A 57,671-nucleotide genomic window follows, 5' to 3' on the forward strand; every position below is an offset into this window, starting at 1 on the left:
CCTTCTCTCAATCGATTCACTTGTCCAAGAACCCGGCCCAAAAGCCGATAATCCATCGCCCCGATCTCCATCAGAAGACCGAAACCGGCACCCACAAAAGCAGGAGGATCTCGCCGTTGCAATCCCCATCCAGCGCATAACCGCCAAACTCAGAGACTGCGAAACCATCGCCCGGCAGCTTGTCGCCGCCGCGTCGGTGGAGCGCTTTCTAGCCAACCCCAACCAACCAGTCAACCAGTTTTTTTCATCCGTCCGCTTTTTTATTCAGCAGCAACCAAACCGCCAAACCCAAGCAAACCAAAACCCGGCCAACCATCCCGCCAAATCACCAGCACCCAGACCCAAATCCAGACACCAGCAACCCGACAGGGGCAATAGTCAATTCCACTTGTCCGAAGAGCAAAACCCTTCAAAGAACCAACCGCGGAACAGCATCTCAACGAGGCCAATCGTTCGCGGGGAGGTGTTTATAGCGCTCGTCGGGCGATCACGCAACATAAATTTACGCCAACTGCCACAGAAGTGAAATGCACTTACTCCAGGCAGCGGTGAGGAGCAGTGAGTGTCACCAGATCAGCAAGGGAAACCGCTGTCTCTGTCCGCAGGTCGCCAGCCTTCGCCATTAGGAACAGTGAGGCTGATGACGTTTCGAGCGTCTTGCGCAACCACCAAGCCTGATCAGCCTGATACTTCCTTGTAGACAGTTTGGCTGTGTAGTTTCCGGGGAACTGTGTCGCCAAAGTGTCGATAAATTCGGCGGACCGCGTGCCCACAGGGGCTATAAATTCCCCATCAATATCCGGCACGATATATAATTCGATATGGATGGCAATGTAATGACCATCTGGCTGGCGCTTCAGCCAAAGCAGGATGTGCTGGATGTCCGAATTTAGCCAGGTGTGCATCTCGTGCACAACGGTAAAGGATGGCTCGGGCATCTCCCCCAGGAGCTTCTTTTCGATTATAAAATTTAATCGCCAAGGCCAGTTCCAGTTAGCAAGGGGATCGTCGGCGTCCTCCGGTGGCAACGGGTTTGGGTCTTGGGTGAGCAGCTTGGCAACAACAGCTGCATCAAAACAGGTAGGTTTCCCTGAATCGGCAGCGATCGAGGGGGACGATAACAAAAACAGGAAAAAAAGAAAAAGGATGGCGCGGATCATTCGGCCATCCTAATTCCAATTTAATCCAAACAGTAGGGAAATGTACCTCAGCGAACTTACTTCGTCGCTTCGAAGAAATCGTTGCCCTTGTCATCGGTGATGATGAAGGCGGGGAAATCCTCCACCTCAATGCGCCAGATGGCTTCCATCCCCAGTTCGGGGAAGGCAATGCACTCGACCTTCTTGATACAATCCTGGGCGAGACGGGCGGCAGCACCACCGATGGAGCCCAGATAGAAGCCACCATGCTTCTGGCAGGCATTTTTCACCGCCAGCGAGCGGTTGCCCTTGGCCAGCATGACGAAGGAGCCACCGGCTTCCTGGAACTGATCGACGAAGCTGTCCATACGGCCAGCGGTTGTCGGGCCGAAGGAGCCCGAGGCAAAGCCCTCCGGCGTCTTGGCCGGACCGGCATAATAGATCGGGTGGTTCTTGAAATAATCCGGCAACGGCTGCCCGGCGTCCAGGGCGGCACGTAGCTTGGCATGGGCGCTGTCGCGCGCCACGATCAGCGGGCCGGTCAGCGAGACGCGGGTGCGGATCGGGTACTGGGTCAGAGTGGCCCGGATCTCCGCCATCGGCTTGGTCAGATCGATCTTCACCACCTCGTCAGAGAGGGACGCGGCATCCACGTCCGGCAGGAAGCGGGCGGGATCTGTCTCAAGCTGTTCCAGATAGATGCCGTCCTTGGTGATCTTGCCCAAGGCCTGACGGTCGGCCGAACAGGAAACGCCAATGCCGATCGGCAGCGAGGCACCATGGCGCGGCAGGCGGATCACCCGGACATCATGGCAGAAATATTTGCCGCCGAACTGCGCGCCAATGCCCAGCTTCTGGGAGGCGGCAAACAAAGCCTCTTCCATCTCCAGATCACGATAAGCGTGACCGCTTTCCGAGCCTTGCGTCGGCAGGCCATCATAATAGCGGGCCGAAGCCAGCTTCACCGTCTTCAGGTTCAGTTCCGCCGAAAGGCCGCCGATCACCACCGACAGATGGTAGGGCGGGCAGGCCGAAGTGCCCAGCGAGGCCATCTTCTCTTCAATGAAGGGGATCAGCCGATCGGGCGCCAGTACGGACGGCGTGGCCTGGAACAGGAAGGTCTTATTGGCGGAACCGCCACCCTTGGCCATGAAGAAGAACTTATAGGCATCTTCCCCCTCGGCATAGATCTCGATCTGGCCGGGCAGGTTGGTGCGGGTGTTCTTCTCCTCATACATGGAGAGCGGGGCCACCTGGCTGTAGCGCAGGTTCCGCTTCAGATACGCATCGCGGATACCATCGGCCAGTGCCAGATCGTCGGCACCCTTGGTCCAGACGCGGCGGCCCTTTTTGCCCATGACGATGGCCGTACCGGTATCCTGGCACATGGGCAGCACGCCACCGGCAGCGATGGAGGCGTTCTTCAGCAGGTCCAGGGCCACGAAACGATCGTTGGCCGACGCCTCACTATCGTCCAGGATCTTGGCCAGCTGGGCCAGATGGCCGGGGCGCAGCAGATGGTTGATGTCGATGAAGGCCTGTTCGGCCAACAGGCGCAGCCCCTCCGGCTCCACCTTGAGGATGCTCTCGCCCTCGAACTCACTGACCGAGACATAATCGGACGTCAGCTTGCGATAGGGGGTCTTGTCCTCGCCAAGCGGGAACAGGCTGAAGCTCTGGGGCGAAAGATCATCAGGCATGGGTCGCTCTTACATCCGGGGCTTTCGGGGGTGGCGGGCCGGGCCGCCAGCAATGGGCATGACATAGCGCGTCGGCAGGATGACTGCCAGCCCGGCGATGGTCGCAGAGCCCACGGGATGGATGGGCTGCCCCTCCCCTTCCCGCGGGCAGCCGCATCAGCCCTGGGCAGCGATACAGACAATCTCCACCAGATAGCCGGGGGTCGCCAGCCGGGCTTCAACCGTGGCGCGGGCCGGAGGATTGGACTGGTCCACCCAGGCGTCCCAGACTTCGTTCATGGCGGCGAAGTTGCCAATGCTGGAGAGGTAAATGGTGGTGGAAAGGATCTTGGACTTGTCGCTGCCAGCTTCCGCCAGCAGTGCGTCGATCTGGGCCAGAACCTGGGCCGTCTGCCCCTTGATATCGGCATTGTTATCGGTGGCGACCTGGCCGGCCAGATAGACGGTGCCGTTATGGATGGCGGCTTCGCTCATACGGCGACCGGGCTGAAGACGGACAATGCTCACCGATGCTCTCCTCAGATAATGGCGCCGCAACCGGAATGATAAGGCGGCGCTTCTGCCATAAGGCGCTACAGCGCAGGCGGCAAGCCCGCTTACCGCCGGAAACAGGGATAGCAGACATGCGGCTTGCTGGCTGAAATTACGAAATGAACGACAGACTTGAATAAAAATTACGCCCCGGCACGGGAATGCCGGGGCGTTCTGGAAGAAAGTGACTGATTTGCGCTTCTAAGACAGGGAGAGAACTCCCCGTCCTTATTCACCATCCAGCGGCTGCGGGCGCAGCGGTGCCGGCTCTTCCTTCGGGGTCAGCATCCGGCCCAGCTTGGGGGAGAGCCAGTGCTGGAGATCATCCATCACGGTGAACATGGTCGGCACAAACACCAGCGACAACAGGGTCGAGGTGATAAGGCCACCGATCACGGCCACCGCCATGGGCTGACGGAATTCCGTATCCGCCCCCCAGCCCATGGCGATGGGGAACATGCCCGCCGCCATGGCAATCGTGGTCATGACAATGGGTCGGGCACGTTTGGCGCCAGCATCACGCAAGGCTTCCGCCCGGCTCATCCCATGGTCGCGGATGGCGACGATGGCATATTCAACCAGCAGGATGGAGTTCTTGGTGACGATGCCCATGAGCATCAGGATCCCGATCAGGGCCGGCAGCGACAAAGACATCTGCCCGATCAGCAACCCGGCCACCGCCCCGCCCAACGACAGGGGCAGCGCCGTCATGATGGTGAGCGGCTGATAGAAATTGTGGAACAGCAGGATCAGCACGGCGATGATCAGCAGGAAGCCGGTTCCCAAAGCCACGGCAAAGCCCAGGAACAGGATTTCCATCTGCTCCGACCCACCATAAGCGGGCTTGGAGACGCCAGCCGGCATATGGGCCATGGATGGCAGGGCATTGATCGCCTTCATTGCCTCTCCCAGTTCCGCCCCGTTCAGGTCGGCCTGGATTGATACGCGGCGGGCACGATCAAACCGGTCGATCTGTACCGGGCCGGACCCCATATCCAGTTCTGCCACCGCATTCAGCGGAACGGTTGCACCGTTATTGGCCCGCACCCGCAGATTGGCGATGACACCCAGGTCGCTGCGCGCCGCCTTATCCAACTGCACCCGGATCGGCACCAGACGGTCACCCAGGTTGAACTTGGCAGAGTTGGTGTCGATCTCACCCAAAGTGGCAACCTTGGCCACCTGCCCCAGGGCATAAACCGAGACACCCTGTTCCGCCGCCCGGTCGAAGAACGGCTTGATCTGGATTTCCGGCCGCTGCAACGGTGCGGTGGAGGTGACATTCTTCAGGATGGACAGTCCCTTCATCTCGGCCAGAACCTTGGCCGCATGCTCGTCCAGCAGCTCGCCATTCTCGCTGGTCAGCATGATGGAGACGTCGCGATTGCCAAAGCCACCCGTGGAGTTGAAGCTGAACCGGGCGCCCGGAATACGCTGCAATTCCGCCAGCACGCGATTTTCAAAATCCTTCTGGTGAACCCGCTCAGACCGGGGCTTCAACAACACGGTGATGGCACCCCTGCGGACCTGACCGCCGCGACCGGCACGTTCCCATGTTGCCTCCACCTCGGGCTGTGCGCGCAGGATATTGGCGGCGCGCTGGGTGGTGCCATCCATCTGTTCCAGCGTCACGCCGGGCGCCATTTCGACCTGCAGGTTGGAGAAACCGATATCCTGCGAGGGTACGAAGCCGGTCGGCAGCAGCGTCGATGCGAAGACCGAAAGGATGAAGAAGGCAGAGCCGGCCAGGATCGTCTTCCAGCGATGCAGCATGCACCAGTCCAGCAGCCCCAGATAGCGCTGCACCCAGGCGGGCGAGTCATCATGGTCAGGCTGGGCGGGCTTCAGCAGATAGGCTGCCATCAATGGCGTAAGAAGGCGGGCCACCAGCAGAGAGAACAGCACCGCAACGGCAACCGTGATGCCGAAGGACTTGAAATATTGTCCCGCAATACCGGGCATGAAGGAGACGGGCACGAACACCACAACGATGGTCATGGTGGTGGCAACCACCGCCAGCCCGATCTCGTCCGCCGCCTCCAGCGCTGCCGCATAGGGGCGTTTGCCCTGTCGGATATGGCGGACGATATTCTCAATCTCCACGATCGCGTCGTCGACGAGGATACCCACCACCAGGGCCAGCGCCAGCATGGTCACGCCATTCAGGGTGAAGCCGAGCAGGTGCATCGCCAGGAAGGTTGGGATGGTCGAAAGCGGCATCGCCAGAGCGGAAATCAACGTCGCCCGCATGTCGCGCAGGAACCACCAGACGACACCGACCGCCAGAAGGGCACCGATCACCAGCGCCTCAATCGACGCGATATAGCTGTCGATGGTGAATTTGACGTTGGAGATGATCAACTGGAACTGAAGGTCGGGATAGTCCTTGCGGAGTTGTTCGACCGTTTCCAGCACACCTTCATAGACGGTGACTTCGCTGGAATTCGGCGCCCGGCTGATGGCGAAGCCGACAGCCGGCGTTCCGTTCAGACGGGAAACAGCCCGGAGTTCAGAAGTGCCGTCCACGACATCGGCAATATCGGAGAGGCGGACCTTCGTGCCATTGGGAGTGGAAATCTCGATGGCACGCAACTCATCCACACTGCGCGCGCGACCCAGGGTGCGGATCGACTGTTCCGCCGTGCCCAGTTCCCCACGCCCGCCCGGCATATCGACATTCAGGGCCTGGAGCTGCTGGTTCACCTCACCCGCCGTCACACCCAGCGCCATCATACGGGCAGGATCGAGATTGACGCGGATTTCGCGGCTGAGACCGCCCAGACGCTCCACCTCGCCCACGCCGCCAACACGCTTCAGCGACCGGGCAATCTCACTGTCAATCAGCCAGGAAATCTGCTCGACCGAGCGGTAAGAAGAAGTGACGGTGTAATAAAGGATGGCATCGCCCGTCACATCCAGCCGCTGAACCTGCGGTTCATAAATATCCTGCGGCAGATCGGAGCGGATACGGCTGACGGCATCGCGCACATCATTGACGGCGCGGTCCGTGTTGTAGCCGATCTTGAATTCGATCGTGGTGTTGGAATTGCCATCCGTCACCGTCGAATTGACGTGATCGATACCGGTGACGTTGGCCACCGCATCCTCGATCTTTTTCGTCACCTCCTGTTCCAGTTCCGACGGCGCGGCACCGGGACGGCTGACATTGACATTCACCACCGGGAAGTCGATGTCCGGATTGTTGGTGATGTCCATCGTCAGGAACGAGACGAGGCCGGCCAGAGTCAGGATGATGAACAAGACGATGGGCGGAACGGGATGGCGGATGGCGACCGCCGAGATATTGCCGCTGCTCATGATACGGATGCCTCTCGATCAGGTCGGATCATTATTGCGGCGGCAGGGGGCGGACATCGCCACCCACCACACCATCGGAAATGGTCACCTTCTCGCCCTCCCGCAGATAGGGGGCGCCCGTGAGAACCACTGATTCCCCGGCCGTCACACCGGACAGGATCGCAACCTTGCCATTGGCACGGCTGCCGGTGCGGATTTCCCGAACATGGACAACATGATGACCATTCTCGTCTGCCGCCTTATCAGCGACGACCAGCAGGGACTTGGCATCACGGTAAACAATGGCGGCTTCCGGCACCACCGGGGCCGATACGGTACCAACGCGGGCGATACCGGAAACGAACATGCCGGGGCGCAATTGTGGCGAAGCCGGCAGGGCGATCTTCACCTGACCGATACGCGAGCGGACATCAACAACCGGAGAAACCAGCCGAACCGTCCCGACAAACGGGTTGCCATCCGCGTCCGTGGCATTCAACACAACCTCCTGGCCGGGCGCGAGGCTGGGCAGGTCCACTTCCGGCACCTCGGCAACCAGTTCCACCCGGTCATCACGGATGATGGTGAAAAGCTCCGTCCCACCAGCCGACATCACGGCGCCCAGACGGGCGTTGCGCTTGGCAACGGTGCCATCGGTGGGGCTGCGGATTTCCGTCTGTGCCAGTCGGACAGCGGCCTGGTCACGGGCCGCGATGGCGACACCGACGCGGGCCTTTGCCGTTGCCGCCGTGGAACGGCGGGCGTCCAGATCACGACCGGAAATGGCACCGGTACGGGACAGTTCCTCCGCGCGGCGGATATTGGCTTCAGCTTCCGTGGCGATGGCTTCGGCTTCGCGCAGCGACGCCTCCCGCGAGGCCAGTTCCGCTTTCAGGACGCTGTCATCAAAACGGGCAAGGACTTGGCCAGCCTTCACCTTATCCCCTTCATCGACCAGCACCTGGACGATGGCAAGCCCGCTGACCTGGGTTCCGATCGGCAGTTCATCCCACGCCGCGAGGGAGCCGGTAACCATCAGGTTGCGGGCCACATTTTCGGGGGCCGCCGTTACACTGGTGACGGTCAGGATGTTCGATGTACTGCCCGATGGCGGCACCGCTGGTGTCGCCGGTTGCTGGCGGTTGAGAAAGAAATAGGTCGCCGCCGCGGCAGCCACAACCAGCACCGTCCCCAGAATCAGCCATTTGTTCCTGCCGCTCGGCCGCTTGGCCGCATGGCCCTGGGACATAGCCTGACGGGGAAATGACCCCATATCAGACGGGTTGGGACGGGAGGGAAGGGGCTGGACAGTCATCTTCAACGTAACCTCTGGCCAACCGCGGCATCGGGCGCGGCATCCGGGCGAGGGAAATCATGCGCGGCCCTCCTGCTTGCCAGGATTACCCCGTCACTCCCCCCTTTTCTAGCCGGACAATACATCTACACAGCGACCGCGTGAAGAATAGGATGGTTTCGCGGTTGTAACGTATCGTTACCGGCACGATCGCTCTATTCACTCACCGGAAATAGTCGATGATGAAGCCCGTGGTAAAAGCCGAACAGACCGTGGTCAGCAAGGTCGCGCTGGCAACACGATTGGGGTGGGCATCATATCGCTGGGCGAAAAGAAACGCATTCAGCCCCGCCGGCAGCGATGCTGTGGTAACGGCAATAGCTAATTGCAGATCAGGCAGATTGAAAAGATACCGGGCAGATACAAAAACCATCGCCGGCAAGATCATCAGCTTGACCAGAACCATGAACAAGGTGCGCCCGACAAGGTCTGTCACCGCCACGCCGACAAGGCTGGCGCCCAACGCAAAAAGCGAGCAGGGAACAGCCGCCGCCCCCAGCATCGCGACCGCCTGATCCAGCGGCAGCGGCAGCCGCCCGCCCAGGGAACCGAAGGCAAGCCCGGACATATTGGCGATAATGACCGGATTCTTCATCAAGGCCAGCAGCGTATTGCCGGCCACCCGCCACGGCCCGCCGCCCCCTGCCCTGCCGGCTTCCGCCACCACGGTGGTGACCCCGACCAGGAAAGCGGCATGGAAGGTCGCGATCAGCAACATCTGCTGCAGACCCGCCTGCCCATAGGCGGACAGGGTCAAGGGCACGCCGACCAGCACCATGTTGGAGAAATTGCCCCCCAGGGTCAGCGATGCAGCACCCGCTGCCTGCTCGCGATAATGGAAACGGGCATAGAGAAAAGTGGCCAGCGTCACCAGCGCCAGGGCGCTGTAATAGGCGGCCAGCAGAGCCATTTCATCCGCATGGGGCAGGCCGCGCGCCGCCATGGACCGGAACAGCAGCGCCGGCAGGGCCAGATAATAGATGAAATTGCCCAGCGTCTTGGACACGTCGGCGGGAAAAAGCGGCGGGCGACCGACGGCAAAGCCTAGCGCCACAAGACCGAAGACCGGCAGGATAATGGTAAGGATCGTATCCACGCCCGGTCAGCCCCCTGAAGCACGGTCAAGCCGCGCCAGCGGCAATGCAAGTATGAAAGCCAGGGCCAGCAGGCCCAGCACCATCGCCACGACCCCGCCCCAGCCAACGCCATCCCATGCCAGACCGCCCGTGGCCCCCAGGATGCTGGAGCCCATGTAATAGCAGAAAAGATAAAGCGAGGAGGCCTGCGCCTTGGCTGCCGCCGCCCGGGCGCTGACCCAACTGCTGGCCACGGAATGGGCGGCGAAAAAGCTGAAGGTCAACAGCGCGACCCCACCAACCACCAGCCAGAGCGGGCCAGCCGCCGTCATCGCCACACCTGCTGCGATACCAACAATCCCGACCGGCAATACCCGACCCCGACCAATTCGCCCAGCCAGCGCGCCGATCCAGGCCGAGCCGCCCATGCCCATGACATAGGCGCTGAAGATCAGGCCGATCATGGTCTGGCTGAGATTGTAAGGCGGCTCCAGCAGATGGAAGCCGATATAATTATAAAGGGTGACGAAGGCCCCCATCAGCAGGAAAGCCTGAGAGAACAACAGACACAGGCCGGGATCGCGGAATTGTCGCAGCAATCCCCGCGCCAGCGCTGCCGGATCAGGGGCCTGACGCTGAAAATGGCGGGATGCCGGCAATAATCGCCACAGGCCCAGGGCCGCCACAAGGCCCAACACGCCAATACCAGCCGCCACCGGGCGCCAGGGCATGAAATCAACCGCAATACCCGTGGCCAGTCGCCCCACCATGCCGCCCAGCGCTGACGCGGCGATGTAAAGCCCCATGGCAAGCCCCAGGGCCTTCGGCTCCATCTCCTCCCCCAGATAGGCCATGGCGACAGCGGGCAACCCGGCCAGCGCCACGCCCATCAGGGTACGGGCCACCAGCAGCCCATGCCAGGACGGGGTAAAGGCCACGATGATGGTCAAGAGCGACGCCGCCAGCAGCGACGCGACCATGATCGGCTTGCGGCCCCATACTTCCGACAGGCTGCCGGCTGCCAGCAGCGACAGCGCAAGCGCGCCCGTTGCCAGGGACAGCGACAAGGCGCTTTCCGCCGCACTGACCCGGAATTCCGCCGCCAGCAGCGGCAGCAGCGGCTGGGTATGGTACAGCAGGGCAAAGGTGGTCAGGCCCGCGCCGGCCATGGCGAGGCTGGTGCGGCGGAAGGCCGGCGTGCCAGCGGCAATGCGCCCTTCCGTCACCTGCTCCGGGGCCGGCATGGCCGTCCCTCAGCGATAGGTAATTCGCACCTTGTCGGCGACTTCCTTGGCGGTCTTGCGCGCTTCGTCCGTATCCGTGCCCAGCGCCAGGGCCACACCCATGCGGCGATAGGGGCGGGTCGTCGGCTTGCCGAACAGGCGGATATCCACCTGCTGGTCGGGTCGGCCCGTGGACAAGGCGTCGGCAACACCGTCGAAACCGAAGGCATCTGACGCCCGGTCAGCCAGGATCACCGCGCTGGCAGCGGCGCCGCGCAGGGTGACGGCCGGAATGGGCAGGCCCAGGATAGCGCGGGCATGCAGGTCAAATTCCGACAGGTTCTGCGATGCCAGGGTCACCATACCCGTATCATGGGGACGGGGGCTGAGTTCGGAGAAGATCACCTCGTCGCGGGTGACGAAAAATTCCACGCCGAAAATGCCGTACCCGCCCAGGTCATTCACCACCTTGGCCGCCATCTCCTGCGCCGATTGCAGCAGATCAGCGCGCATCGCCATCGGCTGCCAGCTTTCCTGGTAATCGCCCCGTTCCTGCCGGTGGCCGATGGGCGGGCAGAACACGATGCCGTCGCGCGTGCGCACGGTCAGCAGCGTGATCTCGTACTCAAACGGCACGAATTCCTCGACAATCACCTTGGCGCGGTCACCGCGCATATTGGCGACAGCATATTCCCAGGCGGTCTTCAGATCCGCCTCGGCACGCACCGTGCTCTGCCCCTTGCCGGAAGAGGACATGACCGGCTTGATCACACAAGGCAGGCCGGTATGGGCGATGGCGGCCACCACCTCGTCATAGCTTTCAGCATAGCGATACCGGCTGGTGCGCAGGCCGAGATCAACGGCGGCCAGTTCGCGGATACGGTCGCGGTTCATCGTCATGATGGTCGCGCGGGCGGACGGCACGACGGTGAAGCCCTCCTGCTCCAGCTCGGCCAGCATCTCGGTGCGGATGGCCTCCACCTCCGGCACGATAAAATCGGGCCGGTGCTTCTCCGCCGCGGCGCGCAGCTTGTCGCCATCCAGCATGGGGAACACTTCACGTCCATCGGCAACCTGCATGGCCGGCGCATCATCATAGGCGTCGCAGGCAATCACCTGCGCGCCCAGGCGCTTGGCGGAGATAACAAACTCACGCCCCAATTCACCGGAACCGAGAAGCAGGATTTTCGCCGTGAAAGCCATGATGGATCGCTCTTGTCTGGTCATACCCGTTGCGCCAGACCCTACGTTCCTTCAGGCCTGCCGACAAATGCGCTCTGCCCCACCCTGCATCGCCACACCCGCCGATCACGGGCATCCAGCGCCCATTGACGGGCGCGGCACTTGGACGTAAAGCCAAGCCATGACCGATCAAGCCCCCGCCCCCACCCTGGAAACCCTGTTCGTCACCCGCATCTACCGCGCCGAACTGGACGCGGGCGAGGGGTTCAATGATGAACTGGCCGCCTGCTGCATGTCCGCCGCGGAAGATGACCGGGCGGGGCAGAAATGGTCGCTGAAGAACGGCTATGCCGGCTACACCTCCTATTCCTCGATCGACGATCTGCCCTGGCGCTATCCGGCGGTGAAGCTGCTGAAATCGCATCTCGACCGGCATGTGAAAGCCTATGCCAAGCTGCTGGAATGGGATCTGGGGGGCCGCAAGCTGGAACTGGATAATCTCTGGATCAATGTGCTGGACCCCGGCGGGATGCACGGCTCTCACATCCATCCCAACAGCGTGATCAGCGGCACCTATTATGTCGATATCCCGGAAGGGGCCAGCGCCCTGCGCTTTGAAGACCCCCGTCTGGCCCTGATGATGGCGGCGCCGCCGCGCAAGCCCAAGGCCGCGCGGGAGCTGCAGCCCAGCATCGCCATGGCCCCCAAGCCCGGCACCCTGCTGCTGTGGGAAAGCTGGCTGCGCCATGAAGTGACGCTGAACCAGGCGGAAACGGAACGCGTGTCGATCAGCTTCAATTACGCGTGGCGCTAAGCAGCAGGGACACCGCCCGCGCAACGGCCTGATTTGCCCCCTCCCCCTCTCGGGCTAACAGCCGCATGGCGGGGTACCAGGGGCGGATAGCGGTGCCCAGGCTGGTCCAGTCCGGGCCGGACAGACGCCAGGTAGGCGTGCCCAGCGCACCCGCCAGTTCCCCGATGAAGGTCGGTACGGCGATTACCAGATCAAGGCCGGCGATCAGGGCCGCCAGCCCGTCCAGATCGTCCCGCAGGTCCAGATCGTCAAAGCGATGCAGGGTCAGGCCGGCTTTGGCCGCCCGTTCCTTTTCCGCTTCTGTCGCGCCAAGCTGCAAATCCACCAGATGCATCCCCGGCACCCGCGCCAGCGGTGCCAGCGTGGTGACATCGGTATAGGACAAGGCCCGTTCCACCGTGATGCTGGAGGAACGCCAGGCCAGACCCACCTTCAATCCCGGGCCTAAGGCCGCCAACCGGGCAGCCCATTGGCCCTGTGCCGAGGCATCCGCGCACAAGAGGGGCATTGGCGGGGCAATATCGGCCAGATGCGGCCAGAGGATGCCCGCTAGATCGCCGGCAGCAATGGCAAGATCGGCGTCAGTCGGGCGCGGTTGCGCCGCCCTGACCAGGGCCTGCGGAAACGAACGGGTGAACAGTCCCACCAGCCTCGGGTCCGTTTCCATCACCACCCGGCCACCCAAGGCCAGAAGGGCCGGATAGGCGGCCGCGAACATGATCTGGTCGCCAATCCCCTGTTCACCCCATACCAGCAGCCGGCGTCCATCCAGCGGCTCCCCCCGCCAGACCGGCAGGTCGATATCACGGCCCCGCACATCCGGGCTGCCCGCAAAACGGCTAGCATAGCCCCGCCATCCCCCCGTCAGATCACCGTCAGCCAAATCCAGCAGAGACCGGTTATAAAGCGCCGCCGGCAAGTCAGGTGCCAGGGACAGGGCCTTGTCATAATGGCGACGAGCGGCGTCATCCAATCCCCGAAGCGATTCCACGCGCCCCAGATTGTTCCAGGCATCGGCCAGGGCAGGGTCATCGGCCAGCGCCTGCCGATGCGCCGCCTCTGCCCCCGCCAGATCGCCGCTCATGCGCAATGCCTCCCCCAGCCCGGTGCGCAGCAGGGCGTCCTCCCCCCCTGCGGCAAGGGCCTGACGATAGGCATCGGCCGCCTCTTCCGGGCGGTCCATGTCACGCAGAAGCTCCGCCATATTGGCCAGCGCCACCACCCAGCCGGGTTTCAGCGACAAGGCCCGTTTCTGCGCGGCCAGCGCATCTTCACGGCGGTTCAGGCGGCGCAGGGCATTGCCCAGGTTGCTCCAGACTTCCGGTGCTACCGGCTGTTGCGCGAGGGCCTGACGATAGGCTTTCTCTGCCGCCGCTGGCTGGTCCCTGTCCTGAAGCAGATTGCCGAAATTGACCCAGGCCGCGGTGTAAGCCGGCTCCACCGTCAAAGCCCGGCGCATCAAGGGTTCCGCCGCCGCCAATTCACCCATCTGGTGGTGCGCCAGCCCCAGCAGATGCAGGGCGACCGGCTGTTCCGGCGCCTGGTCCAGCACGGCCCGGTAGAAGGGCATGGCCGCCTGCGGATCGCCACCACGTTGATGCTCCACGCCCTGGCCCAGCAGTTCCTCCACCGTGCCGACGGGCAGTGGGGGGGGAGCGGGCGGTGTCTCCTGCCCCAAACTGGTCAGCAACCGCACGACCACCGGCACCTGATCCACCACCTTTCCAGCGGCGGGCACGGTGATGATGCGCTGGGAGGCGAACCAGGGCCGCACCCCCGTGCCAAGCCGGGTCCAGTCAAGCGCTCCGGACAGGCGCCAGACGGGTACGCCCAGGGCGCCGGCCAACTCCCCCACCGCTGTTGCTGTGGAAATGACAAGATCAAGGCCCATCATCAACCCGGCCACCGCTTCCAGGTCGTTCTTCTGATCCAGGTCAGGCCAGCGATGGATGGTGATACCGTGCGCCGCCTCAAAGGCGGCAATCTCCTCCACCGCCCCGTCATATTGCAGGGAAACCACCTGCACCCCTGGCAGGCGGGCCAGGGGCAGCCAGTCGGCCAGCGTGGTATAGGCGTCAACCCGATCCGCCGTCTGCAACTGGCTGCGCCAGCACAGGCCGATCTTCAGCCCCGGCCCCAGCGCTGCCAGACGGTCCGCACCCGCCGCCGCCTTGTCCGGCAACGGGGACAGAAAGGCCGCCCCATCCCAGCCGGCCAAGGCAGGACGGACCAGGGACGGCAGCGAACCCGCAGGTATGGCAAGATCGGGGGCATGCGCCATCCCCTCCCCCTCCGGCACGAAGCGGGCGAAGGGAAAGGCGCGGCTGAACAGGCCGATCAGGCGGGGGTCCGCCTCGACCACCACATCCCCATCCAGATCACCTAAATGACGGTAAAGGCCGGCAAACATCACCTCATCGCCCAGCCCCTGTTCCCGCTGCACCAGCAGGCGGCGGCCTGCCAGCGGTTCCCCCTGCCAGCGCGGAAGGGGCAAAAGTGCGACACCCCGCACCTCCCCACTGTCAAACCGGGCTTCATGGCCTTGCCAGCCAGCCTTGAGATCCCCCAGCGCCAGCGACAAAAGCCCGTGATTATAGAGCGCGCGGCCAAAGCCCGGCCGCAGGGCAAGCGCCCGGTCCAGCGCATCGCGGGCCGCTGGGCCGTCACCCTTCTGGACCAGCAACAGGGAGCGGTTCACCTCCGCCTCGGCAAAGCCGGGATCAGCGGCCAGGGCCCGGTCCTGACAGGCCATCGCTTCGGCTATATTACCCTGACGGGCAAGGCACAGGCCCAGATAGCTCCAGGCATCGGCCAGATTGTCATCCAGCGCCAGGGCCTGACGCAGGGTGCCAGCCGCCTGTGCATACTGGCCCAATCCATGCTGGGCCACCCCCAGATTGGCAAGCGCGCGGGGATAATCCGGCCGCTGCTTCAAGGCCCGCTGGTGCGCGGTCACCGCCTCGGCCGGGCGGCACTGGTCCATCAGCGCCGTGCCCAGATTGGTCCAGGCTTCAGGATATTGCGGCCGCAGGGCCAGGGCCTGACGGAAGGCGCGAGCCGCATCCTCTGGCTGGCCCAGCGCTTTCAGGACGCTGCCCCGGCTGTTATGGGCGATGGCGAAATCCGGATCGGCAGCAAGCGCCTGATCCACAAGCGCCAGCGCTTCCACCCCATCACCCTGCGCCAGCCGCACCACGGCCAGCAGATGCAGCGCATCGCCATGGTCGGGATCATGGGCGAGAATGGTACGATAGCCCTGTTCCGCCCCTGCCAAATCTCCCTGCTGGTGCAGGCGCAGGACATCCGCGATGGCCGGCGGCGGGCCGGGCGGAAGAAGGGGCAAGGGATTGGCAACCGGCAGGGCAACCTCCGGCACCGTCAATAGCCGCTGCAATTCCGCCCGCATCGGCGCGACGCAGGCCTGCACCGGCGCATTCGCCACAGGCATGAAAACACGCATGCAGGCAAACCAGGGACGCACAGCGGTGCCCAGACAGGTCCAGTCCGGGGTGGGCTGGAAGCGCCATGTCGGCACACCCAGGCTTGCCGCCATTTCCCCCACCGACGTGCTGGCGCTGATCACCAGATCCAGCCCGGCGGTCAGCGCCGCCGCCCCTTCCAGATCCTGTTTCAGGTCCAGATCGTCCCACCTGTGCAGGGTGATGCCATGATCGCGGGCAAGGGCCGCCACCTCTGCCTTGGTATCCCCATATTGCAGATTGATGGGGATGATACCGGGCAAAGACAGGATCGGCAGCAGATCGGCCAAAGACAGATAGGCCGGCGCGCGCACGGAATCGACCAACCCCGACCGCCAGCAGATCCCCACCCGCAGGCCTGGCCCCAGTGCGTCCACCCGCCGGGCGAAATCCGCCGCCCGGTCAGGATCGGGCGCCAGCCAGGGCCGGGCAGTCGCGAAATCCCCCAGGCGGGGCCGCAGCCAGCGCGGCAAATCCCCCATAGGGCAGTGATAATCGGCATCGGTCGGGTCCGGCGTTTCGGCCCGCACCAAAGCCCCCGGCAAAGACCGGGCAAACAGGCCCACCAGTCGGGGTGAACATTCCACCACCAGCACCGCCCCAAGCACCTGCAGGGCCGGCAGCAGGGAACCGAACATCAATTCATCGCCAATCCCCTGTTCCCGCCAGACCAGCACGCGCTTTCCCGCCACATCCTGTCCCTGCCAAGGGGGTATGGTGAAGGAACGCGCCTCCGCCTGCTGGGTAGAGTGGAAGCGCAAAGCCTGATCCGCCCAGCCCCGGTCCAGCCGGCCCAGTTCCAGATCCAGCATGGCGCGGTTGGTACGGGCCAGCACCTCCCCTGGCCGGCGGTCCAGCAACCGGTCCAGCACGGCCACCGCCGCGGTCGGGCGACGGGCTGTTGCCAGCGCCTGGGCATAATCAATCTGGGCATTGGCATAATCGGGGGCCTCTCCGGCCACCTGCGCCAGCAGGGTCAGCCCCTCCTCCATAAAACCCGGCACCGTGCGCCCGACGGCGACCAGGGCACTGCCCAGGCTGGTTCGCGCCTCCACGGAACCGGGATTCAGGTCCAGTGCCCGGCGCAGTGGGGCCAAAGCCTCCTGCGCCCGATCGGCCGCCTTCAGCGCCTGTCCCAGATTGACCCAGCCTGCTAAAAAATTGGGATCGGCCCGCGTGGCATCCCGGTGGGCCGCGATGGCGCCCTCCTTATCCCCCCTGGCAGCCAGCACATGCCCCAGCGCATCCAGTGCGGCGGCAAAGCCGGGTTGGGCCGCCAGGCACCGGCGCAGCAGCGCCTCCGCCTCCCCATTGTCGCCCTTGTCGTTCAATGCCAGCGCGAGGTTGACCTGCGTGCCGGAACTGTCAGGCCGGTGTGTCAGTGCCTGCCGGTAGAAGGGAATGGCATCCACCGGGTCGCCCCCCATACGCAGGCAATTGGCCAGATTGACCAGGGCCGCGACATAATCCGGCTTCAGCGCCACGGCGCGGCGCATGAGCGGCACGCCTTCCGCCGCCTGCCCTTCCTGGGATAGGGCATAGCCCAGCAGATGCAGCGCCATCACATCATCAGGATCATGGGCCAGCACGGCCCGATAAAGGGGGATGGCCGCCGCCCGGTTTCCTGATTGATGCAGCACCATCGCGCGTTGCAGCGCGTCCGGCGATAGTGGCGCCGGGGCCGGAACGGAAACAGGCACCGGAACCATCAGCAAGTCCCGCAGATGCCGTGCCATGGTGGGTAACATGCTGGCGGCCGGCAATCGCGGCAGGGCTTTGAAATCCCGCATGCTCCCATACCAGGGGCGCACCGCTGTGCCCAACCGGGTCCAGTCATCATCGTTGGAAAAACGCCAGACCGGTACGCCCAAGGCGCCCGCCAGTTCGCCTACCGCCGTCCCGGCTGAAATGACCAGATCAAGCGCCCCCATCAGGGCGGCCACACCATCTTGATCATCCCGCAGGTCCAACCCTTCCGGCCGCAGGAAACAGGCATCGGGATATGCGACCACCGCGGCGTCCAGTTCGGCCCGCGTCTCGGCCACGGCAAGATCATATTGCAGCGGTACCCAGCAGATACCCGGCAAGGCAAACAGGGGGGCCCAATCGGCAAGGCGGCTGTAAAGCCCCTCCCGGTTGGCGCTGCGCAGCCCACTGCGCCAGCAAAAGCCAATGGTCAGGCGCCCGCCTGCCTCATTTTCCAGATACCGGCGCCAGGCTGCCACCCCCGCCGGGTCTGGCACCAGCCAGGGCTTGCCATCGAAGCTGGCCAGATCACGGCGCAGGAAACCACCCAGGCTGGCCACCGCGATCTGATAATCAGCGGCAACCCTCTCCTCAGCAGCGGCAACCGTCAGGCCGGAAAAGGACCGGCGGAGCAGGGGCACCAGCCGGGCATCACATTGCACCGTCACCGGCCCATCCAACCCGTCCAGGGGAGGCAAGAAGCCGGCAAACATAATCTCATCCCCCAGCCCCTGTTCAGGCCGGACCAGCAGGCGGGCGCCCTTCAATGGCCCACCCTGCCAGGGGGGCAGAGGCAGGTCGCGCCCGGCATTGCCGGGTTTGGCGCGGAACCGTTCCTCATAAAGCGGCCAGGCCTCTGCCAGCTTGCCTTTGCCGAACAGGTCCAGCGCCACATTCAGCTTCGCCACGGGCAGATGCGGGTCCAGCGACAGCGCTTTACGGAAACAGGCATCCGCATCCTCCAGCCGGCCTTGCCGTCGCAGCAGATTGCCCAGATTGGCATGGGCCATCGGAAAGCTGGAATTAATCTGCAATGCCTGCCGCAGCGCATGTTCCGCTTCCTGCGGGCGGGCCAGTTCCCCCAGCGCCGCCCCCAGATTGGACCAGCCATCGGCGCGCTGGGGGGCGATCTTCGTGGCGCGGCGGGCCGCCACCTCCGCATCAGCCGGGCGTTCCTGTTCCAGCAGCACGGCGGCCAGATTGGACCAGGCATCCGGCATATCCGCCTTCAGCGCCAAAGCCCGGCGGAACGCGGCCTCGGCATCGCGAAAGCGGCGCTGAGCCATCAACATGCCGCCCAGATTATTCTGGATGGAAGCCGATTTAGGATCGGCCTTCGCTGCCTTCTGGACCAGCGCCAGCCCTTCCTCCGCCACGCCGGTCTGCCACAGGGCCAGCCCCAGCAGGTGGGTGGCATCCACCTGTTTCGGGAGGCGTGCCAGCACAGCCCGGTAAAGCGGGATGGCGCCGGCGGCATCGCCGCCCTGGTGACGGGCGATGGCAGCCGACAGAAGGCTGGCGGGCGAGTCGGCGCTTTGGGTCTTGTCGCGGTCCATTCCAGGTCCGGGCGGCGGGCGGGAGGCCAGCTTATCCCAAGCGCATGCCGGTTACCAAGCCGGACAGCAGCACCAATGTCACCCCTGATGTTTGAAACACTTAACCCGCCTGCACAAACTGGGTAGCATCATGCGCAGAACCCGGATGCCCCGGCCCCGCGAACGGACAATAAGCGCATGAACGCGATCGCCTCCCGCCCTGCCACCCTGTTCAAGGGTGCCTCCATCATGATCACCGGCGGGACCGGTTCGTTCGGGCGGCGCTTTGCCCGCTGGCTGTTGACCAACGCCAAACCGCGCCGGCTGGTCATCTTCTCCCGTGATGAGTTCAAACAATATGAGATGCAGCAGCAATTCGCCGATCTGGACAAACAGGGCGTGCTGCGCTTTTTCATTGGGGATGTGCGCGACCAGCAGCGCCTGGACATGGCGATGCGGGAAATCGACTATGTGGTCCATGCCGCCGCACTGAAACATGTGCCGACGGCGGAATATAACCCGCTGGAATGTATCCGCACCAATATCAATGGCGCGGAAAATGTTGTGCATGCCGCCATCTATAACAAGGTGAAGCAGGTGGTGGCCCTGTCCACCGATAAGGCGGCCAGCCCGATCAATCTCTATGGCGCGTCCAAGCTGGCCTCGGACAAGATTTTCGTGGCGTCGAACAATCTGTCCGGCTCCGTTGGCACGCGCTTTGCCGCCGTGCGCTACGGCAATGTGGTCGGCTCCCGTGGCAGCGTCGTACCCTTTTTCCGCAAACTGGTGGCGGAAGGGGCGACCAGCCTGCCCATCACCGACGAGCGCATGACCCGTTTCTGGATCACATTGGATAAGGGTGTGGAGTTCGTCGCCTCTTGCTTCACCATGATGCAGGGGGGCGAGATTTTCGTGCCCAAGATCCCGTCCATGCGCATCGTGGATCTGGCCCGCACCATGGCGCCAAACCTGCCGCACCGGGTTGTCGGCATCCGGCCAGGGGAAAAGCTGCACGAGATCATGATCACGGAGGATGATGCCCGCCAGACGGTGGAACTATCCGACCGCTATGTGATCGAACCCGCCTTCAACTGGTGGGATCGCGGTTCCTACGCCAAGCATGACGCCAAGCCCGTGCCGGACGGGTTCAGCTACCGGTCCGACACCAATCCCCATTGGCTGACGGGGGAGGAGATGCTGGCCCTGCTGGACCGCCCGGCATGAGCGGGCGCTTCATCCCCTATGGCCGGCAATATCTGGACGAAGCGGATATCCAGGCCGTTACCCAGGTGTTGCGCGGCGACTGGCTGACCCAGGGGCCCAGCGTCGGCTGGTTTGAGAAAAGTTTCGCCGCCCATGTCGGTGCACGCCATGGCGTGGCCTGCGCCAATGGCACGGCCGCGCTGCATCTGGCCCTGCTGGCGCTGGGCATCGGGCCGGGCGATGCAGTGATCGTGCCCAGCATCACCTTCCTGGCCACCGCCAATGTCGTGCGCCATGTCGGCGCGGATGTCGTCTTCGCCGATGTCGATCCCCATACCGGACTGATGCGCCGCCAGGATGCGGAAGCGGCACTTAAGCGGGCTGCCACCAGGGGATGGCGCGTGCGGGCCATTATGCCCGTGCATCTGGCGGGGCAACCCGCCGATATGGCCGGACTGGCCGATCTGGCTGCCGCCAAAGGGCTGGTTCTGGTCGAAGATGCGTGCCACGCCGCGGGCACGCAACTGGCTGGTGCGGATGGCAGCACCCTGATGGCTGTGGGGGCCTGCGACCGGTCGGCCATGGCCTGTTTCTCCTTCCACCCGGTCAAGACGATGGCGACCGGCGAAGGCGGCATGGTCACCACCAATGATGATGAACTGGCCGCCGCCCTGCGCCGTCATGTCAGCCATGGGATGAGCCGGGATGAAGCAGATTTCACCCGCACCGACGCCGCCTACGGTGCCGATGGCAAGCCCAATCCCTGGTATTATGAAATGGCGTCACCCGGCTTCAATTACCGGCTGACCGATATCCAGGCGGCCTTGGGCCTGTCGCAACTGGCCAAGCTGGACCGGTTCGTGGCGGCACGGCGCACGCTGGTGGAGACCTATGATCGGGCCTTCGCCCCGCTCGCCCCCTGGCTGCGCCCAGCGGCGCGGGTGGCGGATGCGGCACCCGGCTGGCACCTTTATCCGGTGCTGGTGGATTATGCCGCCTTGGGCCTGGACCGCAGCGCCTTCATGGGTCTGTTGCGGCAACAGGGGATCGGGACCCAGGTGCATTACATCCCCGTCCATAGCCAGCCCTATTACCAGCAGCTTTACGGGCCCCTGGACTTGCCCGGCGCGGAAAGCTGGTATCGGCACTGCCTGTCCCTGCCGCTGTTTGCCGGCATGGCCATGACCGATCTGGAACGGGTGGTCGCGGCGGTGACCGATGTGGTGACAAGCCGCGTCCCCGCATCTCGATAACATTGAAGAACAGAGCCTGCACCATGCCCGCCATCCTGAACCCCATGGACATGACCGGCCGCCACATCCTGGTCACCGGTGCCTCCGCCGGGATTGGCCGGGCAACGGCCATCATGCTGTCGCGGCTGGGTGCCAGGGTCACCATCACCGGCCGGGACGAAAGCCGGCTGGCCGCCACATTCGCCGCCCTGGCCGGTGACGGGCACCATCACGCCGCCTTCGATCTGTCAGCGATTGATGCCATCCCGGCCTGGATGAAGGAGCGGGCACGCCTGACCGCCCCCTTCCACGGCATTGCCCATTGCGCTGGCATCCAGACCCTGCGCCCCATCCGCATTTTTCAGAGCGATTTCTTTGAAGAGGTGATGCGCACCAACTTGGGTGCCGCCCTGGCGCTGGCCAAGGGGCTGCGGCAGAAGGGGGTGAAGGCGGACAAGGCCAGCCTTGTCTATATTTCCTCCACCGCCGCCACGGCATCATCGCCGGCCAATGTCGTCTATGCCGCCGCCAAGGGCGGCATCATTGCCGCCACCAAGGGCCTGTCGGCGGAATTGCTGCCTGATGCGATCCGGGTTAATTGTGTCGTGCCCAGCATCGTGATGACGGAACTGATCGAACGCGGCTTTGAAAAGCTGAATGAGGAACAGATCCAGCATCTGGAAAAGCTGCAGCCCCTTGGTTTCGGCCACCCGGACGATGTGGCCCATGCGATCAGTTTCCTGCTGTCCGACGCTGCCCGCTGGATCACCGGCACATCCATGGTGGTGGATGGGGGCCGTACGGCATGACAGATGGCTGGGCGCTGCTGGGACGTGCCGCCGATCTGGCAGAACCGGGGCAATGGATCACCGGCTGGCTGGGCGCGGTGCCGGTGGTGGTGCGCAACTTTGCCGGCACGCCGCGCGGCTTCCGCAATATCTGTTCCCACCGCTTCGCCCAGATGCTGACCGCCCCCACCGGCAAGGGGCCGCTGCGCTGCCCCTATCATGCCTGGGTCTATGATGCCGATGGCGTACCCAAGGCCATCCCCTTCAACGATACGGATTTCCATCTGGGTGATGCCGACCGACAGGCGCTGGCCCTGCCGGCGGTGGCGGTGCTGGTGACGGGTGGACTGGTCTTCACCCATCTCCAGCCCGATGCCGATCCGGCACCCGTTATGGGCTGGCCGCTCACGGATGGCCCCTTCCCCCAGCACCTGCCGGATGGGTCGCTGATCGGTCCGGATGCGGCGATCCTGGAACGGCGCAGCAGCCAACGGGGCTGTGGATGCTGAATTACGACCAGCCGCCGCCCCGCCGCCGCCTGCTGCCCGCCCATTGGTTTTATGCGGCGGACAGTTTCGCCCGCGAAAGCGAAGCGATGAGCCACCGCCTGCCCTGGCGCTATGCCGGGCTGGCGGGCGATTCTCTGGTCGACGGTGTGGAAGTCGAGGCGTGCGGTGGGTTTTTGTTCCGCCGCCAGCGAATGGATGCGCCAGCGCTGGCCGATTGGTTGGGGCCGTTTGCGACACGGCTGGACTTAATGTCCCCTGCCCTATCGGCCCCAGTAGGGGCCGATGCCGTGGAATTTGCCGCCAACTGGAAGATCCTGGTGGAGAACACGCTGGATGATTTCCACGGCTCCACCGTGCATCCCCAGACCATCCACCCGGCGGTGGATGCCGACTGGCGTCAGCACCTGCACACCGAACGCCATGGCCCGCACAGCCATTCAAGCTGGAAACTATCCGCCGCCACGGCGCAATGGTGGGAAAAGCTGGTGGCACGCGGCGGTCTTGCCCGCTTCGCCGCCCAGGACCGCTATGACCATACGTACATCTTCCCCGACCTCTATGTCGCCAGTTTCCACGGTGCCATGGTAATTGTGCATCGGGTTGTGCCTTTGGCGGTGGACCGGACAAGGCTGGAATGGCGCACCTTCCTTCCCAGCCACAATCCAGGCGACCGCAAGCGCGATGCCTTCCGCCGGTCCCTTGCCGGACAGTTGGCCCTTTCCGCCCGACAAGTGATTGAGGAAGATCGGCCCTTATGTGAAATGGTGCAGGCTGGCCGTGCCGGTGCCACCGGCCCCGGCATGCTGGGCTGGCGGGAACAGCGTATCGGCGATGTGCATGACGCCCTGGCCACCCTTCTGGACATTTGAGGCCATTGAATGACCCAATCCCTGTCCTTCCGCCGCCCCACCCCGGATGATGCGGCCTTGCTGCTGGGCTGGCGGCGGCTGCCGGAAATTTCCAGCCAATCCTTTTCCGATGTGCCGGATGATCTGGACCGGCAGCGCGACTGGCTGGCCCGCAGTGCGACGCGCAGCGATTTCCACCACCGCATCATCCAGGTGGATGGGGTGGATGTCGGCTATGGCAGCATCACCATCACCCAGCCCGATTGGGGCGTGGGCACCATCGGCGTTTATATGGGTGACCGGCGGGGGCGCATCGGCATCGGTGCGCTGAACTTCGCCCCCATGCTGAACCATTGTTTCTACACGCTAGGCCTGCGCAAGCTGGTAAACCAGATTTTCGCCGATAATGAGCGGGTGCATAAGGGCCAAGCCATGCTGGGCTATCGCCATGTCGGCGTGCTGCGGGCGCACGCGGTGAAGAACGATGTGCCCCGCGATGTGCATCTGTTTGAAATGCTGGCAGCAGACTGGTTCGCCATCCGCCCCCGTTTCGGACTGATGGCCGATATGGATGGGCGGGTCTGGTAACACCTGAAATGAAACCGGCCGCCAGGGGTCTGGCGGCCGGATCGACAAGGTTTCATCAGCCCTTCACCAGGGCTGTCCCCGGCGCCAGCAACAGATGCAATACGCCATCGCTTGGTATGGCGCTGGTGCGCACGCCAAGGGGGCCTAGTGCTGCCAGATCGGCACGGGCGGAATTGGCCAGTTCCACACGCAGCCGCGTGCCATGTCGTGTTACGCGGCGGATATTATCCGCTCCCCCCAGGGCTGCCAGACCCGCCGCGCTTAAGGCCACTGCGGTTACCGGGGCCGCAGCCTCGGTCGGTACCGGTGCTGGGCTTCCTGCCTGGGCCAGCGCATCGCGGATTTCCACGGCCACGCTATCGGCGATCGGCCCCAGCACCACCTGCAATGCCTTGTCAGACGGGCGGATGATACCGCGGGCACCCAGTGCCTTCAGGGCAGTGTCGTCCACCTTGCCCTGATCAACGACGATCAGGCGCAGGCGGGTCGTGCAGGCGCTGACGGAGGTAAGGTTGGCGCCACCGCCCAATGCTGCAACAAAGCCCGCCCCCCGACCACCGGCCTGAAGGGCACTGGCGGCGGCAGTGTTTACCGGCGCCTCATCCTCACGTCCCGGCGTCTTCAAATTGAAGCGGCGGATAACGAAGCTGAACACCGCGTAATAAAGCGCGAAATAGACCAGCCCAACCGGCAGCAGCAGCAGCGGCTTGGTCGCCTTGCCATAATTCAGCACATAATCAAACAGACCGGCGGAGAAGCCGAAGCCCAGCTTCACCCCCAGCACATCCATCGCCACCATGGCGATGCCGGTCAGCACCGCATGCAGCACATATAAGGCCGGGGCCAGGAACATGAAGCTGAATTCGATCGGCTCCGTCACCCCGGTCAGCAGCGCCGTCAATGCCAGGGAGAACAGCATGCCGCCCACGGCCTTGCGGCGATCCGGCAGGGCGGCGCGGTACATCGCCAAGCAAGCCGCCGGCAGGCCGAACATCATCACCGGGAAAAACCCGGCCATGAAACCGCCCGCCGTGGGGTCACCGGCGAAGAAGCGGCGCAGATCGCCAGCCGTGCCGTTAAAATCCCCCTGCACGAACCAGAAGACATTGTTCAGGATATGATGCAGGCCAGTCACAAGCAGCAGCCGGTTCAGCACGCCGAAAATGAACAGGCCGATGCCGCCCGCCTCGGCGATGCCATGGCTCAACCCATCCACGCCGGCGCTGATATGGGCAAAACCCAGCCCGATAATGACAGCCAGCACCAGACCCGCCGCCCCCGCAACAATGGGCACAAAACGGCGACCACCGAAGAAGGCCAGATATTCCGGCAGCTTGATGGTGGAGAAGCGGTTATAGAACACGCCCCCGATCAGACCGGAAATGATGCCGACCGGCACATCCAGCCGCGTCACCGCCTTGGTCTTCCAGGCAGCGATGGCGAGATCACCAACCACCTCTGGCGGCACGGTCAGCAGGGCCTTGCCGGCTTCATTAGCCACCAGGAAACAGACGATGCCGGCCAAGGCCGCTGCCCCATTGCCATCCCGGGCATAGCCCGTGGCCACGCCGATGGCAAACAGCAGGCCGAGATGCGCAAACAATGCGTCACCAGCAGCCGACAGGAAGCCGATATCCAGCAAATCAGGCTGGCCCAGGCGCAGCATCAGACCGGCCACAGGCAGAACGGCGATGGGCAGCATCAGGGCGCGGCCCAGCGGCTGCAGCTTTTCCAGGATCGCCTTCATGCGCCAAACTCCCGGGCCAGGGTACGAACATCGGCCGCCGTGGCGCAGGTCAGTGCGGCAGCGGCATGGGCCTTGGCCTGATCCAGCGTCAGGCTGGACACAAGCGCCTTGATTTCAGGAACGATGGCAGGCGTAGCCGACAATTCCGCCACGCCCAACCCCACCAGGATAGGCACGGCCAACGGGTCCGAGGCCAGGCTGCCGCACACACCCGTCCATTTGCCATGGCGCGCCGCGCCCTGGCAGGTCTGCGCAATCAGGCGCAGCACCGACGGGTGCAGACCGTCGATGGAGCCGGCCACGGCAGCATTGCCGCGATCCATGGCGAGGGAATATTGCGTCAGGTCATTGGTGCCAATGGACAGGAAATCGGCCTCTGCCGCCAGCAGGTCGGCTGTCACCGCCGCCGCCGGGGTTTCCACCATCACGCCCAGTTCCACCTTCTCGGTGATGCCCATCTCCGCCCGGACGCGGTCCAGCACGGCGCGCACACGCCGCAACTCGTCCACGCCTGCGATCATCGGCACCATGATGCGGCACTGGCCCACCGGCTGTACCGACAGGATGGCGCGGATCTGATCCTCCAGCATGGAAGGATAGGCGAAGCCGACGCGGATGCCGCGCAGGCCCAAAGCCGGGTTCTCCTCCGCTGGGATCGGCAGATAGGGTGCCGGCTTGTCACCGCCAATATCCAGCAGCCGCACGATCAGCGGCCGGCCTTCCAGGGCGGTGGCAATGGCTTGGTAATCGGCAGCCTGTTCGGCCACGGTCGGCGCCGTTGCCCGTTCCAGGAACAGGAACTCAGTCCGCAGCAGGCCGCTGCCCTCCGCGCCATTGGCTATCGCCTGCTTGGCATCGGCTTCCGATCCCAGATTGGCGAACACTTCGATCCGGGTGCCGTCGGCGGTATGGCAGGGCTTGCCCGCCGCGGCCTTCGCCGCCGCGCGCCGCGCGGCAATCACCGCCAGCTTGTCGCGCGCAGCATTCAGCGTGGCTTCATCCGGGGCGACATGCAGGCAGCAGCCGGTCGCATCCAGGATCAGGTCCGTACCGTCACCCACGTGTCGCAGTGCCGGGCCAATAGCGACCAGCGCCGGCAGCCCCATGCTGGCCGCCAGGATGGCAACATGGGAAGTAGGGCCGCCGCGCTCAACGACAAAGCCGACAACATTTTCCGTATCCAGCGCCATGACCTGCGACGGCAGCAGATCTTCCGCCACCAGCACCGTGCCGGGCGGGAAGGTGAGCGGCGCATCCGCAACCCCTTCCAGCACGGCCAGAACCCGGCGCTCCAGATCCAGCATATCATCGGCGCGTTCAGCCAGATGGGCATCGCCGGTAGCGCGCAGGGCATCGGCCTGGGGCCTTACCGCCTGCCGCCACGCATGGCCGGCGCTGGCGCCGCCCTTGATTGCCCGCGCCGCCTGCTCAACCAACCCTTCATCGGCCAGCATGGCGCGGTGGGCGCCGATGATGGCTTTCTGCGGGCCGGTAGCATGGGCGGCTTCCCCGTCCAGCCGGGTTACCAGGGTGGCAAGGGCTTCGTCCAGCCTTGCCTGTTCCACCGTCGGGCCCTTGCCCTCCGGCGGCACATCGATTTCCGGCAGGCGGAAGGCACGGGCCTGACCTACCGCCAGACCGGGCGACGCCGTCACGCCAGCCAGCTTGCCGTCCGCCGGAATATGCGTCACGGCGGGCTTTGCAACTGGGGCAGCAGCAACCGGCTTGGCCTTGGCCGCCGTCGCCGGGTCGGCTTTCTCACCCATGCCGCTTTCGATCAGCGCGACGACGGCACCCAGGGCCGCGTCCGCATCGGCACCCTGGGCGGTGACAGTGATGCTGTCGCCCAGACGGATTGCCAGCGTCAGCAAGCCCACGGGGCTGCGCGCATTCATCGCCTTGTCACCTTTGGCGATGGTGACACTGGCGCCATAGGGGGCCAGGGCTTCCTTGATGCGGGCCGCCGGACGGGCGTGGATACCATGCGCCAGCGGGACAATCACGGTGTGAGAGATGCCCTCCCCGCCCGCCAGCTCCGCAGTCGTAACTGGCGCCTGGGCGGTGAGGATGAAGATATAGTCCCCCGCAGTGACCGGCCCATTTTCCCGCGTGCGGGTCAGGCTGTAGCCCTGCGTCTCCAGCAGCAAAACGGGGGTGATGACAGCCGGCGCCGCCTGAACGATGGCGTCCAGATCAAACCGGATCAGCACATCACCACGCGAGACCCGGTCCCCCTGGGCGACGAGGGGCGTGAAGCCCGTCCCGCCCAAGGCCACCGTATCGATGCCGATATGCATCAGGATTTCCGCGCCCTCGGCGGCACGGATGGTGACGGCGTGTCCGCTCTCATTCAAGGCGGTGACAACGCCGTCGCAGGGAGCAACAAGTTGCCCGCTCGTGGGGTCGATGGCCACGCCATCCCCCAGCATGCGGCCAGCGAAAACAGCGTCGGGCACTTCATCGAGAACCGTCAGCCAACCGGTCAGGGGGGCGCCGATGGCGATGGACGCCCCGGCGATACCGTCGATCATTGTGGTCGGTGGTGTCATGCTCAGGGCCAAAACTCCGGTTGGCGTCAGGCGATGCGGGTGCCGGCGATCCAGGTCCCCGCAGGATGGAAATCAGCCGTCAGGCGAACCCAATCGGCGGCAAGACCGGGCGACAGCGTCCCCCGCTGATGCGAAAGCCCAAGGAAGGCCGCCGGCGCTGATGATGCCATGATGGCAGCCTCTGCGGGCGACCGGCCCAGACGGTTGATGGTATTGCGGAAAGCAGCCGTCATGTCGATGGCGGCACCAGCCAGCGTACCATCCTCACCGACGCAGCGGCCATCCCGTACCAGGATACGGCGGCCATGCAGGTCAAATTCCGTCACATCCACGCCAACGCAGGACATCGCATCGGTAACCAGCATGAAACGGTCAAGCGGTCGCGCCCGCAACGCGATGCGGAATGCGGCATCATGGGCATGGAAACCATCGACAATCAGCCCGCAATAGGCAGTCTGATTATCCAGCGACGCCCCGACAACACCGGGCGAACGATGCACCAGGGGCGACATGGCATTATAGAGATGCGTCACCCCCGTCATGCCGGCGGCGAAAGCAGCGGTCGCTGTATCATAATCAGCATCGCTGTGGCCGATCGCCAGGATGACCCCCAGCTCGCGCAGCCGGGCGATGTCATCCAGCGGCACCAGTTCCGGGGCCAGCGTCAACATTACCTTGCCGCGACGGGGCTTCTCAAACAAGGCCAGCATTTCCGGGTCCAGGCGGCGGAACTTGCCCGCATCATGGATACCCTTGCGCGTCACGCTGATGATCGGCCCTTCGACATGCACCCCCAGGAACCCGGGCACACCAGCGGAAAACGCTTCATCTGCCGCGTCCAGCGCCCGGCCAATCACCGCCGGCACATCGCTGATCAATGTCGCCATGAAGCCGGTGGTGCCATATCGGGCATGGGCGCGGCCGATGGTGGCAATACCCTCCACCGTTGGCTCATCATTGAACAACACGCCGCCGCCGCCATTGACCTGCGTGTCGATAAAACCAGGGACCAGCCAACCCCCCTCCAGATCGACCGTTTCAGCAGCGGTGGCATCGGCGACGGAGAGCGGTGCGACAGACGCGATATGCCCGTCGGCCACCGCAATCGCGGCACCATCCAGAATGCCGGCCGGTGTCACCACCCGGCCATTGACAAAGCGGAACCCGGTCATCGCGTTTCGGTCACCTTGGAGAGGAAGAGGGGACGATCCGGATCATGCCCACGCGCCAGGGACAGGGCATTGGCCATCTGATAGAAGCTCTGGATCATCAGGATCGGCTCAATCACCGGGTGCGCGGCCAGGGCCGGCAGACCGGAACCACCGTCGGCCTTCGCGTCGGCCAGGCACACATTGGCGCCGCGCTCGGCAAAAAGCGATGCCGCCTCACGCACGCCGTTGCCGGCAGCGTCAGAACCGGCAAAAGCCAGAACGGGAAAACCGTCGCGCACAATGGCCATCGGACCATGGCGAACTTCAGCGGCGCTGAATGCTTCCGCGTGCAGGCCGCAGGTTTCCTTGAACTTCAAGGCCGCTTCCTGGGCGATGGCAAAGCTGTAGCCACGACCGATGGTGAACAGGTTGCGCGCATCGCGCAGAGCGGCGACAGCAGCAGACCAATCCAGACCATTGGCACGCTCCAGCAGCGCAGGCAGAGCCTGCACGGCGTCACGCATGCCATCATCATCCGCCCATTCCGCCACCAGGGCCGCAAGCCCAGCCAGGGAAACGATGTAGGATTTTGTTGCCGCAACCGACTTTTCCGGCCCGGCCTTCAAACCGATGCAGGTATCCGCCAACGCGGCCAGGGGCGAGCTTTCGTCATTGACGAAGGCAACCACGCGGGCACCGGCCTTTTTATAAGCCTCCGCCGTTGCCAGCAGATCCGGACTGCGACCACTTTGCGAAATGGCAATGCAAAGCGCGCCCGCCGCCACAACCGGCGCGTCAAAAACCGAAACCACAGAGGGTGCCGCGGAAGCCACAGGCACACCCACCCGCGTTTCGATCAGGTATTTGCCATAGGTCGCGGCATGATCGGAAGAACCACGGGCCACCGTTACGACCAGCGACGGCGGCGCCGACCGCAAGGACACACCCAAGGCACGGAGTGCGTCGCCATTACCTTCCAGCAGGCGCCGAACAGCCACACCCGCTTCCGCCGCCTCTGACGACATCAGCGTGGTACCTTGCCCCCCGGCCACGTTCTTCTGATCAGCGACCACCATCATCATCCATTGCTATGTATCCCGTTGCGACCATAATAAGTCACATATTGGTATTGTTCAAGGTTCTATATACGTCTTATCAGACGGGCAATAGAGAGCGAAGCTGGGCGACTTTTTCCGCATTGGTTCGCAGGCGCGGACCATTCTGGAAGCCGAAACGGCGCTCCGCGTCCCCTGCCGCCTCCAGCGGCGCCCTGCATGATGCATGGATTTCCCGGACGCCCGCCGCCAGCAAAGCCGGCACAGAGGCCGCGTCAACGCCACCGCCCGCCAGAATGATGATGCGGCCATCGGCCTGCCGCACCAACTTACCCAGCGTCTCTACCCCATCAATCGCACGCGGCTGACAGCCGGAGGTGAGAATCCGATCAAACCCGAGGGTAATGGCCTGCTCCATCGCCGCCAAGGGATCGGCGCAGAGATCGAAGGCGCGGTGAAGGGTCAGGGACAGGGTACGCCCGCGCTTCTCACCTTCCTGGCGTGCATGGGCAACCCATTGCTGCAAAAGGCTTACATCCAGCCCGCCAGCATCATTGCTGGCACCAATCACCACACCCGCCAGACCAGCTTCCGCCGCATCTGTAATGTCCTGTGCTATCAGCGCCGCCTCCTGTGTATCGTACCGGAAATCCCCATCACGCGGCCGGGCCAGCATAAGGGTCGGGATCGGCGCGGCGGCTGCCAGACGGATCAGGGAAGCCGATGGCGTGAGCCCCCCCACAGAGAGCCCGGCACACAGCTCCATCCGGTCACCGCCACCCTGAACAGCCGCGGCGATCCCCGCCCCCTCTTCCACACAAACTTCAAGCATGATCACACCATTAATACCAATATATAACCATTTAGCAATTCATAGCCGGGCATTCGGCTGATGCCGGGAATTTCGCGCTGCCAAGGCCAGGAATTTTCTAAGGCGTTAAGCCAAAGATAAATCCAATTTATGCTTTTGAGAAATCCTTATTGAACAAATCTGTCACTTATTTCATGGTCATGATAGCGCAAACAGACAAGAACAAATCCGCGCACGCCACCTCCCTCCTATGGTTCCTGCTCAGGGACGTACATGATGAAAAAATGCTTATGGCCTGCCCTCTTCGTAGCGGCATTGGCAAGCCCTGTCGCCGCGGCGGAGTATATCGCCCCGCCGCTGCCCGCCGTGGGGACGAACACGATGGCGGATATAGAGTTGCTGGTACCGCGCCCGGCAACAGAGCCCTGTATCGTCGAGCTGTTTCCCAAAAGGGAATTTGTCGGTGACCAGCCTGTTCCCTTCGATTATGCCCCACCAAAAAACTGCAAAGGCCCCTGGGCCAAAGTCGTGATTGAGGCGGATTATGCCGTCTCCGCCGGCCGACAGTTTGACCGCACCGCTATCATCGATATTGGCGGGGTCAATGTCTATTTCGGCACCACCATGGAGCCCCGCAAGGATATCGCCCCGGAATGGCATGTCGAGCGTGACATTACCGACTATCAGGCTCACCTGCTGCAAAAGCATAAAGGGGCGACGCTGCTGGTCAATTACGTTGATGATACCTATACCGGGCATCTGACCGGCAAAGCCCGTATTCTATTTTATCCGGCAAGCAAAGACGTTGCGATCGCAACCACCGCCCCCTTCGTCAAGCCGCTCTCCGATGCGCCGGTCCGTCTCGATTCGGATAACCCGAAGCTGGTTTCCTCCGTCCGTTTCCCCGCCAATCTGGAAAAGCTCTATCTGGATCTTCTGGCCGAACCGCAAGGGGCCGACGAATTCTGGTATGCTTGCGTTGAGGATCGTTTTGCCGGTGATGGCAAAGGCAATTGCGGTGGCGGCGCGTGGCGCGAAGTCGATGTCTGGATCGATGGCGCGCGTGCCGGGACGGCCCCCCTTTATCCCTGGATTTATACCGGCGGTATCAATCCTTATATGTGGTTCCCGACACCCGGTATTCAGACCCTGAATTTCGAGCCGACGCGGCTGGACCTGACCCCGTTTGCCGGTTTACTGACCGATGGCAAACCGCATGAGATCGCCGTGACGATCCATGGTCTGCGCAAGTACTTCCTGGTGACGGGTACCCTGATGGGCTGGCAGGACGCGGGCGCAAAAAGGGTAACGGGCGCCGTGATCAGCAACACTCTCGGGGAACCGACGGTAACCGTCGATTCCCAGCGCCTGCGCCCTGGGGCTGACGGCGATTTAAACGGAGACAGCCTGACAAACCAATCCCGAACCTATGAAATTGCGGGATATGTCGATACTTCGCACGGACGGGTGGAAACACGGGTCCGCAGCGGCGTGCGCTTTATGAACCGGCAGGATTTTGTCAGCAGTGCAGAGGGCGACATCTGGCGTGTCGATCAGGTTACCTTGATCGATAACCAAACGCAGACCATAGACCAGCGTGGCTCTACAGTGAGCCAGTTCCAGGCTCGATATCCATTGACCATCGATATGAAGGTCAATGGTGATGAAACCAACCGGACACAGAATTTACGACTGGCTCAGGGGCTGTGGTCTTACAAGTCCAGCACCGATCCATCCGGCCAGCGACGCTGGCAGGAGACAAATTATGTCGTGCAGCCGAGCCTCCGCGCTGAACTCGACCCTAAATCCCGACGGTCGCGTAAAGTCGAAGGAAGCTCGTTTATTCGGCTTCATATAAAAGACAGCGAAGATGGATGCTATGATCGTATGATCAATATCAAAGACAATTCTGTCGCATCCGCATCCGATAACTGTCCATGATATGGGGAACGACCTCTCATTTCTCTGGAATGAGAGGTTTACAGGCTACAGGCGTGCCTTGTTTGAAAAATAATTCGGCATGGCATGCCGTGGTCTGGCCGATAACGCGTCAGCACGCATAAAAGTCACTGTCATCTCATCTAATGAAAAAAGTTCCGAATTTTAAAATAAAGGCGGAAATTACGACTTTACTTACACCATTCTCTTTCACGGATAGAGAGATTTCTTCTATAAATTGGATTTATAGATATTTATTATAAGTTCATTTTGGTTATGTTATTTCACAAATTTGATATTACAGGGCTTAATTTGGTATTGAATTGATCCGATTGGCATGTCAGCTTTGTGTTCGGTATGTGACAGTTCGCTTTGCGCATATCCGATTTAGGGGGCAGGCACCAAGAAAATTGGGAAAAGGGGCATAGCCTGAAAAAGGAGGTCTTTTCTTTCAGGCGCTCAGTCAATCAAATTAAAAATATTCGTATACTGACCAACGATAATAATTTGGCGCTTTAATCAAGTACAAAGCACATGGGTTCATTATCGGAGCCATATGCACGCAAGCGTCTCTGAACTGGGGTTAGTAAACAGGGGGAGTTAATGAGAGTCTTGAACAAGATTCTGCTGGCATCCACATGCGGGGCCAGTTTGTTAGCGTTATCCACGGGCGCCCTTGCACAGCAAGCGGCATCCAACTCGGAAACGCTTTCTGAAATCATCGTGACCGGTACGCGCATCTCCCGCCCGAACCAAAAGGCAGCAGCACCGATTCAATCGGTGACGGCCGCCGAGATTCAGGCGCAGGCTGCGGTGAATATCGAAGAAGTCATGAACCGGATGCCGCAGATCGCACCGGACAGTCAGCAGAATTACCAGGATTCCGACGGTCGCCAGCGGATCAAGCTGCGCAATCTGGGCTTTGAGCGCACACTGGTCCTGATCGACGGCAAGCGCCTGGGCACCCAGAACGGGCAGGATACCGGCATCATCCCGACCAGCCTGCTGGAGCGTGTGGATGTGCTGACCGGTGGTGCCTCCTCGGTTTATGGCTCCGATGCTATTGCGGGCGTGGTGAACTTCGTTCTGAAAAAGAACTACGAAGGTTTCCAGGTCAACGCCAACCACAATTTCTATTATCACGACAATAAGCGTACCCAGGTCTCCGACATCGCGGACCGGTACAGCTTCAACCCGGCATCGGGAACACACCGCGATGGCGGCCGTACCGATGTTACGGTGACGGCAGGCAAGTCCTTCTTCGAAGACCGGCTGCATCTGTCCGGCTTCGCCAATTACCGCCGCGCCAATCTGGTGCCCTACAGCGCGCGTGAAACCTCTGCCTGCCAGTTGACCGAGGTCAGCAAGGACGGCGACCTGAACTGCACCGCCTCCACCTATACGCCGGCGGGCTATCTGTCCCCGCGCGGTGGCACCAATAACGGGTCGGTTTATCTGAACAATCCCAACGGGGACAAAACCTTTGTTCCCTATGGCAATGGGCCGGGCCTGGCGGCCAACCCGTATGACGGCTATTCATTCCAGCGCAAGAATGAGCGCTGGAATGCCGGTGGCTTCGGCACGCTGGAACTGACGGATTCCGCAGAGCTTTACACCAATGTTCTGTGGTTCCGTGACAAGTCGTCCAATCCGTTCCCTGCCCGCGTTTATAGCTACACGGCTTATGGCAGCGATCCGTATCAGGTGAACTGCAACAACCCGCTGATGTCGGCGGCCCAGGCCCAGAGCCTTTGCGGCAGCAATGCCGGCACCGGCGCGATGCTGCCTCTGGACGTCCGTTACCGCTTCAACAGCCTGCCGGATGTTGAAGATGTGTATATCAACAAGGGCACCCGTATCAGCGGCGGCATCCGCGGCGACTTTGCCGAGGTCTGGAGCTATGATATTGGCGGCGTCTATGCGCGCAACCAGCAGGATACGAAGGGCGGTAACTTCGCGGATTATGACAAGGTCAACCGCTCGCTGAACGTCGTCAATGTCAATGGCACGCCCACCTGCGTGTCGAAGATCAATGGCACAGACCCGGATTGCGTGCCCTTCGACGCCTTCCGCGCCAACAACAACGACCAAGCGCTGTTCGACTACCTGCTGACCGGCCGCAACGGCACCAACACCAGCGTTGGCACGCTGAAGAACGTCCTGGCCAATGTCCAGGGTGATCTGGGCGCCTATGGCATCACGTCACCATGGGCCGAAGATGGCGTCGCCATCGCGCTGGGCGGTGAATATCGCCATGATGAGTTGCGCAGCTATGCCGACGAAATCTATCGCGAAGAAAATGGCGGTACGGACAGCACCCGCCGTCAGCATGCCTGGGAAGCCAATGCCGAATTCCAGGCTCCGCTGGTGCAGAAGCAACCGGGCGCGGAACTGGTGCAGATCAACGGCGGCTACCGTATCTCCAAATACAGCAGCAACCCGGATGCCTTCTCCACCTGGAAGGGCGAAACCATCTATGCGCCGGTAGAGGACATCACGTTCCGTGCGTCCATCAACCGGGCACAGCGTGCCCCGACGGTTGTTGAAATTTCCCAGGCCAAGAACATCAATTATGGCACCCAGGGCGGTTCCCATAATGATTTCTGCGCCAGCACCCCGCGTCAGGTTCAAGATCCCAACGATCCGACCAAGACGATCACCGTCTATGATGCCCCGAAGGCTTCGCAGGCCGTCTGCGCCGCCACCGGCCTCGCACCGGCGCAGTATGGCAGCCGCGATCTTTCCTGCCCGGATGGCAAGTGCACGGTCCAGTATGGCGGTTTCACCGTCGATCCGGAAACCGCTTATACCAAGACCATCGGCGTGGTCTTCACGCCGCGCTTCGCCAAGGGCCTGGTGGTGTCCGTCGATCGGTTCATGATCGATCTGAAGGATTCCATCGGCTATAACGATTACGATTATTTCTGGAACGGCTGCTTGCAGCAGGGCAGCGACTTCTTCTGCTCCAAGTTTGTCCGTGGCGCGAATGGCAGCCTGTTCAGCGCACCGTCCAGCAACCCGACCTCCGGCTTCATCCGGGCGGGTACCACCAACTATTACCGCAGCAAGTCCCATGGCTGGGATATCCAGGCCCAGTACAAGCTGGACATGGATGATCTGAATTGGGGCGATATCGGTACGGTCGACTGGAACTTCGCCGGTTCCTTGACCACGCTGGCCGGCGGTCAGGATTCGCCGATCCTGTCCAAGTATAATTGCGCCGGTTATTATGGCGGGCCGTGCGGTCAGTTGATCCCGAAATGGTCGCATGGTCTGCGCACCACCTACACCTCGCCGGAAGGCGCTTTCACCGCCTCCTTCAACTGGCGTTACCTGGGCTCGCTGACCAATGTCAGCAATTCCGGCAAGCCGGAACTGGGCTGGAGCGAAGGACGCGATCGCAAGACCTTCTATCGCATCCCCGGCTACAGCTACTTCGATCTGGCCTTCACCTATCGTGTGGCCGAGGGGTACACGGTTCGTCTGGCGTCGAACAATCTGTTCGACAAGCGCCCGCCGATCCTGCCGGACTCCTACAATTACGGTCTGTCGCGCAGCAACACCCTGGCTGCACGGTATGACTCCCTGGGCCGTCAGATCGCGATCGGTGCCACGATCGACTTCTGATAAGTCCAAAAGCGTAGCCCTTTGCAGCGGGACCGTCACCGACGGTCCCGCTTTCTTTTTGCGGGCGTGGCAAGGGTTTGGGCGAAGGGCCGAGGAGGCTGCATAACTTGATAGCCTAGACCTATCAAATTTTCATAATTTATCTATTTCATATATCAGAGCCGCACCTATATGTTAGGCGTCGTTGCGGGCCGATGAGGCTTGCACCCCCTTTTAATGCTAATTTTTGGGAAGCAGACATGTCTCTCGTGAACACCAAGATCAAGCCCTTCAAGGCCCAGGCATTCAAGAACGGCAAGTTCATCGAAGTGACCGATGCCGATACCGCCGGCAAGTGGTCCGTGTTCTTCTTCTACCCGGCCGATTTCACCTTCGTCTGCCCGACCGAGCTGGGTGACGTTGCCGACCATTATGAAGAGCTGCAGAAGCTGGGCGTGGAAGTCTATTCCGTGTCCACCGACACGCACTTCACCCACAAGGCTTGGCACGATGCGTCCGAGACCATCGCCAAGATCAAGTACACCATGATCGGTGACCCGACCCACGAAATCTCGTCCAACTTCGAGGTTCTGCGTCCGGGCCAGGGTCTGGCCGACCGTGGCACCTTCATCGTCGACCCGAACGGTGTCATCCAGGCCGCTGAAGTGACCGCTGAAGGCATCGGCCGCGACGCGTCCGACCTGCTGCGCAAGATCAAGGCCGCCCAGTATGTTGCCGCCCATCCGGGCGAAGTCTGCCCGGCCAAGTGGCAGGAAGGCGAAAAGACGTTGGCTCCGTCGCTGGACCTCGTCGGCAAGATCTAAGTCAGTACCGGGAGCCGCCCCTGGCGGGCGGCTCCCCCCCTCCCCTACCTTTTACTTTTAAAATTTGTCAGGCTGATGCCCGTGCCGAAGGCACGGAATACCCTTTCTTTGCCTGCGTATCCGGAGAGCCCGCATGCTTGATAATGCCATGAAGACCCAGCTCAAGGCCTATCTGGAGCGGGTCGTGCGTCCGATCGAAATCAAGGCTTTCATCGATGAGAGCCCGCGTTCCAAGCAGATGCTGGACCTGCTGAACGATATTTCCTCCGTGTCCGATCAGGTCACCGTGACCGAGATCGCAGACGCCAAGGATGCCCGCATCCCCTCCTTCGCGCTGACCTCCCCCGGTCAGTCGATTGATCTGGTTTTTGCCGGCCTGCCCATGGGGCATGAATTCACCTCCCTGGTGCTGGCGCTTTTGCAGGTTGGCGGCTATCCGCCCAAGATCGAACAGGCGCTGATCGACCAGATCAAGGATCTGGATGGCGATTTCACATTTGAGACCTATTTCTCCCAATCCTGTCAGAATTGCCCGGATGTGGTGCAGGCGCTGAACCTGATGGCCGTCCTGAATCCCCGTATCCGCCATGTCGCCGTTGATGGTGCCGGCTTCCAGGACGAGGTGGAGAAGCGGCAGGTCATGTCCGTTCCCACTATCTATATGAACGGCGCCGTCTTCGGCACTGGCCGCATGGGTGTTGAGGAGATCGTCGCCAAGCTGGATAGCGGTGCCGCCGCCCGCGAGGCCAAGCGCCTGAGCAATGCCGAGCCGTTTGATGTACTGGTTGTCGGCGGCGGCCCTGCCGGCGCTGCGGCCGCCATCTATGCCGCCCGCAAGGGTGTGCGGACCGGCGTGGCCGCCGAGCGTTTCGGCGGTCAGGTGCTGGACACGATGGAGATCGCCAATTTCATCTCCGTGCCCCACACGGAAGGCCCGAAGCTGGCCACGGCGCTGGAAACCCATGTCCGCGATTATGAAGTGGACATCATGAACCTGCAGCGGGCCACCAAACTGGTCACTGACGGCGACCTGATCGGGGTTGAATTGGCCAATGGTGCCACGCTGCGGTCCAAATCTGTCATCCTGTCCACGGGTGCCCGCTGGCGCCGGATGGGCGTGCCGGGTGAAGAGCAGTACATGACCAAGGGTGTTGCCTTCTGCCCGCATTGCGACGGCCCCCTGTTCAAGGGCAAGCGCGTCGCCGTGATCGGTGGCGGCAATTCCGGTGTGGAAGCGGCGATTGATCTGGCCGGCATCGTGGGCCATGTCACCTTGCTGGAATTTGACAGCAAGCTGCGCGCCGATGATGTGTTGCAGCGCAAGCTCCGTTCCCTGCCCAATGTCCGTATCATCCTGTCCGCCCGCACCACGGAAGTGACCGGCGATGGGGCCAAGGTGGACGGCCTGAAATATGAGGACCGCACCAGCAACGAGATCCACCATATCGCGCTGGAAGGCATCTTCGTGCAGATCGGCCTGCTGCCCAACACGGAATGGCTGAAAGGTACGGTGGAACTGTCGCCGCGCGGTGAAGTTCTCATCAATGATCGGGGGGAAACTTCGGTTCCGGGTGTGTTCGCGGCCGGTGACTGCACCACGGTCCCCTATAAGCAGATCGTCATTGCCATGGGTGAAGGCGCCAAAGCCTCCCTCGCGGCATTCGATCACCTGATCCGCACGTCTGCGCCCGCTGTTGCGCAAGAAGTGGCGGCATGATCAGGTGGGGCGGCGCCCCCCTTCCCCCCGCTTCCCCCCTGGGGGGTGCCGCCACCTTATTTTACTTTGAGTGTCGATGACCCTGCGTGAACTGCAATATCTGGTCGCCCTCGCCACCCACCGGAACTTCCGGCGGGCGGCGGAGGCATGTCTGGTCAGCCAGCCCACCCTTTCCACGCAGATCAGCAAGTTGGAAGATGAGTTGGGCGTCCTGCTGCTGGAGCGGGATCGCCGCAAGGTGATGCTGACACCCGCCGGCCAGGATGCGGTGGAACGGGCGCAGCGCATCTTGCGCGAAGTGGATGAGATGAAAGAGGCTGCCCGACATGCCGGGACAGTGGAAGCCGGCACCTTGAAGCTGGGCATCTTCCCCACGCTGGGCCCCTACCTGCTGCCCTATCTGGTGCCCCTGATACGTGATCGTTATCCGCAGTTAAAGCTGCTGCTGTTTGAAGAAAAAAGCGACACGCTGCTGGCGCGCCTGGATAAGGGAACGCTGGATGCGGCCTTCCTGGCATTGCCGGTCAAGGATGACCGGCTGCAGAGCGAGTTCCTGTTCCGGGAACCTTTCCTGATGGCTGTGCCGGCTGACCATCCGTTGGCTGACCATGGCAGCGTGACCTTGGACGATTTGCGCACCCACACCCTGATGCTGCTGGAAGAAGGGCATTGCCTGCGCAATCAGGCACTGGAGGTCTGCCAGTTGTCCGGCGCGCAGGAGACGTCCGAATTCCGCGCCACCAGCCTGGAAACCTTGCGGCAGATGGTGATCGCCGGGATGGGCGCCACCCTGCTGCCGGCGCTGGCAATCAACAGCACCGGCAGCGAACCGCAGAATATGCGGCTGTTGCGTTTCCAGGATGAGGAGCCCAGCCGGGAAATAGGGCTTATCTGGCGCCGGACCTCCCCCATGGGTTTTCTGTTCAAGCAAATCGCGGAAATCTGCCGCGATGCCATGCGTAAAGAGGCAAAGCTGGCAGCAGCCTGAAAGGCGGGCACGCTTGATCAGGCCGCCGTCGCGATGGCTGACAGTTTATCGCGGTCACAAATCATCCGGTTTGGCGACGTCTCATGTAACGCACCCAAGCGTTTGAAGTCAGAGATGGTTCTGCTGGCAGTCTCCAGCGTTACTGCCAGCATGGAGCCCAGATCTTCGCGGGTGAAAAGACGGATCGGCTCCTCTGGCTTTTCTTCCGACAGAAGCAGAAGTAACCGCGCCAACCGCTGGCGGGCGCTGCCGGTGGAGAGGCCTGTAAGAAAGCCGTCCGCTGTGGTCAGCGCTTCATGCCATTTTTCCATCAGCTTGTAATGTACCCGTGGATTTGTCGCCTGCAGGCGGCGGACCTCGCTGACAGGAATGCGACAAACCTCCACCGGCTGAAGGGCGATCGCCATATGCTCATAGGTGGGGCGGAGTAACGCTTCCAGGCCTGCCACACCGCCCAGCCGAACCAGGCGCACAATACGTTGCGCTCCATCGGGCTGGTATTGGACCAGCTTCACCAGCCCCTGCCGGATCGTGTAAACTGCGTCGGCGGGATCATCCAACCCATAAAGCTGACCGCCTGCATCAAAATGGATTTCCTCAATCGGGGAATGGAATTGGTCAAAATCCTCTTCCCGCAGGTCGGCGAAGAGAACCAGATGCCGGATACCACAGCTTCGGCAGGCCGCAGCCCCCTTCCATGCATTGTTAATCTCCGGCGGCTTCACAGCCCGATCTCCCCTTACAATCACCATTAAACCCTTTGAAAAACGGTGATTGCTCAGGTTACCTGGGCCGGCAACCGATACGTAGGTAAATAATGACGCGGGCGGACCATTGCGTCCCGCGCCTCTTACCCGCCCACTTATCCTTGCCGCCTGCGCAAGGGGAGTTCTTGGGCAGCATCGGCAGGTGGTCCTGTCTCGGCCTCCTCCTGGGCGGCTTGCGGCGCCTGATCCGTCGGCTCGTCGGCCAGGATCGGTTCTTCACTGCTTGCAGCGGCGCCGGTGATAAGCCGTGCGCTACGCTGGAAGGTGATAAAATTCCAGGCCCAATGGATGCCGACAATCCAACGGTTGCGCCGGCCGACCAGGAAATGGATATGGACAAAGCTCCAGAACAGCCAGCCGATCAACCCTTTCAGCTCAATCCGCCCGATACGCACGACTGCCGCCTTGCGCCCGACCGTCGCCAGATCACCCTGATGGCGATAGATAAAGGGCCCCGGCTCTGTCCGCCCCGCAATACGGGCGGCCAGCAGACGCCCCACATAGGCACCAGCCTGCTTGGCGGCGGGGGCCAGGCCGGGCACCGGCTTGCCTTTTCCATCCGTGATGGCAGCGGTGTCACCAATCACGAAAATGTCCCGATCATCCGGGAGTGAGAGGTCTGGGCTCACCCGCACCCGTCCCGCCTTGTCTTTCTCCACCCCCAGCCAGCGGGCGGCGGGCGATGCGATAACACCGGCAGCCCAGATAATGGTGGCAGCCTCAATCCGCCTTTCCCCGAGCGCGACACCATGCGTGTCGCAATGGGTGACAGGCTGGCCAGTCACTAACTCAACGCGCATGGCGGCAAGGGCACGGGCAACATAATCCGCCAGATGTTCCGGCAGCGCCGCCAGTAAACGGGGGCCTGCCTCTACCAGCACAACCCGTGCCGTCCGCGGATCGACATGGCGGAAATCCAGCGGCAGCGCGTCACGGGCGATTTCAGCGATGGCGCCCGCCATCTCGACACCCGTCGGGCCGCCGCCGATAACCACGAAGGTTAACAGCCTTTCCCGTTCCACCGGGTCGGACGTCGCCTCTGCCCGTTCAAAGGCCAGCAGGATACGACGGCGGATTTCCGTCGCATCCTCAATGGTCTTCAACCCCGGCGCCACGCCCTCCCATTCCGGGTTGCCAAAATAGGAATGGGTGGCCCCGGTCGCCAGGATCAGGTGATCATAGGGAATATCACCGACATCGCTGTGAACATGACATGCGTCACGGTCGATCCCGGTCACCTCCGCCATCAGGACGCTGATATTGGGATGTCGGCCCAGAATGCTCCGGATCGGCCACGCCACGTCAGCCGGCGACAGCGCGGCGCTGGCCACCTGATAGAGCAGCGGTTGGAAGCAATGATGGTTCTGCCGGTCGATCACCGTCACCTCGGCCTGGGTACCAGCTAAGGCCTTGGCGGCTTCCAGCCCGCCGAAACCGGCACCCACGATGACGATATGCGGCCGCCGCTCCCCTGTCACCGCTTCTCGCCCGTCAGCAGAAATTGCTGTACCAGGGCGGGCAGATTATCGCGCAGCCATCCGGCCATCGCCTCTTCCTCCCGGCGGATCGCCTCCAATGTCGCGGCGATGGCGGGTTCACCCGCGGCCTGGGCCGCCGCGATAAGGACCGTATAATTAGCCACCTCGAACTGCTCGAAAGCGTGGCTGAACACCGCCCCTTTGACCACTTCATCGGTCACGAACATGCCAGACAAAGCCTGGGCCGTTCCGGTAAAGGCGGCGAAACCGGTTTTCAGGCTGGACGTGTCGGCGCCAAGCTGATGCAGGCATTGTTTCACCTGTTCAGCCTGCCCCTTTGTCTCCTGAATATGTTGATCCAGTTTTGCCGAAAGTGACGGATACTGGTTGAGGCGCGAGCGCAGATTATCCATCAGTTTCTCGGCCTGGACCTCCATCGCATAGGCGTCCTGCAGCCAGTCGATCAGATGTTCGCGCGGCGTGGTCATATCCTGTCTCCGCAAAGTTGGGTTGGTTCGTCATGGCAACGCTGCGCAGGGGGTGAGAGTTGCCACCACGGCAACGGCTCTTTCGTGTTGATGCTTCCTCTTTTGATAAAATCTGGAGCGAAAGAGGCGCGAAACGCGTTGTTTCCATCCCTTATCAAAGCAGCGAAAGGACGGTCACCAGAACGGCCCCCACCAACGTCCCCAAAGCCAGCAGACCAAATAATCGTTGATTGCTCATCCAGACCTCCCCTGTCATGGAACGGAACACACCCGCACCACCGGTTTCATTCGCGCGGCTTGTATGAACAGGCGGCGGTGCACCGCCTGTTGCGATCTGCCCCGCCGCCTCGTCATCCGTGCCCAATGGCGCAGCCGCCGGATCGGGGAAAGCCACCTTATCACCCGTTTCCCCGGTATCGGTCGCTGACCGCAGCCGCTGCCCCTGGTCCGGCCTCTCCGCTGCGGGGGCCGCAGGATTGGATTTATGCTGTTCATCATTCATGGTCATGCCTGCTGATCAGCTTGTTGAAGCGGCTGGGAGCATTGGTTTCCGTTTCTTCCTGATAAAGGAAACAAAGCTCCCGTTCTTCGAATTTGGCGAAGAAGTCCTCCCAACTGACCGGCTCAAGCGCACCTGCGCTATGATTATCGCCATCAGCAAACAGGATGCGCAGCACCCCGATATCTTCCTCATCACCACTCGCCTTCACATGGGCGGGCCGGCCGTTACGGGCTTCCACCCATTGGCGGATAAGCCTGTGGTCCTGCGTGGTCCTTGCCTCGCTCATCTCAACCTCTCATGCCGACGGGTGGGACGGTGCCTCCCCCTGTGTAACGACGTAGCGCCCTGCATGTGCGTCGTCGGCAGGCGGCCTAACCCCGATGCCCGACAGGTGAGGCCACGGGTTGCCCCCTTTGGTTTCCCGCCCCCTCGTCTTTTCCCCGTGACAAAAGCCGGCCCCACCTTCTGCCCGGCGGAGAGCTACCCACCTGCTGTCAGCAGCGAGAAGCGCCGAGATCGGCCCTTGTGTTTCCTCCAAAGAAACAAACGGAGATGAAAATGAAGATCAGCGAGATCATGTCCCGCGATGTGACCTTGACCACGCCGGATGAAAGCATCCGCGAGGCCGCGCGGAAAATGCGGGAGATTGATGCCGGCATTCTGCCGGTCAGCGAGGGCGACCGGCTGGTCGGGATGATCAGCGATCGTGACCTTGCCATCCGGGCCTTGGCCGATGGCCGATTACCCGACACGCCGGTGCGGGAGGTGATGTCCACCGATATCCGCTATCTTTTCGAGGATGAGACGACAGAAAGCCTGGGCGATAACATCGAGGATAACCGCCTGCGCCGCTTCCCTGTCGTGAACCGGGACAAGCGGCTGGTGGGCATCGTTTCGGTCGGCGATCTGGCCCGGCACAGCCAGGATACGCGGCAGGTCGCATCCGCCCTTCATGCCGTATCAGGAAACCGCCAGGGCTGAACGCCGTTATCTGATTAAGAAGCGGCTGCACGATGCCGCCCCTCCCTCCCCATTCCGACGATGCAGGAGCCACCATGCTGGACGATCCGCGCTTTGACGCCCCCCGCCCGCCTCAGCCCCGGCAACAACAGGACATGCCGGGCCACACGGCCGCCATGGACCCGAAACCCGATCATGGTGAAGAAACTTATCGCGGCAGCGGCCGGCTGCAAGGAAGGGTGGCCTTGATCACTGGCGGTGATTCCGGCATCGGTCGTGCCGTTGCCATCGCCTTTGCCCGGGAAGGGGCGGATGTCATCATCTCCTATTACGATGAACATGATGATGCGGCGGAAACCGGAAGGTGGGTTAAAAATGCGGGACGCGAACCGCTGCTGATCGCCGGCGACATCTGCGAGGAAGCGCATTGCCGCCATCTTGTGGACCGTGCGATGGAACAGTTTGGCCGGCTGGATATCCTGGTCAATAATGCCGCCCACCAGGCCTCCTTTGCCGATATTGCCGATATCACTGCGGAGGAATGGGACATTACCTTCCGCACCAACATCCATAGCCAGTTCTATCTGGCAAAGGCCGCCATCGCGGTGATGAAACCCGGCGCGAGTATCATCAATACCAGTTCCATCAATGCCAAAGACCCCAACCCGCAATTGCTGGCCTATGCCACCACAAAAGGGGCCATCGCCAATTTCACGGCCGGTCTCGCCGGGATGGTGGCGGAAAAAGGTATCCGCGTGAATGCGGTTGCGCCAGGGCCGATCTGGACACCGCTGATCCCCTCCACCATGCCGGCGGAGAAGGTCGAATCCTTCGGCAGCAATACGCCCCTGGGCCGGGCCGGTCAGCCGGCGGAACTGGCGCCGGCCTATGTGATGCTCGCCTCCCCGGAATCCTCATACATCACCGGCGCCATCATCCCGGTCACCGGCGGGCGCCTGATGCTTTAACCTTCCGGCACGTCCCCCGGCCCTGGCGGCACCATGACCAGCAGCACATTTTCCGCCGTCAGGGCCGGTCTTTCCTCCCCCTCAATCTCCATGCTGGCAACAAAGACAATCAGCCACTGGCCGGGCTGACGCTGGCTTGCCTGTTTCAGCGTGAAATGGGCGCGGATACGCCGGCCCGTCCGGACGGGTGCAAGGAAACGCACGGCGTTCAGCCCGTAATTCACCATCATGCTCGCCCCTTCCAGCGGGGGAACGGCCTGTTGAAACAACCCCGCCAGCAGGGACAGCGTCAGATAACCATGGGCCACCGTTCCGCCGAATGGCGCTTCCCGGGCCGCCCGTTCAGGATCGACATGGATGAACTGGTGGTCCCCGGTCACGTCGGCAAACCGGTTGATACGGTCCTGGTCGATCAACACCCAAGGGGAAGAGCCGACGCGCTGCCCCACCCGTGCAGCCAGTTCGCCGACCGGTATCGCCTGTAATGCCGCGCTCATGCTGCTTCCTCTGTCAAACATACGTTTGACCTCAGCATGAGACAATCAGGCGACTTTGTCGATAAAGCTCAACAGCGGCACCCAGTCCGCCTTGATATCAAGGGCGCGCTTGCTGGTCAGGTCAAAAAGGGCGAGCCCTTCGGCCGCAAGATCGGGATAAAGCTGACTGTCGCGCAGGCGGGTCACCACCTGATGCCCCACCCCTTCCAGAAACTGGTCCAACCGGTCGGCGGCCTTGGTGCGCGGGCGCAACCGGTTACCGATGATGGCAACGGGCACCTTGTTCTTGCGGATAGATTTCAACTCATCCAGCCGCTTCAAATACCGTTCCGTCGCCGCCTCATCAAAGGCACCGGGCAGGAGTGGCAGCACGACCAGATCGGCCAGCTTCACCAGATCTTCCACATCCTTGGGCTTCATCGCCGCCGGGACATCGATCACCAGCCGCCCCGGCCCGTCGGGCACATCGCCAACCTGCTTGGTCCAGTCCCGGCCTTCAATGGGTGCTGCTTTTTCCGACCGACGCTTCAGCCAGCCGGAGGCCGATTTCTGCCGGTCCATCTCCGCCAGAATGGTGCGGTGGCCGGCAGTGGCGAAGGCGGCGGCAAGATGGGTGGAAATGGTCGTCTTGCCGACGCCGCCTTTGATATTGCTGACCAGGACCGTAAGCATGCTCTTCCTTTCACTCTCTCATCGGCGCGATGTGCAGCCGGTGACGATCACAGATCGGCAGCCGGATCGTCAGCCGATGGCCGCTTCCAGAACGGGGCCGTCTCCGCAAAGCGGCGCCAGTCGCGCACCACTGCCTCTTCCCCATCATGCAGGCCGCGCGCATGCCAGCCGATCACCAGCCCCGCCCCGCGCTGCCATCCTTTGGGCAGGCCGGACCGGCCCTCAAGCTCATCCATCAACTTGGTGATGGTGGCGACATCCTGAAGATGGCCTAACCGGTCCTGCAGGCTGGACAGATCCTCCAGGAAGCGTTTCAGGGCCTTGCCCTCGTACAGACCCCGGAAGAAATCGGCCGCATAGCGCAGCTTTTTCAAGGCGATGCGCAACTCGTGCCGCTGTTCCGCGCCGGCATGGGCAAAGCCCTTGCCCTCCTTGCGGGCCTTGCGCAGGCGCTTGTCCAGCAAAGCGGCGGCCAGTTCCGTAACGGGGCGCAACAGCAGGGCCGAACGTTCGCTGACCGGCTGGTTGCGCCAATGCCGCCCATCCAGCCAGGCTGCCAGATCCAGCAGCAGAGCCGTATAGCGGGGGGAGCCGACGGCGGCGCGCGCCTCCGCATACCCATCACGGCGGGCTGCCTGAGCGGCCTTCTCCAAAGCCGCCAACCCCGGATGATCGACCAAGGCGGCGCTGACCGGGGGCAGCAATTCCCCCAGGAAGACATCCCATTCCCGCGCCGCGCCCAGGGAGCCCGCCAGCCATTTGATTTCCGGCACCAGCTTTTCCGCTTGTTCCGTGGGGATCAAGGGCCGGAAGATCTGAAAGGTGGAGCGCAGCCGGCGCAAGGCCACCCGCATCTGATGCACCCCTTCCGGATCGTCACCGGTCAGGGTGGCCTGTTCATTGGCAGTCAGGTGGACAAGGCAGCTTCGCACAATGTCGGCCAGCGCCTCTTCCACCGTCGCCTCGTCACTCAGCGCCAGCTTGGCGGCACGCTGGGTTTGCGGCTCCGCCCCATCGGCCAGCGCATAGCCGCGCGCTGACTTCGTGGCCATTTCCAGCCGCATCGGCACCTGTTCATGGATGGCGCGGGCCATGCGGTAAAGGCAGGCCGTATCCTCCCCTTCCACCAGCTCCAGTTCCAGTTCATGGACGGGCAGCACAGCGCCTTGCGGGGTGGTGATCTCCCCCTGATCAATCGCCACCTCCACCTTCATCCCCTCTTCCGGGGTGATCAGGCGGATCTGGCGGCGGATGCGGGTTTCAAACAAGGGCAGCAGATCAGCATTGGTCAGGGGCCCCAGCGGGGCCAGCACGTCCGGATCGGGCAACAGCGCGATATCTGGTTCTGGCCCCGGTACGGGCACCTCCCATTCCCCCCGGACCAGGGCGCCGATCCCCGGCGGCGGGGCGGATTTCAGCGTCTGAACCAGCTTCTTGCCCTGCCGGCGCACGCGCAGCGACAAGCCATTTTTCTGCAACAACCGGTCCGCCGTATCAAAATAGACGCTGTCCAGCGACTTGGCGGCGGGTTTGGCCCCTGGCGTGGCCAGAACCGGCAATTTGCGCAGCCGGTCCATATCCTCGGCGCGTACCGACAATTTCAGTTCGATTTCACGGGGGGACATGGTCCGTTTCGCCCTATGCTCCATGGTGGAAACAGGGGCGGCAGAAGGTGATTCTCCCGCGCCCAGCCTCATTTGCGACAGAACGATGACAAGTGTTTCAAATCCTGTCTATCGCAGCCGCCGCTTTTTTTTGCATTCTGCCCGTGACAGATCGTCGGCGGCGCAGTTGCCGGGGGCGCACTTTTGTGCTTCCCTCCGCCCGCTTTTGCGCACTCAATGCGAAATATTCTTCAAGCCCTCGGGGAAATCCGTCATGCGCTTCCAGACCCTGGATACTATCGACGTTGCCGGCAAGACCGTGCTGGTCCGGGCCGACCTGAATGTGCCCGTGGCCGATGGGCAGGTGTCCGACACCACCCGCATCGACCGTCTGATCCCCACCCTGAAGGAAATCGCCGCCAAGGGCGCCAAGGTGGTGGTGCTGTCGCATTTCGGTCGCCCCAAGAATGGCCCGGATGAAAAGAACAGCCTGCGTCAGGTGGTGTCGTCGGTGGAAAAGGCGCTGGGCGCCCCGGTCGCCTTCGCCGCTGATTGCGTGGGCGAAACCGCCAGCAATGCCATCGCTGCCCTGCCGGCTGGCGGCGTGCTGATCCTGGAAAATACCCGCTTCCATGCGGGGGAAGAGAAGAACGATCCGGAACTGGCCAAGGCCATCGCCGCGCTGGGCGATGTCTATGTCAATGACGCCTTCTCCGCCGCACACCGCGCCCATGCCTCCACCGAAGGCGTTGCCCACCTGCTGCCGTCTGCCGCTGGCCGTCTGATGCAGGCGGAACTGGAAGCACTGGGCAAGGCCCTGGCGGCGCCGGAACGGCCGGTGGCCGCTGTGGTTGGCGGGGCCAAAATCTCCAGCAAGCTGGAACTGCTGCTGAACATGGTGGCTAAGGTCGACATGCTGGTGCTGGGCGGCGGTATGGCCAACACCTTCCTGTTCGCCAAGGGCGTCTCTGTCGGCAAGTCGCTGTGTGAAGTGGACATGGCCGATCAGGCCCGCGCCATCATGGACAAGGCAGCGGCTTCGGGCTGTGAGCTGCTGCTGCCGGTTGACGGCATGATGACCAAGGAATTCAAGGCCGGTGCCGCCCATCGTCTGGCCGATGTCACCGACATCGCCGCTGACGAGATGATGCTGGATGTCGGCCCGAAGACGGTTGAATTCCTGTCCCTCAAACTTCAGGGCGCCAAGACCCTGGTCTGGAATGGCCCGATGGGCGCATTCGAGATTCAGCCCTTCGACAGTGGCACCAATGCCGTTGCCGGTCTGGTTGCCGCCTTGACCCAGCAGGGCCGCCTGCTGTCGGTTGCTGGCGGCGGTGATACGGTCGCAGCGCTGGAACATGCCGGCGTGGCCGACAAGTTCTCCTACGTTTCCACCGCCGGCGGCGCTTTCCTGGAATGGCTGGAAGGCAAGACCCTGCCCGGTGTCGCCGCCCTGGAAAAGCACGCCTGAAGCGGGATTGGCGGGGGGCCTGAAAGCCCCCTGACCGGTTCTACAAATGACTGAAAAAGAAAACGCGCCCGGTGATGTGCCGGGCGCGTTTTCTTTTCCGATGGTAATCCCGGTGGGATCAGAACCCGTCGGCAGTCTCGATAACGTGGGACACGATACCGTATTCCTTGGCCTCTTCAGCCGACATCCAGAAATTACGGTCGGTGTCCACGGCCACCCGCTCGATCGGCTGGCCGGTTTCACGGGCGATCACCGCGTTGATGCGATGACGCATCTTGATGATCTCCTTCGCCTCGATGGCGATATCGGTGGCGGGGCCACCCACACCACCGGCCGGCTGGTGGATCATGAAGCGGGTGTTGGGCAGGCAGTAGCGATCTTCCTTGGCGGCACCCAGAAAAATGTGCGCGCCAGCGGAAGCGACCCAGCCGGTACCCAGCACCTTCACCTTCGGCTTGATGAAGCGGATCATGTCATGGATCGTGTCGCCGGATTCGACGTGACCGCCGGGCGAGTTGATCACCAGCTTGATCGGTTCGTCATTTTCAGCGGCAAGGGCCAGCAACTGGGCGACGACGGCCTGCGCCACCTTCTGGTTGATCTCGCCAAACAGCAGGATCGTGCGGGCCTTGAACAGGTTCTGCGCCACGCCGGGCGGGGCCTTCGCCTGTTCCTTGGCCTCGGTGTCCGGCTTTTCTTCTTCGTCGAGACGGATCGGATGAACGAGCAAGGGAAGCGCTCCTGGTTTGAAGACCTTTACAACAGTGACCTAGCCGGAAATCGGCCCCGGTTCAACCCGTCGCATCAGCCATTATGGCGATTGTCGGAAATGGTTTCTAGGAGAGGTCGATCCAGACGCTCTTCAAATCGGTATATTTCTCCATCGCGTGCAGGCTTTTGTCACGTCCGAAGCCCGATTGCTTGAAGCCGCCGAAGGGTACGGTGATATCGCCGCCATCATAGCAGTTGATCCAGACACTGCCGGCCCGGATCGCGCGGGCCGCTTTCATCGCCGTGCTGATATCGCGGGTCCAGACGGCCGCCGCCAAGCCATAGATCGTGTCATTGGCGATACGGAACGCCTCTTCCGTGCTGGAAAAGCTGATGGTGGACAGGACAGGGCCGAAAATCTCCTCCCGCGCGATGGTCATATTGTTGTCCACGCGGTCGAACAGGGTCGGCTCGATATAAAAACCGCCCGTCTCCTCCCGTGCGGCGAAGCCACCCAGGCGCAGGGCCGCCCCTTCCGCCTTGCCCTTGGCGATGTAGGACAGCACCCGTTCATGCTGGCGGGCATCGACCATGGCACCCATGGTGCTTTTCGGGTCCAGCGGGTCGCCGGGCTTCCAGCGGGCGGCATGGTGGGTTACCCGCTCCAGGAATTCGTCCTTGATGCTTTCATGCACCAGCAGGCGGGAACCGGCGGTGCAGACCTCACCCTGGTTAAAGAAAATACCGCCCACAGCCTCCCGCGCGGCGCGGTCCAGGTCGGGCGCATCGGGCAGGATGATATGCGGGCTTTTGCCGCCGCATTCCAGCGACACGCGCTTCAGGTTGCTTTCGCCTGAATAGCGCATGAAATATTTGCCAACCTCGGTGGAGCCGGTAAAGGCCAGCATATCCACATCCATGTGCCGGCCGATCGCTTGGCCGGCCGTCTCCCCGAAGCCGGGCACGACATTCAGCACCCCTTCCGGCAGCCCTGCCTGCACGGCCAGTTCCGCCAGGAACAGGGCCGTCAGGGGCGATTGTTCCGCCGGTTTCAGCACGACAGAATTACCCGTCGCCAGCGCCGGGGCGATCTTCCACACCGCCATCATCAGGGGGAAGTTCCAGGGCACGACAACGCCGATCACCCCCAGCGGCTCCCGCAGGATCAGGGACATGGCGTCCGGGCCGCTGGGGCCCACCTGATCATAAAGCTTGTCGATGGCCTCGGCGTAATATTGCACGCAGCGTACCGACAGGGGGATATCGACATTGCGGGCATCGCGGATGGGCTTGCCCATGTCCAGCGTTTCCAGCAATGCCAGCTCGTCGGCATTCTCCTCCATCAACTGCGCCAGCTTTGCCAGCACGCTTTTGCGCGCGCGGGGGTGCCGGTCGCGCCAGACGCCATTCTCAAAGGTGCGGCGGGCCGCGGCCACGGCGCGGTCCACATCCTCCGCATCGCATTCCGCAACCTGGGTCAGCACCTTGCCGTCGCGTGGGCTGATACAGTCGAAACGCTTGCCACTGGCGGCATCCACAAACCGGCCATCAATGAAGGCCTGATTGCGGAACTGAAGCCGGGCGGCCTTGTCGTGCCAGCTTGGGGTGGCGTTGGCGTCCATCCTGTCCTCCTGGGCCGTGGTGGCCCCTTTTGCCTGATGGTGTTGCGGGCAAGAGTGCATCCGCCACCGCGGCAGGACAAGTACCCGCATTTCGGCAAAGTGTTTAAGCCATCCGGCAAAGCGCCGAACGGATGCAGGGATCACAGAGATGGCCTATTTATCGTTTCAGCAAATCTGCCAATTTGATTGGAGCATCCGATGTCTGGCAATCACTCCTCCACAGCCTCTCTGGCGGCGCTGCGTGATACGGTGATGGCAGATCGCGCGCTGTTGTCTCGCCTTTCCACAATCGCGGACCAGGAAGCGGTGCTGGACGAGTTGATGGCCGTTGCGAGTGCCAACAAAATCTCTGTTGATAGCGGCACTGTACGCCAAGCCATGAAAGAGGAACTTGCCTCTGTCCATGAGGGCGAACTCTCAGACGAGGAATTGGAGATGGTCGCCGCGGGGACGCGAAGCGATGCCCCGAAAATAGATGGTGGCGGCAAACGCCGGCCCTCATCTGGCCCTGCCTAAGTACATTTTCATGGCCGATGAGCAGCAAAGGCCATGCTGTTTACCGAATCCTTCATTTATGGAGAATGAGCAATGACCGGTACCGCCCACTATGATGAAAACATGGTCACCCTGCGGGATGCCATTTTTGCCGATCCGGCTCTCGTGGATCGGCTGTCGGGCATTGAGGACCGTGATGTCCTGGCCCAGGAAGTGCTGAGCTTCGCCAGCGCCAACGGGATCAATGTGGATATCGAAGCCCTGCGCGGCACGCTGGATGAAGCCATCGACAATATGCGTTCCTCCGAACTGTCGGACGAGGATCTGGAGAATGTGGCAGCCGGCATGCTCGTGCCGTCATATTCCAAGCAGTCGCCGAAGGGCGAGAGAATCACCATTGGCTGATTTTTTGCTGCACCCGTCTGGCAACAGGAACGTCAGGCTCCCATTGTCCGCATGACATGTTAGCAGTTGCACAATCGTGGCCAGGATGAGGGGATAGTGTCCTCTCATCCTGGCCACGATGGTTTTGATGCGCCCCCGTCATATTGCCCTTGCCGTGCTTGTTGCCCTGATCTGGGGGTTGAATTTTGTCGTCATCAAGCTGGCACTGACCGGCTTTCCACCGCTCCTGCTGACCGCGCTTCGCTTCATGCTGGCCGCCTTGCCAGCCCTTTTCATCGCCAAGCCCGCCGGGCTGCGCTGGCGCGACATGGCCCTGGTGGCGACATTCCTTTTTATCGGCCATTACGCCTTTCTATTTTCCGCCCTGGATAAAGGCATGTCCGCGGGGCTGGCATCTGTCGTGCTGCAAAGCCAGGCCTTCATTACCATGCTGCTGGCCGTGCCTATCCTGGCCGAGAAACCGGGCCGCCGGCAGGTGACAGGGGCGGCAATCGCTGCTGCCGGTCTGATCATCACAGCCAGCACTGTCGGACTGGATGTAACCTGGATGGGATTTGCCCTAACCCTTCTGGCAGCCGCCAGTTGGGCCATGGGCAATGTGTTGACACGGCGCCTGCCCCCGACGCCCACTTTCCCGCTGATGGTCTGGCTGAGCCTGATTCCGCCCTTGCCGGCACTCGCCCTGTCACTGCTGCTGGAGGGGCCGGAGCGGATCGGCCACGCGCTGACCCATGTCACCTGGACCGCGGGTTTGTCCCTGCTTTACATCGCCGTTCTTTCCACCCTGGTGGCCTTCGGGATCTGGGGCTTTCTGTTGAAGACGTACCGCGCTGGGATGGTGGCGCCCTTCTCCCTGCTGGTGCCCGTTGTCGGCACGATTACGGCGCATCTCGCCTTTGATGAAAGTTTCGGCCCGCTGCGCATGGCCGGCATGGTTCTGATTTTTGCCGGTATCATGGTGCCTGCCCTGCCCTGGCCGCGCCGTCCCCGCATGGTATGACGGGGACGGCGCTGCGATCAGGCGGCCCGCACTTCGGACAGGAAGCGATCAACTTCCAGAGTCAGACGCTCCGCTTCACGCGAGAGTTGGGCTGCGGCACTCAACACAGAACCGGCAGCCTCGCCCGTTCCCTGGGCTGTTTCATTGACGCCGCTGATATTGCTGCTGATTTCCTGTGTGCCAATGGCCGCCTGCTGCACGTTGCGGGCAATTTCCCGCGTGGCTGCATCCTGTTCCTCCACAGCAGCAGCAATGGTGGTGGCGATCTCATTGATATTGCCGATGGTCTGGGTCACCTCCACCGTGGCGGCGACGGCACTGTCGGTCGCCTGCTGCACAGCAGCGATACGGCTGGAAATATCCTCCGTCGCCTTGGCCGTCTGGGTCGCCAAGCTCTTAACTTCCGACGCAACGACCGCGAAGCCTTTACCGGCTTCCCCGGCGCGGGCGGCTTCAATAGTCGCATTCAAGGCCAGCAAGTTGGTCTGGCTTGCAATATCGGCGATCAACTGCACCACGGCACCGATGGCCTTGGCCTCCGAAGCCAGTTCCTGGATGGTGCGGTTGGTTTCCAGCGCGCGGTCGCTGGCCTCGCGGGAGATAGTGGCAGAAGAACCAACCTGCCGCGTAATCTCACCAATGGAACTGGTCATCTCCTCGGCAGAAGCCGCAACCGTTTGCACATTTGCTGATGTCTGCTCCGTCGCGCTGGAGACGGCAGCGCTTTGCTGACGGGTCTGTTCAGCCATGGCGGAAAGTTCCTGCGCGCTACCTTGCAATTCGGTCGCTGAGCTTGCAACCAGCGTTACAACCGATTTCACATTCCGCTCGAACTGGCTGGCCATATCATGCAGGGCGCGACGGCGCTCTGCCGCGGCGTTCTCTTCCGCCGCCTTCATCTGGGCGCGCATACGCTCGGTTTCCTGGGCATTCCGGCGGAACTGTTCCAGGCCACTGGCCAGATGCCCCACTTCATCCCCCCGGCCAAGACCAGGAACAGCCAGATCCAGATTACCGTCCGCCACCTTGCGCATCGTCTCTGTCAACCGGCTTAACGGGCGGGTGATGGTGCCGATGGCAATGTAAAGCGACAAGGCAACAGCAACCAAGGCGCCAACCCCGCCGATGGTCAGCATGCTGGCCGTCGCCGTCACCACTTGATCCGTCGCCTGCTGGGCCCGATCTTCAATGGCCCGCCGGATCTCCTCGGTCAGGCGAATATTCGCGTCGCGCAAAGACACCATTTTAGGGTCAAACCGTTCGCTGATCGCCTTACCCGCCTCTTCATCGCGGTTCTCAATGAGAATCTGTTCAATTTGGGCAAATTCTTGTCGCAATCCAGCCAATCCATTTTCCAGGCTGCGAACTTCCTCACTCCAAGCCGGCACCAGACCGCGCAGGTCTTTGTAATCGGATGCAGCTTGATCCATGCTGGTACGCGCTTCGGCGATGGCAACGTTAATCTGCGCCTCCTCATCCATAGCCATCGCTCTGTATGTCTGCTGACCAGCAGCAATAACCGTCCGGTTAGTACGTGCCAGCTTGACCATCGCGTATACTTCTTCCTTTATAAGCGATGTATAGTTTCCATTCACCTTATTAATGTTTCGTTCACCAATGAACATTATTAACGACATCATCACGAGCATCATGACGATGATCGATGTTATTCGCACAGTAATGGAAATATTTGTTATTTTCATTGTCTCGCCCCTTCCTACTACTAGTTTCCCCGGATGCCATACTGGATTATGTCGGTTTAGTTTCCGAGATATCCATGCAACCGTTTGAGTCTGGCAGGGATATCGGATTTTTCAATATCGGATTTTTCAATTTACAGCGAGCTGCCGCAAAAATTCGGGAGAAATCGCTGTGCTGATCGCCCCTCGGGAACACGCAATTGTTGGCGCATGCCTGGAGCGTGCCCGCCGCAATGCCAAAGTGACGCAGCAAGAGTTGGCGCGTCGATTAGGCAAACCCCAATCCTTCATTTCTTCGTATGAGACCGGGCAGCGCCGGGTTGATGTGCTCGAAATGATCTTGATTCTGCACGCGCTGAACATTGATGCGCGTCTGATTTTTGATGAAATCTATCTGCACTTCCCACGAACCCCCTGACGGGTGCTGCGCCGTGCTTGACAGAAGCTGTCCGACACGGTGCCATGCCCGCCATTATCAACCCGCGGACCTTTCCCATGACCGCCCCCGACCTTTCCGCCGAAATCGCGGCCTTCCGCCAAGCCCATCCCGATATCATCGCGGTGGACGCACTGTTGCCTGACCTGTGCGGGGTGTTTCGGGGCAAACGGGTGCCCATCGCGGAGCTTGATAAGCTCTATAAGGAAGGGGTGGCCCTGCCCGGCTGCACCTTCGCCGTCGATATCACCGGCGATACGGTGGAAGAGACCGGCATGTCGGTTGAAAAGGGTGTGCCGGACCGGGTGTGCCGCCCGGTGCCGGGAACGCTGACCCGTGTGCCCTGGTCGGCCAAGCCGCTGGGGCAGGTGCTATTATCGATGCGGGGGGAGGATGGCAGCCCGTTCCCCTATGCCCCCCGGTCCCTGGTGGAAACGTTGCAGGCGGCGTTACGCCAGCGCGGCCTTACGCCCGTCGTGGCCGTGGAGCTTGAATTTTATCTGATCGACCGTGATAGAGCACCCGGCGCGCAGCCTTCTCCCCCCACCAGCCCCCGCAGTGGGCGGGTCCAGGACCGTACCCAGGTTTATGGGCTGGCCGAGCTGGAGGATTTCGAGGATGTGCTGGATGAGATCACAGCCGCCGCGCAAGCCCAGGGCATTCCAGCCGGCACCGCCATTGCTGAATATGGGCCGGGCCAATATGAAATCACGTTGAACCACCGGCCCGATGCCCTGCGTGCAGCCGACGATGCCGTGCTGTTCAAGCGCGTGGTCCAGGGAGTGGCGCGGCGCCACGGCTTTGAAGCCACCTTCATGGCCAAGCCTTATGCCGACCAGGCCAGCAGCGGCATGCATATCCATATGAGCGTGCTGAATGATGCGGGGGAGAATATCTTCGCCGATCCTGCGCCGGAAGGCTCCCTGCTGTTGCGGCAGGCCATCGGCGGGATGGCGCAGACATTGCCGGCGACCATGGCCCTGGCTGCGCCCGGTGCCAATAGCTGGCGACGCTTCCAGGTCGGTTCCTACGCGCCCACCATCATCGGGTGGGGCGTGAATAACCGAACCGCACCTCTGCGCATACCCGCCGGCGGGCCGGAAAGCCGGCGGGTGGAATATCGGATCGCCGGGGCCGATGCCAATCCCTATCTGGTGCTGGCGGGCATGCTGGCCGGGCTGCTCCACGGCCTGGACGAGCATATTGATCCCGGCCCGCCACTGGAGGGGAATGCCTATGAAGCAAGCGCCCCTCATCTGCCGACC

The 57,671-nt window shown here is 62.3% G+C and carries 46 protein-coding genes (1 of these 46 running past the window's edge); 21 read left to right on the forward strand and 25 right to left on the reverse strand.

The features are described 5' to 3' along the window. On the forward strand, positions 1-526 hold a 526-nt coding region (locus G473_RS30835; protein WP_210163210.1), incomplete at its 5' end, for a hypothetical protein. A 7-nt stretch (positions 527-533) separates the two neighbouring features. On the opposite strand, the gene G473_RS0102730 is transcribed toward G473_RS30835, so the two are convergent. The 8 genes from G473_RS0102730 to purT form a co-directional block, all read right to left on the reverse strand. Continuing rightward, entirely contained in the window at positions 534-1,160 is a 627-nt protein-coding gene (locus tag G473_RS0102730; protein ID WP_029011837.1) for a hypothetical protein, read from the reverse strand. A gap of 56 nt (positions 1,161-1,216) precedes the next feature. Further along, positions 1,217-2,839, reverse strand: coding sequence for a fumarate hydratase (locus G473_RS0102735; protein ID WP_029011838.1), 1,623 nt, complete (start codon positions 2,837-2,839; stop codon positions 1,217-1,219). A 156-nt stretch (positions 2,840-2,995) separates the two neighbouring features. Beyond that, positions 2,996-3,346 (reverse strand): RidA family protein, encoded by a 351-nt coding sequence (locus tag G473_RS0102740; protein ID WP_029011839.1) that lies wholly within the window; start codon positions 3,344-3,346, stop codon positions 2,996-2,998. A gap of 252 nt (positions 3,347-3,598) precedes the next feature. Beyond that, on the reverse strand, positions 3,599-6,688 hold the full coding sequence (locus G473_RS0102745) for an efflux RND transporter permease subunit (RefSeq protein ID WP_029011840.1): 3,090 nt from the start codon (positions 6,686-6,688) through the stop codon (positions 3,599-3,601). Positions 6,689-6,719: 31 nt separating this feature from the next. Continuing rightward, positions 6,720-7,982 carry an efflux RND transporter periplasmic adaptor subunit gene (locus G473_RS24760; protein ID WP_084437590.1) on the reverse strand — a complete coding sequence of 421 codons (1,263 nt, stop codon included), beginning with the start codon at positions 7,980-7,982 and terminating at the stop codon, positions 6,720-6,722. A gap of 202 nt (positions 7,983-8,184) precedes the next feature. Then, positions 8,185-9,117, reverse strand: coding sequence for an AEC family transporter (locus G473_RS0102755; protein ID WP_029011841.1), 933 nt, complete (start codon positions 9,115-9,117; stop codon positions 8,185-8,187). 6 nt (positions 9,118-9,123) lie between these two features. Continuing rightward, on the reverse strand, positions 9,124-10,341 hold the full coding sequence (locus tag G473_RS24765) for an MFS transporter (protein ID WP_035705198.1): 1,218 nt from the start codon (positions 10,339-10,341) through the stop codon (positions 9,124-9,126). A gap of 9 nt (positions 10,342-10,350) precedes the next feature. Then, positions 10,351-11,523, reverse strand: coding sequence for a formate-dependent phosphoribosylglycinamide formyltransferase (gene purT / locus G473_RS0102765; protein WP_029011842.1), 1,173 nt, complete (start codon positions 11,521-11,523; stop codon positions 10,351-10,353). A gap of 160 nt (positions 11,524-11,683) precedes the next feature. Between purT and G473_RS0102770 the strand changes: the two genes are divergently transcribed. Continuing rightward, the gene (locus G473_RS0102770; RefSeq protein WP_029011843.1) at positions 11,684-12,316 is read left to right on the forward strand and encodes a TIGR02466 family protein; all 633 of its coding nucleotides are present in this window, start codon (positions 11,684-11,686) and stop codon (positions 12,314-12,316) included. Here G473_RS0102770 and G473_RS0102775 read toward each other — a convergent pair. Beyond that, entirely contained in the window at positions 12,297-19,097 is a 6,801-nt protein-coding gene (locus G473_RS0102775; protein WP_051329821.1) for a tetratricopeptide repeat protein, read from the reverse strand. The genes G473_RS0102770 and G473_RS0102775 overlap by 20 nt on opposite strands. Positions 19,098-19,274: 177 nt before the next feature. On the opposite strand from G473_RS0102775, the gene pseB reads away from it, so the two are divergent. The 6 genes from pseB to G473_RS0102805 are packed head-to-tail and all read left to right on the forward strand — an operon-like array spanning position 19,275 to position 24,244. Beyond that, positions 19,275-20,300: a UDP-N-acetylglucosamine 4,6-dehydratase (inverting) gene (pseB, locus tag G473_RS0102780; RefSeq protein ID WP_210163211.1), complete on the forward strand. Its 1,026-nt coding sequence runs from the start codon at positions 19,275-19,277 to the stop codon at positions 20,298-20,300. Beyond that, the gene (gene pseC, locus G473_RS0102785) at positions 20,297-21,532 is read left to right on the forward strand and encodes a UDP-4-amino-4,6-dideoxy-N-acetyl-beta-L-altrosamine transaminase (RefSeq protein ID WP_029011846.1); all 1,236 of its coding nucleotides are present in this window, start codon (positions 20,297-20,299) and stop codon (positions 21,530-21,532) included. Before pseB ends, pseC begins: the two co-directional genes overlap by 4 nt. 23 nt (positions 21,533-21,555) lie before the next feature. Next, positions 21,556-22,320, forward strand: a complete 765-nt coding sequence (locus G473_RS0102790) for an SDR family NAD(P)-dependent oxidoreductase (RefSeq protein WP_029011847.1) — start codon at positions 21,556-21,558, stop codon at positions 22,318-22,320. Continuing rightward, positions 22,317-22,808 (forward strand): Rieske (2Fe-2S) protein, encoded by a 492-nt coding sequence (locus G473_RS0102795; RefSeq protein ID WP_029011848.1) that lies wholly within the window; start codon positions 22,317-22,319, stop codon positions 22,806-22,808. Before G473_RS0102790 ends, G473_RS0102795 begins: the two co-directional genes overlap by 4 nt. After that, positions 22,802-23,677: an RHO alpha subunit C-terminal catalytic domain-containing protein gene (locus G473_RS0102800; protein WP_029011849.1), complete on the forward strand. Its 876-nt coding sequence runs from the start codon at positions 22,802-22,804 to the stop codon at positions 23,675-23,677. The genes G473_RS0102795 and G473_RS0102800 overlap by 7 nt, the downstream gene beginning before the upstream one ends. Positions 23,678-23,686: 9 nt before the next feature. Beyond that, complete coding sequence (locus G473_RS0102805) at positions 23,687-24,244, forward strand: GNAT family N-acetyltransferase (protein ID WP_029011850.1); 558 nt, start codon at positions 23,687-23,689, stop codon at positions 24,242-24,244. A 55-nt stretch (positions 24,245-24,299) separates the two neighbouring features. On the opposite strand, the gene nagE is transcribed toward G473_RS0102805, so the two are convergent. The 5 genes from nagE to G473_RS0102830 all read right to left on the reverse strand — a co-directional run bounded on the left by nagE (position 24,300) and on the right by G473_RS0102830 (position 31,578). Next, positions 24,300-25,991, reverse strand: a complete 1,692-nt coding sequence (gene nagE / locus G473_RS0102810) for an N-acetylglucosamine-specific PTS transporter subunit IIBC (protein WP_029011851.1) — start codon at positions 25,989-25,991, stop codon at positions 24,300-24,302. Then, the gene (gene ptsP / locus G473_RS0102815) at positions 25,988-28,540 is read right to left on the reverse strand and encodes a phosphoenolpyruvate--protein phosphotransferase (RefSeq protein ID WP_210163212.1); all 2,553 of its coding nucleotides are present in this window, start codon (positions 28,538-28,540) and stop codon (positions 25,988-25,990) included. The genes nagE and ptsP overlap by 4 nt, the downstream gene beginning before the upstream one ends. 26 nt (positions 28,541-28,566) lie before the next feature. After that, a complete protein-coding gene (nagA, locus tag G473_RS0102820) occupies positions 28,567-29,712 on the reverse strand; it encodes an N-acetylglucosamine-6-phosphate deacetylase (protein WP_029011853.1) in 1,146 nt (381 codons plus the stop codon). Next, complete coding sequence (locus G473_RS0102825) at positions 29,709-30,773, reverse strand: SIS domain-containing protein (RefSeq protein ID WP_245579974.1); 1,065 nt, start codon at positions 30,771-30,773, stop codon at positions 29,709-29,711. The genes nagA and G473_RS0102825 overlap by 4 nt, the downstream gene beginning before the upstream one ends. A 73-nt stretch (positions 30,774-30,846) precedes the next feature. Continuing rightward, positions 30,847-31,578: a copper homeostasis protein CutC gene (locus tag G473_RS0102830; protein WP_035705231.1), complete on the reverse strand. Its 732-nt coding sequence runs from the start codon at positions 31,576-31,578 to the stop codon at positions 30,847-30,849. A 252-nt stretch (positions 31,579-31,830) separates the two neighbouring features. Between G473_RS0102830 and G473_RS24770 the strand changes: the two genes are divergently transcribed. The 5 genes from G473_RS24770 to oxyR all read left to right on the forward strand — a co-directional run bounded on the left by G473_RS24770 (position 31,831) and on the right by oxyR (position 40,630). Then, a complete protein-coding gene (locus G473_RS24770; protein ID WP_084437591.1) occupies positions 31,831-33,498 on the forward strand; it encodes a peptide-N4-asparagine amidase in 1,668 nt (555 codons plus the stop codon). Between the two features lie 720 nt (positions 33,499-34,218). Continuing rightward, positions 34,219-37,122 carry a TonB-dependent receptor domain-containing protein gene (locus tag G473_RS0102840; RefSeq protein ID WP_210163213.1) on the forward strand — a complete coding sequence of 968 codons (2,904 nt, stop codon included), beginning with the start codon at positions 34,219-34,221 and terminating at the stop codon, positions 37,120-37,122. Positions 37,123-37,361: 239 nt separating this feature from the next. Continuing rightward, positions 37,362-37,925 (forward strand): alkyl hydroperoxide reductase subunit C, encoded by a 564-nt coding sequence (gene ahpC / locus G473_RS0102845; protein ID WP_029011857.1) that lies wholly within the window; start codon positions 37,362-37,364, stop codon positions 37,923-37,925. A gap of 133 nt (positions 37,926-38,058) precedes the next feature. Continuing rightward, entirely contained in the window at positions 38,059-39,642 is a 1,584-nt protein-coding gene (gene ahpF, locus G473_RS0102850) for an alkyl hydroperoxide reductase subunit F (protein WP_029011858.1), read from the forward strand. A gap of 76 nt (positions 39,643-39,718) precedes the next feature. Then, the gene (gene oxyR / locus G473_RS0102855) at positions 39,719-40,630 is read left to right on the forward strand and encodes a DNA-binding transcriptional regulator OxyR (protein ID WP_029011859.1); all 912 of its coding nucleotides are present in this window, start codon (positions 39,719-39,721) and stop codon (positions 40,628-40,630) included. Between the two features lie 17 nt (positions 40,631-40,647). On the opposite strand, the gene G473_RS24775 is transcribed toward oxyR, so the two are convergent. The 5 genes from G473_RS24775 to G473_RS0102880 all read right to left on the reverse strand — a co-directional run bounded on the left by G473_RS24775 (position 40,648) and on the right by G473_RS0102880 (position 44,151). Next, the gene (locus G473_RS24775) at positions 40,648-41,355 is read right to left on the reverse strand and encodes a Crp/Fnr family transcriptional regulator (protein ID WP_035705203.1); all 708 of its coding nucleotides are present in this window, start codon (positions 41,353-41,355) and stop codon (positions 40,648-40,650) included. 137 nt (positions 41,356-41,492) lie between these two features. After that, positions 41,493-42,875, reverse strand: a complete 1,383-nt coding sequence (locus G473_RS24780) for an NAD(P)/FAD-dependent oxidoreductase (protein ID WP_210163214.1) — start codon at positions 42,873-42,875, stop codon at positions 41,493-41,495. Continuing rightward, complete coding sequence (locus G473_RS0102870; protein WP_029011860.1) at positions 42,872-43,363, reverse strand: ferritin-like domain-containing protein; 492 nt, start codon at positions 43,361-43,363, stop codon at positions 42,872-42,874. Before G473_RS0102870 ends, G473_RS24780 begins: the two co-directional genes overlap by 4 nt. Before the next feature lie 154 nt (positions 43,364-43,517). After that, positions 43,518-43,871: a hypothetical protein gene (locus tag G473_RS30745; RefSeq protein WP_035705206.1), complete on the reverse strand. Its 354-nt coding sequence runs from the start codon at positions 43,869-43,871 to the stop codon at positions 43,518-43,520. Continuing rightward, positions 43,858-44,151: a hypothetical protein gene (locus tag G473_RS0102880; protein ID WP_029011861.1), complete on the reverse strand. Its 294-nt coding sequence runs from the start codon at positions 44,149-44,151 to the stop codon at positions 43,858-43,860. The genes G473_RS30745 and G473_RS0102880 overlap by 14 nt, the downstream gene beginning before the upstream one ends. Positions 44,152-44,417: 266 nt before the next feature. On the opposite strand from G473_RS0102880, the gene G473_RS0102885 reads away from it, so the two are divergent. Both G473_RS0102885 and G473_RS0102890 read left to right on the forward strand, forming a co-directional pair. Then, positions 44,418-44,846, forward strand: coding sequence for a CBS domain-containing protein (locus tag G473_RS0102885; protein ID WP_210163215.1), 429 nt, complete (start codon positions 44,418-44,420; stop codon positions 44,844-44,846). Positions 44,847-44,920: 74 nt separating this feature from the next. Next, on the forward strand, positions 44,921-45,793 hold the full coding sequence (locus tag G473_RS0102890; RefSeq protein WP_029011863.1) for an SDR family oxidoreductase: 873 nt from the start codon (positions 44,921-44,923) through the stop codon (positions 45,791-45,793). On the opposite strand, the gene G473_RS0102895 is transcribed toward G473_RS0102890, so the two are convergent. The 3 genes from G473_RS0102895 to G473_RS24790 are packed head-to-tail and all read right to left on the reverse strand — an operon-like array spanning position 45,790 to position 48,587. Beyond that, complete coding sequence (locus tag G473_RS0102895) at positions 45,790-46,290, reverse strand: MaoC family dehydratase (protein WP_029011864.1); 501 nt, start codon at positions 46,288-46,290, stop codon at positions 45,790-45,792. The two genes, G473_RS0102890 and G473_RS0102895, sit on opposite strands and share 4 nt — an antisense overlap. A gap of 45 nt (positions 46,291-46,335) precedes the next feature. Next, the gene (locus G473_RS0102900) at positions 46,336-46,962 is read right to left on the reverse strand and encodes a ParA family protein (RefSeq protein ID WP_029011865.1); all 627 of its coding nucleotides are present in this window, start codon (positions 46,960-46,962) and stop codon (positions 46,336-46,338) included. Positions 46,963-47,009: 47 nt separating this feature from the next. Beyond that, a complete protein-coding gene (locus tag G473_RS24790; RefSeq protein WP_051329824.1) occupies positions 47,010-48,587 on the reverse strand; it encodes a CYTH and CHAD domain-containing protein in 1,578 nt (525 codons plus the stop codon). Positions 48,588-48,840: 253 nt separating this feature from the next. Between G473_RS24790 and G473_RS0102910 the strand changes: the two genes are divergently transcribed. Beyond that, complete coding sequence (locus tag G473_RS0102910) at positions 48,841-50,037, forward strand: phosphoglycerate kinase (RefSeq protein WP_029011866.1); 1,197 nt, start codon at positions 48,841-48,843, stop codon at positions 50,035-50,037. A 118-nt stretch (positions 50,038-50,155) separates the two neighbouring features. Here the strand turns inward: G473_RS0102910 and G473_RS0102915 are convergent, their stop codons facing one another. Together G473_RS0102915 and G473_RS0102920 are read right to left on the reverse strand one after the other, a co-directional pair. Continuing rightward, positions 50,156-50,767 carry an ATP-dependent Clp protease proteolytic subunit gene (locus tag G473_RS0102915; protein WP_029011867.1) on the reverse strand — a complete coding sequence of 204 codons (612 nt, stop codon included), beginning with the start codon at positions 50,765-50,767 and terminating at the stop codon, positions 50,156-50,158. Between the two features lie 106 nt (positions 50,768-50,873). Continuing rightward, on the reverse strand, positions 50,874-52,370 hold the full coding sequence (locus tag G473_RS0102920; RefSeq protein WP_029011868.1) for an aldehyde dehydrogenase: 1,497 nt from the start codon (positions 52,368-52,370) through the stop codon (positions 50,874-50,876). A 198-nt stretch (positions 52,371-52,568) separates the two neighbouring features. Here G473_RS0102920 and G473_RS0102925 point away from each other — a divergent pair, with 198 nt between their 5' ends. The 3 genes from G473_RS0102925 to G473_RS24795 all read left to right on the forward strand — a co-directional run bounded on the left by G473_RS0102925 (position 52,569) and on the right by G473_RS24795 (position 54,270). Further along, positions 52,569-52,886, forward strand: coding sequence for a hypothetical protein (locus tag G473_RS0102925; RefSeq protein ID WP_029011869.1), 318 nt, complete (start codon positions 52,569-52,571; stop codon positions 52,884-52,886). Between the two features lie 72 nt (positions 52,887-52,958). Further along, positions 52,959-53,270: a hypothetical protein gene (locus G473_RS0102930; protein WP_029011870.1), complete on the forward strand. Its 312-nt coding sequence runs from the start codon at positions 52,959-52,961 to the stop codon at positions 53,268-53,270. A 127-nt stretch (positions 53,271-53,397) separates the two neighbouring features. Next, the gene (locus tag G473_RS24795) at positions 53,398-54,270 is read left to right on the forward strand and encodes an EamA family transporter (RefSeq protein WP_035705242.1); all 873 of its coding nucleotides are present in this window, start codon (positions 53,398-53,400) and stop codon (positions 54,268-54,270) included. Positions 54,271-54,287: 17 nt separating this feature from the next. On the opposite strand, the gene G473_RS24800 is transcribed toward G473_RS24795, so the two are convergent. After that, positions 54,288-55,757 (reverse strand): methyl-accepting chemotaxis protein, encoded by a 1,470-nt coding sequence (locus G473_RS24800; protein WP_051329825.1) that lies wholly within the window; start codon positions 55,755-55,757, stop codon positions 54,288-54,290. 385 nt (positions 55,758-56,142) lie between these two features. Here G473_RS24800 and G473_RS24805 point away from each other — a divergent pair, with 385 nt between their 5' ends. Then, on the forward strand, positions 56,143-56,388 hold the full coding sequence (locus G473_RS24805; RefSeq protein WP_051329826.1) for a helix-turn-helix domain-containing protein: 246 nt from the start codon (positions 56,143-56,145) through the stop codon (positions 56,386-56,388). A gap of 77 nt (positions 56,389-56,465) precedes the next feature. Continuing rightward, on the forward strand, positions 56,466-57,671 hold the 5' portion of the coding sequence (locus G473_RS0102950; protein ID WP_029011871.1) for a glutamine synthetase family protein. It continues 162 nt past the right edge of the window; 1,206 of the gene's 1,368 nt are visible here — the first part of the coding sequence; its start codon is at positions 56,466-56,468; its stop codon lies beyond the right edge, outside the window.

The sequence above is a fragment of the Niveispirillum irakense DSM 11586 genome, assembly GCF_000429645.1.
GTDB lineage: Bacteria > Pseudomonadota > Alphaproteobacteria > Azospirillales > Azospirillaceae > Niveispirillum > Niveispirillum irakense.

Coding starts and splice junctions, on each gene's coding strand:
- G473_RS0102920 (WP_029011868.1), bottom strand. CDS start 52,370: ATGGACGCCAACGCCACCCCAAGCTGGCACGACAAGGCCGCCCGGCTT.
- G473_RS0102925 (WP_029011869.1), top strand. CDS start 52,569: ATGTCTGGCAATCACTCCTCCACAGCCTCTCTGGCGGCGCTGCGTGAT.
- G473_RS0102790 (WP_029011847.1), top strand. CDS start 21,556: ATGCCCGCCATCCTGAACCCCATGGACATGACCGGCCGCCACATCCTG.
- nagA (WP_029011853.1), bottom strand. CDS start 29,712: ATGACCGGGTTCCGCTTTGTCAATGGCCGGGTGGTGACACCGGCCGGC.
- G473_RS0102805 (WP_029011850.1), top strand. CDS start 23,687: ATGACCCAATCCCTGTCCTTCCGCCGCCCCACCCCGGATGATGCGGCC.
- G473_RS0102895 (WP_029011864.1), bottom strand. CDS start 46,290: ATGAGCGCGGCATTACAGGCGATACCGGTCGGCGAACTGGCTGCACGG.
- ptsP (WP_210163212.1), bottom strand. CDS start 28,540: ATGACACCACCGACCACAATGATCGACGGTATCGCCGGGGCGTCCATC.
- ahpF (WP_029011858.1), top strand. CDS start 38,059: ATGCTTGATAATGCCATGAAGACCCAGCTCAAGGCCTATCTGGAGCGG.
- oxyR (WP_029011859.1), top strand. CDS start 39,719: ATGACCCTGCGTGAACTGCAATATCTGGTCGCCCTCGCCACCCACCGG.
- G473_RS0102930 (WP_029011870.1), top strand. CDS start 52,959: ATGACCGGTACCGCCCACTATGATGAAAACATGGTCACCCTGCGGGAT.
- G473_RS0102880 (WP_029011861.1), bottom strand. CDS start 44,151: ATGAGCGAGGCAAGGACCACGCAGGACCACAGGCTTATCCGCCAATGG.
- G473_RS0102795 (WP_029011848.1), top strand. CDS start 22,317: ATGACAGATGGCTGGGCGCTGCTGGGACGTGCCGCCGATCTGGCAGAA.
- pseB (WP_210163211.1), top strand. CDS start 19,275: ATGAACGCGATCGCCTCCCGCCCTGCCACCCTGTTCAAGGGTGCCTCC.
- G473_RS0102825 (WP_245579974.1), bottom strand. CDS start 30,773: ATGATGATGGTGGTCGCTGATCAGAAGAACGTGGCCGGGGGGCAAGGT.
- G473_RS0102885 (WP_210163215.1), top strand. CDS start 44,418: ATGAAAATGAAGATCAGCGAGATCATGTCCCGCGATGTGACCTTGACC.
- G473_RS0102870 (WP_029011860.1), bottom strand. CDS start 43,363: ATGACCACGCCGCGCGAACATCTGATCGACTGGCTGCAGGACGCCTAT.
- G473_RS0102910 (WP_029011866.1), top strand. CDS start 48,841: ATGCGCTTCCAGACCCTGGATACTATCGACGTTGCCGGCAAGACCGTG.
- G473_RS24790 (WP_051329824.1), bottom strand. CDS start 48,587: ATGTCCCCCCGTGAAATCGAACTGAAATTGTCGGTACGCGCCGAGGAT.
- G473_RS24770 (WP_084437591.1), top strand. CDS start 31,831: ATGATGAAAAAATGCTTATGGCCTGCCCTCTTCGTAGCGGCATTGGCA.
- G473_RS0102730 (WP_029011837.1), bottom strand. CDS start 1,160: ATGATCCGCGCCATCCTTTTTCTTTTTTTCCTGTTTTTGTTATCGTCC.
- G473_RS0102900 (WP_029011865.1), bottom strand. CDS start 46,962: ATGCTTACGGTCCTGGTCAGCAATATCAAAGGCGGCGTCGGCAAGACG.
- G473_RS0102775 (WP_051329821.1), bottom strand. CDS start 19,097: ATGGACCGCGACAAGACCCAAAGCGCCGACTCGCCCGCCAGCCTTCTG.
- G473_RS0102745 (WP_029011840.1), bottom strand. CDS start 6,688: ATGAGCAGCGGCAATATCTCGGCGGTCGCCATCCGCCATCCCGTTCCG.
- purT (WP_029011842.1), bottom strand. CDS start 11,523: ATGGCTTTCACGGCGAAAATCCTGCTTCTCGGTTCCGGTGAATTGGGG.
- G473_RS24795 (WP_035705242.1), top strand. CDS start 53,398: ATGCGCCCCCGTCATATTGCCCTTGCCGTGCTTGTTGCCCTGATCTGG.
- G473_RS0102770 (WP_029011843.1), top strand. CDS start 11,684: ATGACCGATCAAGCCCCCGCCCCCACCCTGGAAACCCTGTTCGTCACC.
- G473_RS0102890 (WP_029011863.1), top strand. CDS start 44,921: ATGCTGGACGATCCGCGCTTTGACGCCCCCCGCCCGCCTCAGCCCCGG.
- G473_RS24765 (WP_035705198.1), bottom strand. CDS start 10,341: ATGCCGGCCCCGGAGCAGGTGACGGAAGGGCGCATTGCCGCTGGCACG.
- ahpC (WP_029011857.1), top strand. CDS start 37,362: ATGTCTCTCGTGAACACCAAGATCAAGCCCTTCAAGGCCCAGGCATTC.
- G473_RS0102800 (WP_029011849.1), top strand. CDS start 22,802: ATGCTGAATTACGACCAGCCGCCGCCCCGCCGCCGCCTGCTGCCCGCC.
- G473_RS0102830 (WP_035705231.1), bottom strand. CDS start 31,578: ATGCTTGAAGTTTGTGTGGAAGAGGGGGCGGGGATCGCCGCGGCTGTT.
- G473_RS0102735 (WP_029011838.1), bottom strand. CDS start 2,839: ATGCCTGATGATCTTTCGCCCCAGAGCTTCAGCCTGTTCCCGCTTGGC.
- pseC (WP_029011846.1), top strand. CDS start 20,297: ATGAGCGGGCGCTTCATCCCCTATGGCCGGCAATATCTGGACGAAGCG.
- G473_RS24800 (WP_051329825.1), bottom strand. CDS start 55,757: ATGGCTATGGATGAGGAGGCGCAGATTAACGTTGCCATCGCCGAAGCG.
- G473_RS30745 (WP_035705206.1), bottom strand. CDS start 43,871: ATGACCATGAATGATGAACAGCATAAATCCAATCCTGCGGCCCCCGCA.
- nagE (WP_029011851.1), bottom strand. CDS start 25,991: ATGAAGGCGATCCTGGAAAAGCTGCAGCCGCTGGGCCGCGCCCTGATG.
- G473_RS24760 (WP_084437590.1), bottom strand. CDS start 7,982: ATGACTGTCCAGCCCCTTCCCTCCCGTCCCAACCCGTCTGATATGGGG.